Origin of the sequence: Mesorhizobium jarvisii, from assembly GCF_003601985.1 — a bacterium.
Classification (GTDB): domain Bacteria; phylum Pseudomonadota; class Alphaproteobacteria; order Rhizobiales; family Rhizobiaceae; genus Mesorhizobium; species Mesorhizobium jarvisii.
In genome coordinates, this window is sequence record NZ_QZXA01000004.1 from 228,461 (window position 1) to 284,743 (window position 56,283).

General features: G+C 64.1%; 54 protein-coding genes (1 of these 54 running past the window's edge). 26 read left to right on the plus strand and 28 right to left on the minus strand.

Features of this window, described 5'->3' with window-relative positions; genetic code table 11:
- A protein-coding gene (locus D3242_RS12140) for an amidase (RefSeq protein ID WP_064984719.1) crosses the window boundary here: on the plus strand, positions 1–916 show its 3' portion. 458 nt of this gene lie to the left of the window's left edge; the window shows 916 of its 1,374 coding nt (coding positions 459–1,374); its start codon lies beyond the left edge, outside the window; its stop codon occupies positions 914–916.
- Here the strand turns inward: D3242_RS12140 and D3242_RS12145 are convergent.
- Entirely contained in the window at positions 910–1,983 is a 1,074-nt protein-coding gene (locus tag D3242_RS12145) for an NAD(P)/FAD-dependent oxidoreductase (protein ID WP_064984516.1), read from the minus strand. The two genes, D3242_RS12140 and D3242_RS12145, sit on opposite strands and share 7 nt — an antisense overlap.
- A gap of 126 nt (positions 1,984–2,109) precedes the next feature.
- Between D3242_RS12145 and D3242_RS12150 the strand changes: the two genes are divergently transcribed.
- The 3 genes from D3242_RS12150 (at position 2,110) to D3242_RS12160 (ending at position 5,325) form a co-directional block, all read left to right on the plus strand.
- The gene (locus D3242_RS12150; RefSeq protein WP_019862920.1) at positions 2,110–2,706 is read left to right on the plus strand and encodes a TetR/AcrR family transcriptional regulator; all 597 of its coding nucleotides are present in this window, start codon (positions 2,110–2,112) and stop codon (positions 2,704–2,706) included.
- Complete coding sequence (locus tag D3242_RS12155) at positions 2,703–3,632, plus strand: haloalkane dehalogenase (protein WP_081296118.1); 930 nt, start codon at positions 2,703–2,705, stop codon at positions 3,630–3,632. Before D3242_RS12150 ends, D3242_RS12155 begins: the two co-directional genes overlap by 4 nt.
- Positions 3,633–3,732: 100 nt before the next feature.
- Positions 3,733–5,325, plus strand: coding sequence for a peptide chain release factor 3 (locus tag D3242_RS12160; protein ID WP_019862922.1), 1,593 nt, complete (start codon positions 3,733–3,735; stop codon positions 5,323–5,325).
- Positions 5,326–5,498: 173 nt separating this feature from the next.
- On the opposite strand, the gene D3242_RS12165 is transcribed toward D3242_RS12160, so the two are convergent.
- The 3 genes from D3242_RS12165 to D3242_RS12175 all read right to left on the minus strand — a co-directional run bounded on the left by D3242_RS12165 (position 5,499) and on the right by D3242_RS12175 (position 6,962).
- The gene (locus tag D3242_RS12165; RefSeq protein ID WP_019862924.1) at positions 5,499–5,969 is read right to left on the minus strand and encodes a VOC family protein; all 471 of its coding nucleotides are present in this window, start codon (positions 5,967–5,969) and stop codon (positions 5,499–5,501) included.
- A 47-nt stretch (positions 5,970–6,016) separates the two neighbouring features.
- Positions 6,017–6,544, minus strand: coding sequence for an SRPBCC family protein (locus tag D3242_RS12170; protein WP_051112854.1), 528 nt, complete (start codon positions 6,542–6,544; stop codon positions 6,017–6,019).
- A gap of 73 nt (positions 6,545–6,617) precedes the next feature.
- On the minus strand, positions 6,618–6,962 hold the full coding sequence (locus D3242_RS12175; protein WP_019862926.1) for an ArsR/SmtB family transcription factor: 345 nt from the start codon (positions 6,960–6,962) through the stop codon (positions 6,618–6,620).
- Positions 6,963–7,158: 196 nt separating this feature from the next.
- Between D3242_RS12175 and ilvD the strand changes: the two genes are divergently transcribed.
- Positions 7,159–9,003: a dihydroxy-acid dehydratase gene (ilvD, locus tag D3242_RS12180; RefSeq protein WP_027047695.1), complete on the plus strand. Its 1,845-nt coding sequence runs from the start codon at positions 7,159–7,161 to the stop codon at positions 9,001–9,003.
- Between the two features lie 165 nt (positions 9,004–9,168).
- On the opposite strand, the gene D3242_RS12185 is transcribed toward ilvD, so the two are convergent.
- Positions 9,169–10,923, minus strand: a complete 1,755-nt coding sequence (locus tag D3242_RS12185) for an ABC transporter ATP-binding protein (RefSeq protein WP_064984518.1) — start codon at positions 10,921–10,923, stop codon at positions 9,169–9,171.
- Between the two features lie 152 nt (positions 10,924–11,075).
- Here D3242_RS12185 and D3242_RS12190 point away from each other — a divergent pair, with 152 nt between their 5' ends.
- From D3242_RS12190 to D3242_RS12200, 3 genes are all read left to right on the plus strand, one after another.
- On the plus strand, positions 11,076–12,356 hold the full coding sequence (locus tag D3242_RS12190) for an amidohydrolase family protein (RefSeq protein WP_064984520.1): 1,281 nt from the start codon (positions 11,076–11,078) through the stop codon (positions 12,354–12,356).
- Between the two features lie 107 nt (positions 12,357–12,463).
- Positions 12,464–13,387, plus strand: coding sequence for a DMT family transporter (locus D3242_RS12195; RefSeq protein ID WP_064984522.1), 924 nt, complete (start codon positions 12,464–12,466; stop codon positions 13,385–13,387).
- A gap of 267 nt (positions 13,388–13,654) precedes the next feature.
- On the plus strand, positions 13,655–14,128 hold the full coding sequence (locus D3242_RS12200; RefSeq protein WP_051726957.1) for a DUF805 domain-containing protein: 474 nt from the start codon (positions 13,655–13,657) through the stop codon (positions 14,126–14,128).
- A gap of 28 nt (positions 14,129–14,156) precedes the next feature.
- On the opposite strand, the gene D3242_RS12205 is transcribed toward D3242_RS12200, so the two are convergent.
- On the minus strand, positions 14,157–15,059 hold the full coding sequence (locus tag D3242_RS12205; RefSeq protein WP_019862932.1) for a phosphotransferase family protein: 903 nt from the start codon (positions 15,057–15,059) through the stop codon (positions 14,157–14,159).
- A 103-nt stretch (positions 15,060–15,162) separates the two neighbouring features.
- Between D3242_RS12205 and D3242_RS12210 the strand changes: the two genes are divergently transcribed.
- A complete protein-coding gene (locus D3242_RS12210) occupies positions 15,163–15,795 on the plus strand; it encodes a class I SAM-dependent DNA methyltransferase (protein ID WP_038651863.1) in 633 nt (210 codons plus the stop codon).
- Here D3242_RS12210 and D3242_RS12215 read toward each other — a convergent pair.
- Together D3242_RS12215 and D3242_RS12220 are read right to left on the minus strand one after the other, a co-directional pair.
- Positions 15,792–18,245, minus strand: a complete 2,454-nt coding sequence (locus D3242_RS12215) for a GcvT family protein (protein WP_064984523.1) — start codon at positions 18,243–18,245, stop codon at positions 15,792–15,794. The two genes, D3242_RS12210 and D3242_RS12215, sit on opposite strands and share 4 nt — an antisense overlap.
- Complete coding sequence (locus tag D3242_RS12220; protein ID WP_019862935.1) at positions 18,242–19,129, minus strand: phosphotransferase family protein; 888 nt, start codon at positions 19,127–19,129, stop codon at positions 18,242–18,244. Before D3242_RS12220 ends, D3242_RS12215 begins: the two co-directional genes overlap by 4 nt.
- Positions 19,130–19,551: 422 nt before the next feature.
- Between D3242_RS12220 and D3242_RS12225 the strand changes: the two genes are divergently transcribed.
- A complete protein-coding gene (locus tag D3242_RS12225; RefSeq protein WP_019862936.1) occupies positions 19,552–20,328 on the plus strand; it encodes a DeoR/GlpR family DNA-binding transcription regulator in 777 nt (258 codons plus the stop codon).
- On the opposite strand, the gene D3242_RS12230 is transcribed toward D3242_RS12225, so the two are convergent.
- From D3242_RS12230 to D3242_RS12245, 4 genes are all read right to left on the minus strand, one after another.
- On the minus strand, positions 20,325–21,224 hold the full coding sequence (locus tag D3242_RS12230; RefSeq protein ID WP_038651872.1) for an NAD(P)/FAD-dependent oxidoreductase: 900 nt from the start codon (positions 21,222–21,224) through the stop codon (positions 20,325–20,327). The genes D3242_RS12225 and D3242_RS12230 overlap by 4 nt on opposite strands.
- Positions 21,214–21,663 carry an RrF2 family transcriptional regulator gene (locus tag D3242_RS12235; RefSeq protein ID WP_038651875.1) on the minus strand — a complete coding sequence of 150 codons (450 nt, stop codon included), beginning with the start codon at positions 21,661–21,663 and terminating at the stop codon, positions 21,214–21,216. The genes D3242_RS12230 and D3242_RS12235 overlap by 11 nt, the downstream gene beginning before the upstream one ends.
- Before the next feature lie 68 nt (positions 21,664–21,731).
- Positions 21,732–23,093: a sensor histidine kinase gene (locus D3242_RS12240; protein ID WP_064984525.1), complete on the minus strand. Its 1,362-nt coding sequence runs from the start codon at positions 23,091–23,093 to the stop codon at positions 21,732–21,734.
- Between the two features lie 10 nt (positions 23,094–23,103).
- Complete coding sequence (locus tag D3242_RS12245; RefSeq protein ID WP_064984526.1) at positions 23,104–23,778, minus strand: response regulator transcription factor; 675 nt, start codon at positions 23,776–23,778, stop codon at positions 23,104–23,106.
- A 60-nt stretch (positions 23,779–23,838) separates the two neighbouring features.
- Here D3242_RS12245 and D3242_RS12250 point away from each other — a divergent pair, with 60 nt between their 5' ends.
- The 3 genes from D3242_RS12250 (at position 23,839) to D3242_RS12260 (ending at position 26,263) form a co-directional block, all read left to right on the plus strand.
- Positions 23,839–24,669: a class I SAM-dependent methyltransferase gene (locus tag D3242_RS12250; protein ID WP_245435298.1), complete on the plus strand. Its 831-nt coding sequence runs from the start codon at positions 23,839–23,841 to the stop codon at positions 24,667–24,669.
- Positions 24,666–25,283: a DedA family protein gene (locus D3242_RS12255; protein WP_064984528.1), complete on the plus strand. Its 618-nt coding sequence runs from the start codon at positions 24,666–24,668 to the stop codon at positions 25,281–25,283. Before D3242_RS12250 ends, D3242_RS12255 begins: the two co-directional genes overlap by 4 nt.
- 74 nt (positions 25,284–25,357) lie before the next feature.
- Entirely contained in the window at positions 25,358–26,263 is a 906-nt protein-coding gene (locus D3242_RS12260) for a LysR family transcriptional regulator (protein ID WP_019862944.1), read from the plus strand.
- A gap of 6 nt (positions 26,264–26,269) precedes the next feature.
- Here D3242_RS12260 and D3242_RS12265 read toward each other — a convergent pair whose 3' ends face one another.
- A complete protein-coding gene (locus D3242_RS12265) occupies positions 26,270–26,836 on the minus strand; it encodes a helix-turn-helix domain-containing protein (protein ID WP_342634140.1) in 567 nt (188 codons plus the stop codon).
- On the opposite strand from D3242_RS12265, the gene D3242_RS12270 reads away from it, so the two are divergent.
- The 6 genes from D3242_RS12270 to D3242_RS12295 all read left to right on the plus strand — a co-directional run bounded on the left by D3242_RS12270 (position 26,828) and on the right by D3242_RS12295 (position 33,458).
- Positions 26,828–27,673 (plus strand): class I SAM-dependent methyltransferase, encoded by an 846-nt coding sequence (locus D3242_RS12270; protein WP_038651891.1) that lies wholly within the window; start codon positions 26,828–26,830, stop codon positions 27,671–27,673. The two genes, D3242_RS12265 and D3242_RS12270, sit on opposite strands and share 9 nt — an antisense overlap.
- A 214-nt stretch (positions 27,674–27,887) precedes the next feature.
- Positions 27,888–29,042 (plus strand): ABC transporter substrate-binding protein, encoded by a 1,155-nt coding sequence (locus tag D3242_RS12275; protein WP_027047698.1) that lies wholly within the window; start codon positions 27,888–27,890, stop codon positions 29,040–29,042.
- A gap of 193 nt (positions 29,043–29,235) precedes the next feature.
- On the plus strand, positions 29,236–30,234 hold the full coding sequence (locus D3242_RS12280) for an ABC transporter ATP-binding protein (RefSeq protein WP_038651894.1): 999 nt from the start codon (positions 29,236–29,238) through the stop codon (positions 30,232–30,234).
- A 14-nt stretch (positions 30,235–30,248) separates the two neighbouring features.
- The gene (locus tag D3242_RS12285; RefSeq protein ID WP_208645779.1) at positions 30,249–31,199 is read left to right on the plus strand and encodes an ABC transporter permease; all 951 of its coding nucleotides are present in this window, start codon (positions 30,249–30,251) and stop codon (positions 31,197–31,199) included.
- The gene (locus D3242_RS12290) at positions 31,189–32,004 is read left to right on the plus strand and encodes an ABC transporter permease (protein ID WP_019862950.1); all 816 of its coding nucleotides are present in this window, start codon (positions 31,189–31,191) and stop codon (positions 32,002–32,004) included. The genes D3242_RS12285 and D3242_RS12290 overlap by 11 nt, the downstream gene beginning before the upstream one ends.
- 26 nt (positions 32,005–32,030) lie before the next feature.
- Positions 32,031–33,458: a gamma-aminobutyraldehyde dehydrogenase gene (locus D3242_RS12295; RefSeq protein WP_064984529.1), complete on the plus strand. Its 1,428-nt coding sequence runs from the start codon at positions 32,031–32,033 to the stop codon at positions 33,456–33,458.
- Positions 33,459–33,519: 61 nt separating this feature from the next.
- Here the strand turns inward: D3242_RS12295 and D3242_RS12300 are convergent, their stop codons facing one another.
- From D3242_RS12300 to D3242_RS12350, 11 genes are all read right to left on the minus strand, one after another.
- Positions 33,520–33,834, minus strand: a complete 315-nt coding sequence (locus tag D3242_RS12300) for a hypothetical protein (protein WP_010913185.1) — start codon at positions 33,832–33,834, stop codon at positions 33,520–33,522.
- 37 nt (positions 33,835–33,871) lie between these two features.
- The gene (locus tag D3242_RS12305; RefSeq protein WP_027047699.1) at positions 33,872–34,234 is read right to left on the minus strand and encodes a nuclear transport factor 2 family protein; all 363 of its coding nucleotides are present in this window, start codon (positions 34,232–34,234) and stop codon (positions 33,872–33,874) included.
- Between the two features lie 84 nt (positions 34,235–34,318).
- On the minus strand, positions 34,319–34,798 hold the full coding sequence (locus tag D3242_RS12310) for a carboxymuconolactone decarboxylase family protein (protein WP_019862954.1): 480 nt from the start codon (positions 34,796–34,798) through the stop codon (positions 34,319–34,321).
- A 108-nt stretch (positions 34,799–34,906) separates the two neighbouring features.
- Positions 34,907–36,460, minus strand: a complete 1,554-nt coding sequence (locus tag D3242_RS12315; protein ID WP_064984530.1) for an alpha/beta fold hydrolase — start codon at positions 36,458–36,460, stop codon at positions 34,907–34,909.
- Positions 36,461–36,575: 115 nt separating this feature from the next.
- The gene (locus D3242_RS12320) at positions 36,576–36,884 is read right to left on the minus strand and encodes a formate dehydrogenase subunit delta (RefSeq protein WP_019862956.1); all 309 of its coding nucleotides are present in this window, start codon (positions 36,882–36,884) and stop codon (positions 36,576–36,578) included.
- A complete protein-coding gene (gene fdhD, locus D3242_RS12325; protein WP_064984532.1) occupies positions 36,874–37,701 on the minus strand; it encodes a formate dehydrogenase accessory sulfurtransferase FdhD in 828 nt (275 codons plus the stop codon). The genes D3242_RS12320 and fdhD overlap by 11 nt, the downstream gene beginning before the upstream one ends.
- Positions 37,701–37,925 carry a hypothetical protein gene (locus D3242_RS12330; RefSeq protein ID WP_019862958.1) on the minus strand — a complete coding sequence of 75 codons (225 nt, stop codon included), beginning with the start codon at positions 37,923–37,925 and terminating at the stop codon, positions 37,701–37,703. Before D3242_RS12330 ends, fdhD begins: the two co-directional genes overlap by 1 nt.
- 31 nt (positions 37,926–37,956) lie before the next feature.
- Positions 37,957–40,872 carry a formate dehydrogenase subunit alpha gene (gene fdhF / locus D3242_RS12335; protein ID WP_064984534.1) on the minus strand — a complete coding sequence of 972 codons (2,916 nt, stop codon included), beginning with the start codon at positions 40,870–40,872 and terminating at the stop codon, positions 37,957–37,959.
- A gap of 10 nt (positions 40,873–40,882) precedes the next feature.
- Complete coding sequence (locus D3242_RS12340; RefSeq protein WP_064984536.1) at positions 40,883–42,439, minus strand: formate dehydrogenase beta subunit; 1,557 nt, start codon at positions 42,437–42,439, stop codon at positions 40,883–40,885.
- Positions 42,436–42,915: a formate dehydrogenase subunit gamma gene (locus D3242_RS12345; protein ID WP_019862961.1), complete on the minus strand. Its 480-nt coding sequence runs from the start codon at positions 42,913–42,915 to the stop codon at positions 42,436–42,438. Before D3242_RS12345 ends, D3242_RS12340 begins: the two co-directional genes overlap by 4 nt.
- Before the next feature lie 135 nt (positions 42,916–43,050).
- Positions 43,051–43,950 (minus strand): LysR family transcriptional regulator, encoded by a 900-nt coding sequence (locus tag D3242_RS12350; protein ID WP_038653788.1) that lies wholly within the window; start codon positions 43,948–43,950, stop codon positions 43,051–43,053.
- A 169-nt stretch (positions 43,951–44,119) separates the two neighbouring features.
- Between D3242_RS12350 and D3242_RS12355 the strand changes: the two genes are divergently transcribed.
- Both D3242_RS12355 and D3242_RS12360 read left to right on the plus strand, forming a co-directional pair.
- Positions 44,120–44,761 carry a DUF47 domain-containing protein gene (locus D3242_RS12355; RefSeq protein ID WP_027047702.1) on the plus strand — a complete coding sequence of 214 codons (642 nt, stop codon included), beginning with the start codon at positions 44,120–44,122 and terminating at the stop codon, positions 44,759–44,761.
- A gap of 3 nt (positions 44,762–44,764) precedes the next feature.
- Entirely contained in the window at positions 44,765–45,769 is a 1,005-nt protein-coding gene (locus tag D3242_RS12360) for an inorganic phosphate transporter (RefSeq protein ID WP_038651914.1), read from the plus strand.
- A 16-nt stretch (positions 45,770–45,785) separates the two neighbouring features.
- Here the strand turns inward: D3242_RS12360 and D3242_RS12365 are convergent, their stop codons facing one another.
- Entirely contained in the window at positions 45,786–46,163 is a 378-nt protein-coding gene (locus D3242_RS12365; protein ID WP_064984538.1) for a VOC family protein, read from the minus strand.
- Positions 46,164–46,370: 207 nt separating this feature from the next.
- On the opposite strand from D3242_RS12365, the gene D3242_RS12370 reads away from it, so the two are divergent.
- Positions 46,371–47,540, plus strand: a complete 1,170-nt coding sequence (locus tag D3242_RS12370) for an Mrp/NBP35 family ATP-binding protein (RefSeq protein ID WP_038651921.1) — start codon at positions 46,371–46,373, stop codon at positions 47,538–47,540.
- Between the two features lie 16 nt (positions 47,541–47,556).
- On the opposite strand, the gene D3242_RS12375 is transcribed toward D3242_RS12370, so the two are convergent.
- Positions 47,557–48,006, minus strand: a complete 450-nt coding sequence (locus D3242_RS12375) for an SRPBCC family protein (RefSeq protein ID WP_019862969.1) — start codon at positions 48,004–48,006, stop codon at positions 47,557–47,559.
- 149 nt (positions 48,007–48,155) lie between these two features.
- Between D3242_RS12375 and D3242_RS12380 the strand changes: the two genes are divergently transcribed.
- The 4 genes from D3242_RS12380 (at position 48,156) to D3242_RS12395 (ending at position 52,878) form a co-directional block, all read left to right on the plus strand.
- Complete coding sequence (locus D3242_RS12380; RefSeq protein WP_019862970.1) at positions 48,156–49,961, plus strand: IlvD/Edd family dehydratase; 1,806 nt, start codon at positions 48,156–48,158, stop codon at positions 49,959–49,961.
- A gap of 247 nt (positions 49,962–50,208) precedes the next feature.
- Positions 50,209–51,027: a chromate resistance protein ChrB domain-containing protein gene (locus tag D3242_RS12385; protein WP_027047703.1), complete on the plus strand. Its 819-nt coding sequence runs from the start codon at positions 50,209–50,211 to the stop codon at positions 51,025–51,027.
- Entirely contained in the window at positions 51,024–52,415 is a 1,392-nt protein-coding gene (gene chrA / locus D3242_RS12390) for a chromate efflux transporter (protein WP_064984540.1), read from the plus strand. The genes D3242_RS12385 and chrA overlap by 4 nt, the downstream gene beginning before the upstream one ends.
- A gap of 64 nt (positions 52,416–52,479) precedes the next feature.
- Complete coding sequence (locus tag D3242_RS12395; RefSeq protein ID WP_027047704.1) at positions 52,480–52,878, plus strand: hypothetical protein; 399 nt, start codon at positions 52,480–52,482, stop codon at positions 52,876–52,878.
- Positions 52,879–52,920: 42 nt separating this feature from the next.
- Here D3242_RS12395 and D3242_RS12400 read toward each other — a convergent pair whose 3' ends face one another.
- Positions 52,921–54,510, minus strand: coding sequence for a trimethylamine methyltransferase family protein (locus D3242_RS12400; RefSeq protein ID WP_064984542.1), 1,590 nt, complete (start codon positions 54,508–54,510; stop codon positions 52,921–52,923).
- A gap of 193 nt (positions 54,511–54,703) precedes the next feature.
- Positions 54,704–56,197 carry a MocR-like pyridoxine biosynthesis transcription factor PdxR gene (gene pdxR / locus D3242_RS12405; RefSeq protein WP_010913204.1) on the minus strand — a complete coding sequence of 498 codons (1,494 nt, stop codon included), beginning with the start codon at positions 56,195–56,197 and terminating at the stop codon, positions 54,704–54,706.
- Positions 56,198–56,283: the final 86 nt, after the last annotated feature.

Here is a 56,283-nt window from a genome sequence, read left to right on the forward strand (position 1 = left end):
CTCCAGCGGCGGCGCCGCGGCGGCGGTCGCGGCCGGCATGACGCCGTTCGATGTCGGCACCGACATGCAGGATTCAATCCGGCTGCCGGCCGCCTTCTGCGGCGTCTATGGCCTGAAGCCGACCGAACACCGCGTCTCGCTGGCCGGCGCCTTCCCAAATCCTGGCAATGCCGAACGCAGCGTGCGGCTGATGTCCTGCCTCGGCCCGCTGGCGCGCGGCGTGGATGACCTGTCGCTGGTCTATCAAATCATCGCCGGGCCGGATGGGCGTGACGCCGATCTGGCGCCGGTGCCGATCGAGACCACGCCGAAGCTCGACCTGAAGACATTGCGCATTGCCTTCGCGCCGTCCTTCTCCGGCTTGCCGGTAGCCGGCGCTATCGGCGTCGCGGTCGAAAACCTCGCAAGTCAGTTGCAATCGGCCGGCGCCCTCGTCGCGGAAGCGAAACTGCATAAGCTCGACCTGCACGACGATCTCGCACAGGGCGGCGCGCTGATCGGCATGATGATGGAGGCCGCACAGCCGGAGCCGCCGGAGCGACCGACACCGATCTCGCGCTGGTTCAAAGCGCTCGCCCGCCGCGACACATCCATTCTCGCCTGGGATCGGTTTTTCGACGACTGGGATGCGCTGCTTTGCCCGGTGGCCATGACCGCGGCCTTCTCGCATTGCGAGCCGGGCACGCCGATCAAGGTCGACGGCAAGGATCAGGACTACTGGATGCTGCCGGCCTATGGCGCCGTTTTCAACTACAGCGGCCATCCGGCGCTTTCCATGCCATGCGGAGAAGATCGCGACGGCCTGCCGATCGGCCTGCAACTGGTCGGCAAACGCTGGTCGGAGGCGCGGCTGCTTGGTGTCGCTGCGGCCATTGAGCCGCTTACCGGGGGCTTTCGCCGCCCGCCGGCTTATTGAGCAAAGCGCGACAGCCCATAGGGCGCCAGCAGCGGGTCGCGCTCGCCGTCGAGGATTTCCCTGGCCGCAAACAGGCCGACGGCCGGCGCCAGCGTGATGCCCGAATGCATGACCGCGACATAGAGCCCGCCCATGCCCTCGGCGCGGCCGATGATCGGAAAGCCGTCGATCGGATGGGGGCGGTAGCCGATGGTGTGGAAATCGAGTTCCAGTCCCTCGGCGCCGCGCAACGCCGCCTTCGTCACCGCGAACAGGTCGCGCGCCGTCGCTTCGGGGTTCTGGCCGGGATCGCCGCCGGCGAAATCCGAGCCGGCGATGATGCGGCCCTCGGCCGTCTGGCGCACATGCAGCCTCTCGGCGTGCACCAGGCCGTTGAGCAGCTTCTTGTGGGGCCGCGAATGGACGATCAGGCCGGGCGGCGTTTCGATCGGCAGCTTGATGCCGGCCGTCGCGGCGATGTCGGGAGAGCCGACGCCAGCGGCGATCACCACCTCGTCGGCGGCAATCAGCCCATGCGACGTGTCCACGCCGGTCGTCCTGCCGTTGGCCTGGGCCAGCGCCGAGACCGTGCTGGCAATGACCCCCGCGCCATGCCGTTCGGCATCCGCCAGCAAGGCCCTGGCCGTCGCAACCGGCTCGGCCACGCCTTCCTCCGCGACATAAACAGCGAATTCAGGAGGCTCGACGAGGTTGGGTTCGATTTGCGCCGCCCGCTCGCGGCCAACGCGTTCGATGCCGTAGCCCCATGAAGAATGTTCGGCCGCGTAGGCTTCGAGCCGGTCGGCCGGCAGGTCCCAGCATAGCCCGCCGCACCAGGCGAGCGGCAGCCCAGGCAACTCGTTCGCCAGTCGCCTCCACTCGGCCATGGCGCGGGTGCGCAGCCGGAAATAGATTTCGGGGTTACCCCAGCTGGCGTTGATCCAGGCAAACGAATTGGGCGTCGCGACACCACCCGCGCCGCTTTCGGAAATGACCGTGACCTGCGCTCCTGCCCTGGTCAGATGCCAGGCGATCGAGGCGCCGATAATGCCGGCGCCTATGACGATCACTTGTTTCACCGCAGCCATGTTCACTCCTTTACCTGTTGTCCGCCGAGGACGCTCTTGCAGTGCCACCCCATTCGTCGCTTGCCAACATCGGACACGGTAAAAATATGCGCTTGACATCAATACGTACGTACGTATTATTTGAACATGGCTAGACAATCACTCCGCGAAAAACTTCTCGACGCCGGTTTCCGGACCATCTGGAATTCAGGTTATGCCGCCGCTGGCGTGCGCGACATCGTTGCCGCCGCCGACGCCCGGCCGGGATCCTTCACCAACCATTTCGCCTCCAAGGAGGCGTTCGTCGGCGAAGTGCTGGACCGCTACTTCACCTATGTCAGCGGGCTGGTCGAGGCTGCGCTGGCGCAGGACGGCACGCCGCCCATAGGCAGGCTGCGCCGCTACCTCGACGTCATCACCTCGAAGCTCGAGGCGCATGACTGGGCGCGCGGCTGCATGATCGGCAATCTCAGCCTTGAGACAGCCGTGCACAGCGAGCCGTTGCGTTTGCAGCTCGTCGCCATCTTCGAGCGCTGGCGCCAGCCATTCGCCGTCTGCATCGCCGAAGGCCAGGCGGCCGGCGACATCGCCAAGACCTTCGAGGCCGAGGACCTCGCCGACTTCCTGCTGTCGTCCTGGCAGGGCGCCATGCTGCGCATGAAGGTTGAGCGCAGCCCCGAACCGCTCGAGCGGTTCAAGAAAGTCATCTTCAGCACGGTGTTTGCAAAGGAGCCGACCCCATGAGTTCGAAAGCCAACCCGCCTCAGCCGGTCGCCACCGCGCCGAGACGCTTGCAGATTCCCGCACTCGATTCGACCATGTCCTATGTCGAGGCGGGAGCGTCCGGCCCGACCGTGCTGTTCCTGCACGGCAACCCGACCTCGTCCCATATCTGGCGCAACATCATCCCGCATGTCGCCCCGTTCGGCCGCTGCATCGCGCCTGACCTGATCGGCTATGGCCAGTCCGGCAAGCCCGATATCGACTATCGCTTCTTCGACCATGTCCGCTATCTCGATGCTTTCCTCGACGCGCTCGACATCAGGGATGTTGTGCTGGTCGCGCAGGATTGGGGCACGGCCCTTGCCTTCCATCTCGCGGCAAGGCGGCCGCAGCGCATCCTCGGCCTCGCCTTCATGGAATTCATCCGGCCCTTCGAGCGCTGGGAGGATTTTCACCAGCGCCCGCAAGCCCGCGAAATGTTCAAGGCGCTCCGCACGCCCGGCGTCGGCGAAAAGCTGGTCCTGGAAGACAATGTCTTCGTCGAGAAAGTGCTGCCGGCCTCGGTGCTGCGCACGATGAGTGACGACGAGATGGACGCTTACCGGGCACCGTTCCCGACGCTGCAATCGCGCAAGCCGGTGCTGCGCCTGCCCCGGGAAATGCCCATCGAAGGCCGGCCCGCCGACGTTGCTGCCATCAGCCAGCACGACCATCGCGCGCTGCGGCTGTCCACCTATCCGAAACTGCTGTTCGCGGGCGATCCGGGCGCGCTGATCGGGCCGCAGGCCGCGCGCGAATTCGCGGCCGGTTTGAAGAACTGCGGTTTCATCAATCTCGGGCCTGGTGCGCACTATCTGCAGGAGGATCATGCCGACGCGATAGGCGGCGCCATCGCCAGCTGGCTTCCGGAGGTCGTTTTGGCGAACCGGATGGGCGAGCTGGCCTGAGGCAAGCCATGGCATCCGGGGGCGTCCGCGCCGCCGGACCGGTCGACAGCCCGGCACTACGCTGCTAGAAGCCCGGCCTGTCACACGGAAATCCCAGAGAATGCCCGAAACAATACCAGAGGAAGTGGCGCGCCGCCGCACCTTCGCGATCATCGCGCACCCCGACGCCGGCAAGACGACGCTCACCGAAAAGCTGCTGCTGTTCGGCGGTGCCATTCAGCTTGCCGGCGAGGTCAAGGCCAAGAAGGACAAGATCCAGACCCGGTCCGACTGGATGAAGATCGAGCGCGAGCGCGGCATTTCGGTCGTCACCTCGGTGATGACCTTCGAGTATGAAGACAATGTCTTCAACCTGCTCGACACGCCTGGCCACGAGGATTTCGCCGACGATACCTACCGCACGCTGTCGGCGGTCGACTCGGCCGTCATGGTCATCGACGCCGCCAAGGGCATCGAGCCGCGCACGCTGAAACTGTTCGAAGTCTGCCGGCTGCGCGACATTCCGATCATCACCTTCGTCAACAAGATGGACCGCGAAAGCCGCGACCCGTTCGAGATTCTGGACGAGATCGAGCAGAAGCTGGCGCTGGACACCGCACCTATCACCTGGCCGATCGGCCGCGGCAGGACGTTTTCCGGAACCTATCACCTGGCGTTGAACGCAGTGCGCAAGGGCGACGACGAGAAGGAACGTACGCCGGTCAACGGCCCCGATTCCAACCGCGTCGCCGGGCTGCTGCCGGAAAACGAGCGCGAGGCCTTCATCGAGGAACTGGAACTCGCGCGGGAAGCGTGCCGCCCCCTCGACATCGATGCCTTCCGCGAGGGCCATCTGACGCCGGTCTATTTTGGCTCGGCGCTGCGCAATTACGGCGTGCGCGACCTGATCGAGGCGCTCGGCGCCTTCGGCCCGCCGCCGCGCGCGCAGGAGGCCGACACCCGCAAGGTCGAGGCCACCGAGGACAAGATGACCTCCTTCGTCTTCAAGATCCAGGCCAACATGGACCCCAACCACCGCGACCGTATCGCTTTCGTGCGCGTCTGCTCGGGCAAGCTCGAGCGCGGCATGAAGGCCAAGCTGGTGCGCACCGGCAAGCCGATGAGCCTGTCGGCGCCGCAATTCTTCTTCGCCCGCACCCGCGTCACGGCGGATGAAGCCTTTGCCGGCGACGTCGTCGGCATTCCCAACCACGGCACGCTGCGCATCGGCGACACGCTGACCGAGGGCGAGGAAATTCTTTTCAGGGGCGTGCCGAACTTCGCCCCGGAAATCCTGCGCCGCGTGCGCCTCGGCGACGCCATGAAGGCGAAGAAACTCAAGGAAGCGCTGCACCAGATGGCCGAGGAAGGCGTCGTGCAGTTGTTCTCGCCCGAGGACGGCTCACCGGCCATCGTCGGCGTCGTCGGCGCCCTGCAGCTCGACGTGTTGAAGGAGCGGCTGAACTTCGAATACACGCTGCCGGTCGAGTTCGAAATGTCGCGCTTTTCCGTCTGCCGCTGGATCTCGGCCGACGACAAGGCCGAGACGCTTCGCTTTATCGAGGCGCATCGCGGCGACATCGCCAGGGACCTCGATAACGACCCGGTGTTCCTGGCCCAGCACGCTTTCTCGCTGAACTACGAAGCCGAGCGCTGGAAAGCGATCCGCTTCGCCACCATCAAGGACTACCAGGTCCGCGACAAGGCGGCGTGAGCTGTGTTTCTTCCTTCTCCCCTTGTGGGAGAAGGTATCGCCGAAGGCGAACGGATGAGGGGTGTTCCAGGGAACGCCAACGTCTCACTCCGCTGGAACACCCCTCATCCGTCTCGGCGCTGCGCGCCGATCCACCTTCTCCCTCAGGGGGAGAAGGAAAGATCGCGCGCTTCTCACCCCTTCGCCGCCTCTTCGAGCTTGGCGATGTCGATCTTGCCCATCTGCATCATCGCATTCATCGCCCGGCCGGCCTTGGCGCGGTCCGCATCCCCGAGCAGGCGCGGCAGCTGCTCCGGCACGACCTGCCAGGAAACGCCGAATTTGTCCTTCAGCCAGCCACAGGGTCCTGGTTCGCCGCCACCCTCCGTGAGCCTGGTCCAGAAATGATCGACTTCTTCCTGCGTCTTGCAGTCGATCGACAGTGAGATCGCCTCGGTGAACTTGTATTGTGGTCCGCCATTGAGCGCCAGGAACGGGACACCGTCGAGTTCGAACGAGGCCACCAGCACCTTGCCCTCATCAGCGTGGCCCTTGGGCCAACGCGTCACGCTCAGCTCCTTCGAATTCTTGAAGATGGACATGTAATGGTTCATCGCCTCCTCGGCCTGTCCGTCGAACCACAGGAAGGTGGTGATCTTCTGCATGCGTTTCTCCTCGTTTTCTCTTCGGGGTGCTTGGGGTGAAGGAAGCGTCAGGCGGCGCCCTTGGCAGCGTCCTGCAGGGAAGCAAGGTAGGCGTCGAGCTGGGCATAGCTCTCGCCCATGCCGCGAGTCATGCCGGTGCCGAGCGCGCCGTCGCGGGCCGCTTGCGAGGCGTAAAGCACCGTCTGCGTCAGCAGCGTTTTTCCGGCCTGTTCGGTGAAGACCACGGTCCCTATGGTTTCGCCACCCGTCCAGTCCTCGTCGAACAGTTCGGTGGCGACGATCCTGGCTGGCCGCACGATTTCGCGATAGGCGCCGCTCATGCCCATGCTGCGGCCATCGCGGTGCTGCCAGACGTAGCGCGTGGCGCCGCCAACCCTGAGGTCGATTTCACAGATCGCCAGCCTCCAGCCATCGGGGCCGTGCAGCCAGCCCTTCAGCAACTCGGGTACCGTCCAGCAGTCGAAGACCATCGGCCGCGACGCGTCGAAGATGCGGGTGATCTGGACCTCGCGGTCGCTAGGCGTTGTCACCGTCAGCGTGGCGACGGTCGAACCCGGCAAGGTTGTGGTGCTCATGATGGTCCTCCTCCTATTTGCCAAAGGACGTGCGGCAGGCCGGTGACCCGACACAGGCCGCGATTCTTTCTGGCTATTGGTCGGTACTGTCGGGGGCTTTCTCGGCCTTCATCGCGCCGAGCAACGCGTCGAGGCGCTGGAAGTTGCCTTCCCAGATCTTGCGATACCGCTCCAGCCAGTCATTGGCCTCTGCCAACGGTTTTGCTTCCAACCGGCACGGCCGGCGCTGCGCGTCGCGGCCGCGTGAAATCAGCCCGGCGTTTTCCAGCACCTTTAGATGCTTGGAAATCGAGGGCTGGCTCATCGCGAAGGGCTCGGCGAGTTCCATCACGGATGCTTCGCCCTGGATGAGCCGGGCAAGAATGGCGCGGCGCGTCGGATCGGCGAGTGCGGCAAAAGTGGCGTCCAGCTGGTCCATCGGATGTCCATAGCCAAAAGGGTATATACCCGATTGGATATATACAGGCGAGCTCCGCTCGTCAACCGCCCATTCGGATTTCGTGGCGCATTGCAAAAATGTGGCCAGACCATACTTGCGCGTCTATAAAGCCAGCGATCCGAATTCAGCTCCGCCGCGCCATTCCCGGGCCGAGGCCAGCCACCAAGGAAAAAACATGCCTGCCTATCGCTCCCGCACCACCACCCATGGCCGCAACATGGCCGGCGCACGCGGCCTTTGGCGCGCCACCGGCATGAAGGATTCCGATTTCGGCAAGCCGATTATCGCCGTGGTCAATTCCTTCACCCAGTTCGTGCCGGGCCATGTGCATTTGAAGGACCTCGGCCAACTGGTGGCGCGCGAGATCGAGAAGGCCGGCGGCGTTGCCAAGGAATTCAACACCATCGCGGTCGATGACGGCATCGCCATGGGCCATGACGGCATGCTCTATTCTCTGCCGTCGCGCGAGCTGATCGCCGATTCCGTCGAATACATGGTCAATGCGCACTGCGCCGACGCCATGGTCTGCATCTCCAATTGCGACAAGATCACCCCCGGCATGCTGATGGCGTCGCTGCGCCTCAATATTCCGACCGTCTTCGTCTCCGGCGGGCCGATGGAAGCCGGCAAGGTGGTGCTGGCCGGCAAGACGCAGGCGCTCGACCTGGTCGACGCCATGGTCGCGGCCGCCGACGACAAGATCTCCGACGAGGACGTCAAGGTCATCGAGCGCTCGGCCTGTCCGACTTGCGGCTCCTGCTCGGGCATGTTCACCGCCAATTCCATGAACTGCCTGACCGAGGCGCTTGGACTGTCGCTGCCGGGCAACGGCTCGACATTGGCCACGCATGCCGACCGCAAGCGGCTGTTCGTCGAGGCTGGCCATCTCGTCGTCGATCTCGCCCAGCGCTATTACGAGCAGGATGACGAGACGGCACTGCCGCGCAGCATCGCGTCGAAGGGCGCCTTCGAAAACGCCATGACGCTCGACATCGCCATGGGCGGCTCGACCAACACCGTGCTGCACATTTTGGCGGCCGCCCATGAGGGCGAGGTCGATTTCACGATGGAGGACATCGACCGGCTGTCGCGGCGGGTTCCGGTGCTCTGCAAGGTGGCGCCGGCCAAGTCCGACGTCCACATGGAAGACGTTCATCGCGCCGGCGGCATCATGGCCATCCTCGGCCAGCTCGATAATGCCGGGCTGATCAACCGCGACCTGCCGACCGTGCACACATCAAGCCTCGGCGAGGCGCTCGACCATTGGGATATTTCCCGCACCTCCAGCCAGAATGTCCGCGACTTCTTCCTTGCCGCGCCCGGCGGCGTGCCGACACAGGTCGCCTTCAGTCAGGACCGCCGCTGGGACGATCTCGATCTCGATCGTGAAAAGGGTGTCATCCGTTCGGCGGAAACGCCGTTCTCTAGGGATGGCGGCCTTGCGGTGCTGAAAGGCAATCTGGCGCTCGACGGCTGCATCGTGAAGACGGCCGGCGTCGATGAGTCGATCCTGAAGTTCACCGGCCCGGCCCGGGTGTTCGAAAGCCAGGACGCTTCGGTCAAGGCAATCCTCTCCAACGAGATCAAGGCCGGCGACGTCGTCGTCATCCGCTATGAAGGCCCGCGTGGCGGCCCCGGCATGCAGGAGATGCTCTACCCGACCAGCTATCTGAAGTCGAAGGGCCTCGGCAAGGCCTGCGCGCTGGTCACCGACGGCCGCTTCTCCGGCGGCACGTCGGGCCTGTCGATCGGCCATGCGTCGCCGGAAGCCGCCGAAGGCGGCACGATCGGACTGGTGCAGGAGGGCGACACGATCGAGATCGACATCCCCAACCGCACCATCCGCCTCGCCGTCAGCGACGCCGAACTCGACAGCCGCCGGGCGGCGATGGAAGCCAAGGGCGCCCTGGCCTGGAAGCCCGAGGAAAAGCGCAAGCGCAAGGTGACGACCGCATTGCGCGCCTACGCCGCCTTCGCCACCAGCGCCGACAAGGGCGCGGTGCGGCACGTGCCGGAGTAGCGCGGTTCTTCCTTCTCCCCTTGTGGGAGAAGGTGTCGCCGAAGGCGACGGATGAGGGGTGTTCCAGGGAACGCTAACGCCTCACTCCGCTGGAACACCCCTCATCCGTCTCGGCGCTGCGCGCCGATCCACCTTCCCCCACAAGGGGGGAAGGAAGAGGCGGCACTATGGCATCAGCTGATATTCATAAAGCTTCTGGTAAAGCCCGCCCTGCGTGAGCAGAGCACGATGCGGCCCGCTCTCCACCACCTTGCCGCCCTCCAGCACGACGATCGTGTCGGCCTGGTGCACGGTCGACAGGCGGTGCGCGATGACGATCGTCGTGCGGCCTTGGGTCAGCTGCTGCAGCGCGTCGCGGAACAGCGCTTCGGATTCGGCGTCGAGCGCGCTGGTCGCCTCGTCCAGCAGCAGTATTTCGGCATTGCGCAGCATGGCGCGCGCGATCGAGATGCGTTGGCGCTGGCCGCCCGACAAGAGGCCGCCATTCTCGCCGACATCGGTCTCGAAGCCCTTCGCCTGCGCCATGATGAAGTCATGCGCGTTGGCGGCCTTGGCCGCGGCGATCACCTCATCATCGGTCGCGTCCTGCCGCCCAAGCCGGATGTTGTGCATGATGGTGCCGGCAAACAGGAACGTGTCCTGGCTGACATAGGCGATCTTTTCCCGCAGTGAAGCGAGCGTGGCATGGGAAATGTCCTGGCCGTCGAGCAAGACCTTGCCGCTGTTCGGGTCATACATGCGCATGATCAGGTTCAGGATCGTCGACTTGCCGCCGCCGGAAGGCCCGACCAGCGCCGTCATCTTGCCCGCTTCAAGGGTCAGGTCGAACCGGTCGAGCACCGGCGGACCGTTCTGATAGGCGAAGCTGACGGCATCGAACCGGATCTCGCCCGGTCCAGTCCGAAGCGGCTTTGCATCGGGCTTCTCGGCCAGTGACAGCGGCTCGTCGGCGAGCTGGAACATCATGCGCACGCCGACAATGCCGCTTTCCAGTGAGATGCGCACGCGCGCCAGGCGCTTTGCCGGTTCATAGGCGAGCAGCAGCGCCGCGATGAACGCCATGATGTTGCCAGGCATCTGGCCGCCCTGCAGAACCAGCAAGCCGCTGACCATGACGGCGCCGGCGATCGCCAGCCCGGCCAGCGTCTCCATCACCGGGCTGGTCACCGCTTCCAGCGCGGCAATGTTGTTGGCCCGATCCTCGACGTCTGCCACCGCCTTGTACATGCGCTTGCGCATCAAGCTTTCGAGGTTGAAGGATTTGACTACGCGCACGCCGATAGCGGTTTCCTGCATCACCTGAATGATCTGGCCAACCGAGCGGAACTCCATGGCAGCGAACTTGCGCACACGCTTCAGGATGCGGTTGACGCCATAGATGGCCACAGGCCCGGCGACGAAGCAGATCAGCGACAGCACCGGCTGCTGCCAGACCATGACACCAATCAAGGCAAGCAGGGTCACCAGATCGCGCACATAGGAGGTGACGATCAGGTCGAGCACGTTGCGTGCCGCCTGGGCATTGTTGGTCATGCGGGTGATCAGATCGGATGACGAGGTCGAATGGTAGAATTCGATGCCTTGCGCCAGGATGCGGTCGTAGATCTTGCGCTGCCGGTCGGCGATGATGGCATTGCCGACGCGGCTCATGAAATAGGCCTGGACGAAATTGGCGAGGCCCTTGAGGATGAAGATCCCGGCGACCGCCGCCGCAATCATGTTGACGCGGTCGACCCGCTTGTCGATCACGAATTCATTGGTGATTTCGCGCAGGATCCAGGCGCTGGCGGCGGTCATGCCGGCCACCACCAGCATCGAAAGAATGGCCGCGCCATATCCGAACATATGCTCCCGGAACGATTCCCTGACCAGCCTTGCGACGAGGCGCTGGTTTTCCGTCGAGCGGAAGAAACGAAACAAAGGCCGATCCTTGGTGGCGGAATGACGAAGGCGGCTTATAGAGGGAGTTGTCCCCGGATGGAACCATTGGAGGCTTCTGGAAAGAAACCGCTGCGTCATGCGGTCTTTTGGGACACCATGGCAAAGTGATTCTTCAGGCGAGATGACGACAGATGGATTTCGACCTTATCGTTCGTGGTGGCACGCTGCCGGATGGCAGGATTGCCGATATCGGCATTAGCGACGAGACGATCGCGGCGATCGAGCCCGAATTGCAGGGTTCCGCCCGGATCGAGGTCGATGCCAGCGGGAATCTGGTCTCGCCCCCCTTTGTCGATCCGCATTTCCACATGGATGCCACGCTGTCCTATGGCATTCCGCGCATCAACGCCTCGGGCACGCTGCTGGAAGGCATTGCGCTATGGGGTGAGCTGAAGCCGCTTTTGACGCATGAGGCGGTGCGCGACCGGGCGCTCGCCTATTGCGACTGGGCGGTGTCGATGGGCCTGCTGGCCATCCGCACCCATGTCGACGTCTGCGACGACAGGCTGCTGGCGGTCGAGGCCCTGCTCGACGTCAAGAAAACGATCGCGCCCTATATCGACCTCCAGCTCGTGGCCTTTCCGCAGGACGGTTTCTACCGCTCGCCGAAGGCGCGTGAAAACACCATCCGTGCGCTGGACATGGGCGTCGATATCGTCGGCGGCATTCCGCATTTCGAGCGTACCATGGCCGACGGCACGCGCTCGGTGACAGAACTGTGCGAGATCGCGGCCAAACGTGGCCTGATGGTCGACCTGCATTGCGACGAGACCGACGACCCGCTGTCGCGCCACATCGAGCAACTGGCCTATGAAACGCAGCGCCTTGGCCTGCAGGGCAAGGTGGCCGGCTCGCACCTCACCTCGATGCATTCGATGGACAATTACTATGTCTCGAAGCTGCTGCCGCTGATCGCCGAGGCCGGCGTTTCGGCTATCCCCAATCCGCTGATCAACATCATGCTTCAGGGCCGCCACGATACATTCCCGAAGCGCCGCGGCCTGACCCGGGTCAAGGAGATGCAGGCGATCGGCATCCGTGTCGGCTGGGGTCAGGATTGCGTGCTCGATCCCTGGTATTCGCTGGGCACCGCCGACATGCTCGACGTCGCCTTCATGGGCCTGCACGTCGCGCAGATGTCGAGCCCGGCCGACATGGCGCGCTGCTTCGACATGGTCACCAACGTCAACGCCGCCATCATGGGTCTCGACCACCTCGGCCTCGCCGTCGGCAAGCGCGCCAGCCTTGTCATCCTCGACGCCGGCAATCCGATCGAGGCCCTGCGCCTGCGCGCCGAGCGCATCTGCGTCATCGCCAGGGGCAAGGTGGTGGCGGAACGGACGCGGCAGGATACAAGGCTTTCCATCCCGGGCCGGCCGGCGCTGGTCAACCGCAGGCACAAAGCCACGTAGGCCCAGCCGATTCCCGGTCCTGGTCTCGCGATTTCCCGGATTCTTCTCGTCAAAGCCGCCGCTTCCGTCTACGACGCGACTTAGGCGAGGGAGGAATCGGGATCGGCATGACGCAACCCGTTGCGCAGAATTCCACGATCAGGAACGTGCTTCTGGCCGGCATTCTGCTGATGCTGGCCGGCGACTTCCTGTTTGCGCTGAACGATGCGATGGGCAAGTGGCTGGTCGCCAGCTTTTCCGTCGGCCAGGTGGTGCTGATCCGCTCCATAGGCGCCTTCTTCGTTCTCGGGCCGATGATTGCGCATCAGGGTGCGGCCAAGCTGTTTCGCATGGAACGCCCTGAACTGCAGATCTTGCGTGTCGTCATGACCACGCTCGACACCGCACTTTTCTATGCCGCGGTCGTCTATCTGCCGCTTGCCGACGTCATGAGTTTCTACATGGCGGGACCGATCTATGTCGCGGCGCTCTCGCACCTGTTGCTCGGCGAAAAGGTCGGCTGGCGCCGCTGGGTGGCGATCCTGCTCGGCTTCTGCGGCGTGGTGATCATGCTGAAGCCGTCCTCTGCGGCGTTCTCGCTGTCGTCGAGCTTCGCGCTCGCCGGCAGCATCGCCTTTGCCTTCGCCATCATCCTCAACCGGCGCCTGCGCGGCACCAGCGACACCAATCTGGTGACATGGCAGACGATCGGCACGCTGCTGGTCGGCGGCGTGCTGACCATCGGCGCCTGGCAAACGCCGTCGGCGCTCGATTTCGGCGCCATGCTGCTGCTCGGCATCGTTTCCTGCAGTGCCCATCTGATGATCACGCGGGCGCTCAAGCTGGCCCCGGCCTCGACACTGGCGCCGCTGCACTACACGCTGCTCCTGTGGGCCGTGGTGTTCGGGCTGGTGTTCTTCGGCGACGTTCCCAGTCCGCGCATCCTGATCGGCTCGGGCATCATCGTTCTGGCCGGCCTGTTCATTTTCCACCGCCAGAAGGTGGTCGACACCACGGTGCCGCCCGAGAACGTGCCGAAGGGCGTGAATTAAAGCGGTTCCAGGAAAGTGTGAGAAGGCTTTCCGTCCGCGATTGCAGCCAAGCAAAGCATACGGCACGTCACACGCAGCCTTTTCAAAGCTCCGCATCTAGCGGCCGAAGGCTATCATCCGGAATTGTTAGAGTTTCCGGTCAGAAAATCCGATATTTACATCGATACTTTGCCGTGTACGTTGCCTTTCGGGCGCAATACGGGATTGATTCTTGCCTGGGAGAGGCTGGATCAACATCTCAAGAAAACTGCGACAGAGGGGGTGATGATGGGAAGTTTTTCCATATGGCATTGGCTGATCGTTTTGATCCTGATCGGCTTGCCGCTGGTGTTTGTTCTAAGAGCAGCGCCAGCCGGTGCGAACCGATTCGGAGAAATGCCGCCTTCGATGAATTTCGGTGAAGCAGTTTCAAGCTTCTTTCGAAATTATGTGAATTTTTCCGGCAGGGCCAGCCGCTCGGAGTTCTGGTATTCCTACCTCTTCATTTTCATTGTCGGTATCGTTCTTGTCATAGTCGATGCCATCGTGAAGAATGAAATCATCTCATCGATCTGGAATCTTGCCATCCTTCTGCCGACGCTTGCCATGACCGCTCGCCGGCTGCATGACATCAACAGAAGCGGTTGGCATCAACTCCTTGCTGGATTGTTCCCCATCGGTCCCATCGCGCTGATCATTTGGTATTGCAAAAGGTCTGACGACACGGTGACTTTGACTGAAATAGAGAGGGTTTTCAGGTAGGCTGGAGCCCCTGCCGCATGGAATTGATTTAACCCGTACGCACAGCCGCCAGGTGCCGTGAAAACTCCGGCGTCTCCATCAACGCCTTGCAGCGGGCGAAGCGGCCGTCGGCATAGGCCCGGAAATCGTCGACGGGATTTTCGTTGGCAAGCTGGATCAGCCCCCACAGCGTCCAGAGCAGATCGCACATGGCCTTGTAGATGACGACGCGGCCGCGCTCCGCCGGCCGCGCCTCGCCGCCGAAATAGGCGCGCATCAGCTCTTCGTCCTGGTCCGCATCGAACTTGCCTTCCACGCTGAGGTCGCCGAGATCCCAGAGCGGGTCGTTCATCCCCGAATATTCCCAGTCGACGATCCACATCCGCTCGCCCGTATCGAGGAAGTTCTCGCACAGCGGATCGCAGTGGCAAGCGACGAGGGGGAGCGGATGGGCGGCAAGCGCCGAGCGCACGCTGCCGGCCTCGCGCACCACGTCGTGATAGCCGGCAGGCAGGGTGACGTCCTTGGTCGACAGCACCTTGAGATAGTCGTCGATCATCGAAAACAGTTCGAAGCGGAAGGGGAACACCGCACCGGACGCGTGCAGCTTGCGGAAGGCTTCGCCGGCCCGGGCGGGGCTGCCCGCCCTCTCCCTGAATTTCTCCGGCGACATGGTCTGCGCGCCCGCGATGAAGCGCGTCACCATCACGCCGGTATCGGCGTCGGCATGCAGCACTTGCGGGCTGACGCCGGCTTTAGCCGCCTCGCGCGCGGCCACCGCTTCGTTGGCGCGGTTAATGTATTCCTCAGTACCTTTGCCTGGAATGCGCAGGCAGAGATCGCCGGCCCTGAAGACGAGATTGGTGAGGCCGCCAAGTCGCTCCAGCGGCCCGGTATAGTCGGCAAGCATGGGAATGGCGGCCAGCTTTGCCCGCGCTTCGTCTGTCACCATGCCCGCGCCCCCACGCCGTTATTTCTCTCTGCAACGGTTCCACAATTTTCGTCGTTTGGCTATCATCCGATCAAAGGCAACTCGATCAGGCGACACAGCAGCGATGACGGACGGTAAACATTTGGACGCGCTCAGCGCGGCCTACGCAGCCAAACGCCCGGAGGAGGTGGCCGCACTCTATGACCGCTGGTCGCAGACCTATGACGCCGACATGTCGGCCGCCGGTTATCGTCATCCGACGATCTGTCTGGCTCTGCTGACCCGCCATCTGCCGCGCGGCGCGACGCCGTTGCTCGATGCAGGCGCGGGCACCGGGCTCATCGGCGAATGGCTCGATATATCAGGCTATCCTGAAGTCGAGGCGCTGGACATCTCGCAAGGCATGCTGGACCAGGCCGCCCGCAAGGGTGTCTATTCCGCGCTGCATTGCCTCGCGCTCGGCGGCACGCTGCCCTTTGCCGACGATGCTTATGCCGGGATCGTCTCGGCCGGTGTCTTCACTTCAGGCCATGTCGGCGTCGAAGGGCTGGATGAGCTGATCCGTATCTGCCGCCCCGGCGGAATCATCGTGCTGACGGTCAAGAACACGCTGTGGGATCAGGGTTTTGCCGCACGCATCGCCGAACTCGAAGCACAAGGCGTCGTCACCCGTGCCGAGGAAACGCGCCCTTACGTCTCGATGCCGGGCGAAGCCGACACCGTGCCCAGCCGCGGCCTCGCCTTGCGGGTGAACTAGGCTTTTACCCTCCCCGCTGTCGGGTCGAACATCGGCTCGAGATGGATTCTGGCGGGCGTCCGCTCCATTGCGACAACCAGCTCGTAGTCGCCCGCGGCGAGGAAATCGTCGCTCACCCCGTCGCCGTTGCGCACATAGCCGTAGCCGATGTTCTTGCCCAGCGTGTAGCCATAGCCGCCGCTGGTCAGATAGCCGACCGGCTCGCCATTGCGCAGGATGGTCTCCCGGCCGAGCAGCACGATCTCCGGATTGTCGACCGTGAAGCCGGCAAAGCGCTTCTTCAACGGCGCGCCGACAACCTTCTCCAGTGCGCGTCGTCCGACGAAATCGGTGTTCTTCCTGAGTTTGACCGCCCAGCCGAGCCCGGCTTCCTGCGGCGTGTCGTTGGGTGTGATGTCGGATCCCCAGGCGCGGTAGCCCTTTTCCAACCGCAGCGATTCCAGCGCCCGGTAGCCGACCGGGCGGATGCCGTGCGTCTTGCCGGCCGCCATCAGCGCGTCGAAGACTTCGCCTGTCGCGGCGATCGGCACATGCAGTTCCCAGCCGAGTTCGCCGACATAGGTGACACGCAGCGCCCGAATCGTGTGGCCGGCGATGGCGATCTCGCGCACATGGCCGAACGGGAACGAAGCATTCGACACATCGGCATCGGTCACCGCGGCGAGCACGTCGCGCGCCTGCGGACCCATCAGCGACAGCGTGCCGAAATCCTCGGTGACATCGGTCAACTCCGCATCGTGACCCTCACCGATATGGTCGCTGATCCACGAGGCATCATGCGTGCGGAAGCCGGTGCCTGTGACGATGTAGAATTTCTCCTCGGCCAGCCGCGCCACGGTCAGGTCGGCCTCGATGCCGCCGCGCGTGTTGAGAAGCTGCGTGTAGGTCAGCCTCCCGACCGGCTTGCTGACGTCGTTGGCACAGATCCAGTCGAGCGCCTTGGCCGCGTCGGGTCCGCTCAATTCGTACTTGGCGAAGGACGACTGGTCGAAGATGCCGACCTTCTCGCGCACATGCCTGTGCTCGTCGCCGACCGCCGAAAACCAGTTCTGCCGGCCCATGGAATAGAGGTCGCGCGGCTCGACGCCTTGCGGCGCGAACCAGTTCGGCCGCTCCCAGCCGAGCTTCGAGCCGAACACGGCGCGCTGCTGCTTCAGCCTGCCGTAAAGCGGCGAGACGATGCGCGGCCGTCCGCTGGCATATTCCTCATGCGGGAAGCCGATCGTGTAATGCTTGCCATAGGCTTCCAGCGTGCGCTCGCGCACCCATTGGCGGTCGCGATGCAGGTTGGAAAAGCGCCGGATGTCGACCACCCACAGGTCGAGCGGCGCCTCGCCGTCGACCACCCATTGTGCCAGCACCCAGCCGGCGCCGCCGCCAGAGGCGATGCCGAAGGCGTTGAAGCCGGCGCCGACGAACATGTTGGCGCATTCGGGCGCCGTGCCGAGGATGAAATTGCCGTCCGGCGTGAAGCTTTCCGGCCCGTTGATCATCTGCTTGACGCCGACGGTTTCCAGCGCCGGCACACGCGCGATCGCCTGTGTCATATGCTGCTCGAAATGGTCGTAGTCGTCGTCGAACAGCCGGAACTCCCAGTCATTGGGCACGTCGCCTCCTGGGAGATCGGTCGCCCATGCCTGCGGGTTCGGCTCATAGCCGCCCATCACCAGTCCGCCGACCTCCTCCTTGAAATAGGTACGCCGGTCGGGGTCGCGCAGCGTCGGCGCGTCCGTCGCCAGTCCATCGATCTTCTCGGTGATGATGTATTGGTGCTTCACCGGCTGCAGCGGCACGTTGATGCCGGCCATGGCGCCAACCTGCCGCGCCCATTGTCCCCCGCAGTTCACCACCTTGTCGCAGGCGATGTCGCCTTGATCGGTCTTCACCGCCGTGATGCAGCCGCCCTTCATCTCGAAGCCAATGACGCGGACATTCTCATAAAGCTTCGCGCCATGCATCCGCGCGCCCTTGGCCAGTGACTGCGTGATGTCGGAGGGGCTGGCCTGGCCGTCGGTCGGCAGCCAGGAAGCACCGACCAGATCGCCGGTTTCCATCAGCGGCCACATCGCCTTGACCTCGGCCGGGGACAAAAGATGCATGTCCATGCCGAAACTCTTCGCCGTCGTCGCCAGCCTTTTGTACTCGGTCCAGCGGTCGGCATTGGTGGCGAGCCGCAGGCAGCCGGTCATTTTCCAGCCGGTGGCAAGGCCGGTTTCGGCCTCCAGCCCCTTATAGAGGTCGACCGAGTATTTGAGCACCCGGGTGATCGAGGCGGACGAGCGCAATTGCCCGACCAGGCCGGCGGCGTGCCAGGTCGAGCCCGAGGTCAGCTTGCCTTGTTCGAGCAGAACGACGTCGGCCTTATGGTCGCGCGCCAGATGATAGGCTGTCGAGCAGCCGATAATGCCGCCGCCGATGACGACGATGGCGGCCTGGCTGGGCAAGGTCATGATTTCAGGATCCCGTATTTTGTCCGGTAGTTTTCCAGCGCCGCGTCGAGTCGCACCAGATTTTCCTCGGTGTAGGCGACGTAGTCGATGCCGGGCGCGTCCAGATAGAGTTCCGACACCATGCTCCACATCGCCTCGCGCAGCAGCGAGGCGCATTGCATGGCAGCGTGCGAGCGGCGGATCGCCGCGTCCGGTTCCTTCATGAAATAGGCGGTCAGGAAGGCGAAGGATTCCTCGTCGCTCATGCCGGCATTCGAGGCGACGCCGGCAAGGTCGAACATTGCCGTGTTGAAGCCGGCATATTCGAAATCGATCAGCCACAGCCTGTTGCCGTCGTCGAGAATGTTGGCCGGCAAAAGATCGTTATGGCCGAAGACGATCGGCAGCAGCTTCTGCGCCCGCTCCAACTCGTCGGCCAGCGTCAGCAGGCGCGGCAAGTCGCTGCGCTTGCGGCTGTTGCCTTCCTCGAGCGTGCGCGCATAGTCGCGGATGACGTGGAACACCCAGAACATGAAGCCGGCGCCGGAGACATGGTTCGGCATCTCGCGATGGAAGGATCGCAGCAGAGCCGCCACACGGCCGAGATTGGCGCGCACGTCTTCGGCGAGGAAGGTCCTGGCGCCGAGAAACTGCGTCACCAGGATACCGGGTTCGGAATAGTGCACGGCAGGTGCGAAGCCGGCGGCATGGGCAGCCCGCGCGGTCATCACCTCGCGCTCGCGGAAGACATGGTGGAAGGGGTAGTCCTGGCCGAAGCGCACGACATGTTTGCCGGCAGCGTCACTGACCACATAATTGGCATTGCTCAGGCCGCCGGGCAGGGGGGCGATCTCGATGGCGCCGGTCCAGCACGGCAGGGCGCGGATGCGATCTTCGGCAATCACGGGATTATCCCTGGTTTGCTGGCCTGGTTTGCTGGGCTTCGACAAGGCGCCATGGACAGCGCGACGAGAGCGGGGAGAAACGCAAATAATCTCGTCGGTGCGGGACGCCAGGATCGGTATCCCGCACCGCACCGACGAGCCCCTTGGCCAGGATTCTGATCCCGGCATCCGCCCCCGCGGATCTGAAAATTCCTTGCGCCAGACGCGTTCAAGACCGCCTGGCCAGTGAGTTGCGGCTCTGCCATCGCCCTCCCGTTGCAGCTCCGAACCTCTGCTGCCCTGGATTTCACGCCAGGGTTGCCCGGTTGTCAATAAAGAGATGTGACTTTTTTTGGGTGTTTTGCCCGAAACCAAGGGGCGATATCTTTAAAAGTGCTTGAATTACCTTAAAACCGGTCAAAAGGCGAAGCTTGGGAAACCCAATGATCCATTCAAAACGCCATGGCGAGATCCTGCGTCTGCTGCAGGAAGAAGGAACCGTCACCATCGCCAGCCTGGCCGATCGGCTGGGTGTTTCATTGGAAACCGTGCGTCGCGACGTCAAGCCACTCACCAGCGACGGGTCGGTTCTGAAGATGCATGGCGCCATCGGCCTGCCATCCATGGTCGGCGAGGCGCCGTTCGAACGGCGCATGCGCGAGAATGCCGATGCCAAGCGCATCATTGCCCGCATGGTCGCCGCCACCATCCGCGACGGGGAATCGGTCATGCTGGACACCGGCACCACGACCTCATTCCTGGCCCGGGAACTGCTCGGCCACCGGCGCCTGACGGTCGTCACCAACTCTTCCGATATCGCCCGCACGCTAGCCACCATCAACGGCAACAAGGTCTACATGGCCGGCGGCGAATTGCGCAGCGATTCAGGTGCCGCGTTCGGCACTTCGGCCATCGAGTTCGTCAGCCGCTTCTCCGTCAGCCATGCCATCATCTCCACCGGCGCCGTCGATGCGGTGACTGGGGTCATGGACTACGATCTGGAAGAGGCCGAATTCGCCCGCATGGTGCTGTCGCGTGGCCAGCGTTCGCTCGTCATCACCGACCACACCAAGTTCGGCCGCCAGGGCCTGGTCCAGGTCTGTGGCTTCGACGGCTTTTCCGAACTCGCCACCGACCGTTCGCCGCCGCACGACATAGCCGCGGCGCTGGCGCAGGCCGGCGCGCGGCTCAGCATCGCCGGCGGCGAAGCCGGATTTTAGCCGAACACCAGCGACTGGTGGGCGCATACGCCGGCAAAAGTCCCGCCCGATACAGCGAAGGCGATGTTGTGCATCGCGCGTGCTGCGTCTCCGGCGGCATAGACGCCGGGAATTGTCGTCTGCTGCCGGTCATCGACAGATATCATCGGGCCGAGCAGGCCGTCCTTGAGGCCGCAGCCGAGTTGCTCGGCCAGCGGGCTCGTCATCGTGTTGCGCGGCGCGGTGAACATCGCCCTGACGCCGGCCGTCCGGCCGCCGTCGAGGTGGACGATCAAACCGCCGGAGCTGTCTTCCCTGAGTTCGCTGACGGTCGCGGGTTCGAACCTGACTTTCTTGCCATCCAAAGCGAGCATCTGCTCGGCGTCAGGCTCGATCTGGCCGTTTCCGAACAGCGTGACGTCGCCCCAATCGGCGATCAGCTGCGCCTGATGCATGGACATCGGGCCGGTCGCGAGCACGCCAAGCTGCCCGCCGGAGACCTCGTAGCCGTGGCAATAGGGGCAGTGCAACACGGTCTTGCCCCATTGCTCGGCAAGCCCGTGAACCTCCGGCAGGATGTCGCGCACGCCGGTGGCCAGCACCAGCCGCGCCGCGCCGAATGTCTCGCCGTCATCGGTGGTGATCTCGAAATCGCTGCTGCTGTTGGCGACGGCTCTGTCCGCACGGGCATCGACAAGTCTGGCTGTGGGATAGGCCAGCAATTGCCGCCTTGCATCGTCGAGGATGGCGCCTGGCGTGCGCCCGTCCTGGCCGAGAAAGCCATGCGAATGCGCGGCGAAACGGTTGCGCGGCTGGCCGGCGTCGATCACCAGCACGTTGCGCCGCGCCCGCGCCGCCTGGGTGGCGGCGGACAGGCCGGCAAAGCTGCCGCCGATGACGGCGAGATCATACTGCATGGCTGGAGACTCCGATGAGGTCATAACGGCGGCGGAAATCGGCGGTCAGGTCGGCCAGCGTGATGCGGCTTAGCTTCTCCGCCAGCAGCTTTTCGGCCGCAACGCGAAAATCGTCGAGCACGGCGATCACCGCTTGTTCGACAAGGCAGCCCGGGCTTTCCGGCGCGGTGCTGAACGGCAGCAGCGTCTCGCCAAGCGCGGTGCTGATCTCGGCCAGCGAGATGTTTTCGGGCGCGCGCCCGAGCAGCCAGCCGCCACCATGCCCGCGCGACGAGGTGACGATGCCGGCGTCTCGCAAGCCGGCGATGGTGCGACGCACCACCACCGGATTGGTGTGGATGAAGGTGGCAAGCTGCTCGGAGGTAAGCGCGTGCTCTGGCTTCTCGGCCATGTGGACGAGAATGTGCAAGGTGGAGGACAGTCGGCTGTTGCGTTTCATGTAACTTATTTAGTTACGATTTCAAAGATGTCAAACACGCCAACGCAATTTTGTCGTTTAGGGCAGTGCTATGCCGGCAAGGCGCGAAAACTCATCCGGAAGCGGGCGCCGCTCGGCTTGCCGTCGAGAATCTCGATGCGCCCGCCATGCAACTGCATGATTTCCTGCACCAGGTTGAGCCCGAGCCCGGCGCCGTGATCCTGCGGGCGCAGCCGGTAGAAGGGCTCGAAAATGCGTTCGCGCTCGGCTGGCGGTACGCCGTCGCCTTCGTCCCGCACCTCGATGACGGCCGGAGCTGTGACACTGACGGTGATCTTGCCGGCGCGCCCGCCGTGCTCGATGGCGTTCTGGACGATGTTGGTCACGGCGCGCTCGATCGCGGTGCGGTCGCCGGTGGCGAAAACCGCTTCCGGTTCCGGCTCGAACGACATCTCGTATCCGGCCGAAAACGCCATCGGCGCGAGGTCGACGATGACGCCGCGCGCGATCGCCACGAGATCGACTTTATCGAACGGTGATGTCTGCCGGTCGAGGCGTTGCAGGTCGAGCAACTGGTCGGTCAGCGTCGAAAGCCGCGCTGCGTCCTGCAGCAGCCGGGCTCGCTCCGGTGTCGCCGGCAGCGAGGCCAGGCGCGTGTTGAGGATGGCGACCGGCGTTCGGAGTTCATGGGCGGCGTCGGTCAGGAAGCGCTTGTGGCGCTCGTAGCCCTTGTCCAGGCGTGCAAGGGCGGCGTTCACCGCCTTGACCAGCGGCGTGACTTCCTTTGGCACATCCTCCAGCGGCAGCTGTACGCCGCGCTGGTCGATGTCGATGCGTTCGGCCTCGGCGGCGGCATGGCCAAGGCCCGATAGCGCGCCGCGCACCACCCACGGCGTCGCGAACAGCGTGGCCAGCGCCATGAGGCCGGCGAGCGGCAATATGCCTTGCAGGAAGAATTGCGGCGCCTGTCCGAGCAGGCGCAGCAGCGAAAGCCCGCCCTTGGTGCCGGTGAATATCTGGAGGTTGCCCGCGGCCGTTTCGGTCCAGCGGATCTTTGCATCCGGTGGCGCGCTCTCGCCGATGGAATGGTCGATACGCGCGTCGCTGATCGTGTCCAGCAGCCCGGCGAAAGGCTGGAAAATGGCCGGCACCGTGCCTTCCTGCAACCGCTGCCCCTGCTTGTCGCGGATGATGAACCAAAGGTCGGGAACATCGGATCGCAGTTTCGCCAGGTCCGAAGTCTCGCGCAGCACAAGCTTGCCGCCCGCATCGCGCGCCACGGCATCCGCCAGCACGTCCATCGTGCCGTCCTCATAGTCGTGCGGAATGAGGCCGGTGGCGAGCAACGCGCCGAGAATACCGACGATGATCAGCGTCAGCATCGCGCATTGCAGCAAGGCGATGCGCAGCACCAGGCTCCATTTGAGCGAACGCGGCCGCTTGATACTCATCGCTTGAGGGTCACGTCGTTTCGCGCAGGAGATAGCCGACGCCGCGAATGCCGTTGATCGTCACCCCGGCATCGGCGTCGGCGAGCTTGCGGCGCAGGCGTGAGACATGGGTGTCGAGTGCATTGGACTGGATCTCGTCGTCGAGCCCGAACACCGCTTCCATCAGCGCCTCGCGCTGCACCATGCGCCCGGTGCGCCGCATCAGCGCCTCCAAGACCAGCAGTTCGCGGCGCGGCAGGCTGAGCGGCTCGCCGCGGATCGCAGCCTCGCGATGTCCGACATCGAGCACCAGATGGCCGGCGCGGATGAATTGCGACTGCAGCGGCGCCGGCCGCCTGAGCAATGCGCGCAAGCGGGCCAGCAATTCCTCGAAGGCGAACGGCTTTGCCAGATAGTCGTCCGCGCCCATGTCCAGCCCATCGACCTTGTCGGACGTGTCGCCCTTGGCCGTCAGCACCAGCACGGGCGTGGTGTTCGCCGCCGAGCGCAATCTCGGCACCAGCGACAGCCCGTCGCCGTCCGGCAACTGGCGGTCGAGCAGGATGGCGTCGTAGCTGTCGACGGCAACGAAGCCTTCCGCCTCAAGCAACGTGCCGGCGTGATCGACCACCATGTCGTGGCGCTTCAGCGCGGCACGCAGTGCCGAGACCATTTCGGGCTCGTCTTCGACCAGCAAGATACGCATCCACACTCCCCGGCAACGTGCACACCGCATCGGGCGCTACCGCGCCAACATTGCGTGGACATGGCAAAGCCGAATGGCCGGCGGCCGGCAAGTTCTTTCTTTGCGTCCAAGCTATTGCGCAATGTCTATGCAATCCAGCCACGGCAAACAGCGCCGGTCGGCAGGAACCGCCCATGCCGGCGTCAAGGCGTCGGGCTCGACGATGCAACAGGTTCGGGTCCGACGCCGAAACGAAATCAAGCCGCCGCGCCAAATTGGTTGGCGTACTTTTGTCCGGGATTGAGGTTGCTTATGCCTGCACATGATGCCCTGTCTTTTCTCATGGCGTGGACCGTGGCGCCGTTCAGGATCGGCTCCGTCACACCGTCCAGTTCCAGCCTGGCGGCCTTGATGACAAGCGATATCGGTCCCGAGACCGGCCCCGTGTTGGAACTTGGCCCGGGAACCGGCCCGTTCACACGGGCGCTGCTGTCACGCGGGGTGCGGGAAGAGGATCTGACGCTGATCGAGTCCGATCCGGATTTTGCGGCACTTCTCATGCGTCGCTTTCCCGCCGCCCGGATTTTCGAGATGGATGCCGTCGGCCTGCGCCATCTGTCGCTATTTCCTAGGCCGGTGGCAGGTGCCGCCATCAGCGGCCTGCCCTTCCGCCTGATTTCGCCGAACAAGACGCCTGCTATTCTCGAAGGTGTTTTCGCAAACCTTCGCCCGGGCGGGGCGCTCTACCAGTTCACGCTCGGCCGGCGCTGCCCGTTCGATCAGTCGCTGCTCGACCGGCTAGATCTCGAAGTCGCGCGGGTCGGCCATACCTTTCGCAATTTCCCGCCGGCGACGGTCTACCGCGTCGCCAGGATCAAGACGCTCGGGACCTATGACTGGCGCTTCGCATGACGGGTCCGTTGTCGGCCATTCTCGGCTTCGGCCTGTTCGGCGTCTTCTGCCTCGCCTTCACCGAGAAGATCCTCCCGGTCCCGCCCTCGCATGTGCTGCTGCTGTTCCTCGGCATGACGGCGGCGCCGGACAGTTCGATGCTGGCGATCCTGCTGGCGGAGACGACGGTTGCCTCCTTCGCCGGCTGCCTTGTCTGGTATGGGGTTGGCCGCCGGATCGGATTCGACCGTGCCGACCGGCTGATCGAACGGGTCGGCAGATATGTCTTCCTGCGCCCGGCAACCTACCGCAAGCTCGGCCAGGCCTATCGCCGCAATCATGTCCGGGTGTCCCTGCTGGCGCAGTTCATCCCGACGGTGCGCAACTATCTGCCGATCGCGGCGGGCGCGCTTTGTCTGCCGGCGCTGCCCTTCGCGATGGCGACGCTGCTGGGCGCCACAATCTGGAATGCTGGCTTCCTCCTGACCGGCTACCTCTTGCGCGGCAGCGGCCAGGATTCCTTCACGGTGGGCTTGCGCATCATCGTCATTGTCGTGGCGCTGGAGACGGTCTTCATGCTTGCATTGCGCTATGGCCCCGCATGGCGGCGGCGCATCAGGCTGGCGCTCGGCTGAGCACCAGTCTCCGGTCATGGGATAAGTTCCGCCATCGGCTTTCCTTCGCCCGGCCGCCGGTGTTTAGTCCGGCCATGGCCTTCACCATCCGCCAGCTGCAGTTCTTCATCGCCGTCGCCGAACAAGGCACGGTGTCGGGCGCCGCACAAAACCTCTCCATCTCGCAATCGTCCGTCACCGAAGCGATCAAGGAGCTCGAAAGCGATCTCGGCGTCGAATTGTTCGAGCGCCATCCGCGCGGCCTCAACATCACCCATAAGGGCCACCAGTTCCTGCGCCACGCGACCAAGATCCTTGCTGACGTGTCCGACGCCCGCCGCTCTTTTTCCGGCGAACAGGCGGTGGCGGGAGGGCGGCTGCAGCTTGGCGTCACCTCGCTGGTCGCCGGCTATGTGCTGTCGGATCTGCTTGCCCGCTACCGCCGCGCCTATCCGGGCGTCGAGGTCTCGGCCATCGAGGACAATGGCGACTACCTCGAACATCTCTTGATCGGCGGGAAGCTGGATATCGCCGTGATGGTGACGTCCAACTTGCGCGACCGCACGGCGCTGCAGTCGGAAATCCTCGAAGTCTCGGCCTATCGGCTGTGGCTGCCGCTCGGCCACCCGCTCGCCGGCGCCGACATCATCGGCATTGGCGACATAGCCGGCGAGACGCTGATCATGCTCACCGTCGACGAGATCGAGGAAAACACGGGAAAGCTGCTGGCGGCGATCGGCGCCAAGCCGCATGTCGCCTTCCGCACCCGTTCGGTGGAAGCGGTGCGCAGCCTGGTCGCCACCGGTGCCGGCGTGGCGCTGCTGCCCGACCTTGTCTACCGGCCATGGTCGCTCGAAGGCGACCGCATCGAATCACGCGATATTTCCGGCTCCTTGCCGGTGGTGCAGGTCGGCATGGTCTGGCGGCGGGGCTCCAGCCTGCCGCAGGCGGCGCGCGATTTCATCGGACTTGCCCAGTCGCAGCGCACGGTCCGCCGCTAGCATGGCCTACTCCAGGCGAACGTCGCCAGTCTCGCGCTTGCGCCTTGTGACGGAAACCGCCTCCGCCCTGAACGGCGCGAGCGGAGCAACCTCGAAGCGGCCGGCGCCCGCAAGCCTGACGGCGCGGCGGAAAGTCGGGCACTCCATCGGCCGGGCGGCCGGACATTTAGCGGCGTGACGCAAAGCCTCTCGGATCGCCCTCAGGCGCTGGATGATTTGGTCCAGTTCGTTCGCCTTGGCATCGAGGCGCCCTCGATCCATTTTCGGCAGGCCGTCGGGCGTCAGCATCGAGGAAATCTCGTCCAGTGTGAATCCACCGGCGCGTCCGAGCGCGATCAAGGCGAGCCGGTCCAGGACGGCAGGGTCGAACAGGCGGCGTTGGCCGCGACGGCCGATCGAGGCGACGAGGCCCTTCTCCTCGTAGTAGCGAAGTGTGAGGCGGGCACGCCGGTGAGGCGCGACACCTCGGCAATGTCCACGTCTTTCATGCTTGACCTCAAGTCGGCTTGAACTCGTAGAGTGCTCGCGACGATCGGTTAGAGCAACATGAAAGCGAGGTCCGTTATGCCGCAATCCGCGCCGCCAAACACACGCCAAGCCGCGCTCTGGAACGATGTCAGCGGAAAGGCCTGGGTCGAGATGCAGCCGATCCTCGACGAGATACTGGCGCCGTTCGAGCGGCTGGTGGTCGATGCCGGCTATCCCAGGGAAGGGAGCAATGTCCTGGACATCGGCTGCGGTGCCGGCGCCACGACTCTGGCGATGGCGCGCCGCGTGGGCAACGACGGAAATTGTGTGGGGCTAGACATCTCGCAGCCGCTTGTCGCCCTGGCGACGGAGCGCACGAAGCTGGGAGGGGTAGCAAACGCAAGTTTTGAAGTGGGCGATGCCCAGACATATGCGTTCGAATCCGGGCATTTCGACGCTGTAATCTCCCGCTTCGGTGTCATGTTCTTCGATGATCCCATGGCCGCGTTCACCAACATAAGAAAGGCCGTGAGGCGCCGTGGCAAACTCGCCTTTGTTGCCTGGCGCAGTCCGCTCGAGAATGATTTCATGACGACCGCCGTGCGAGCGGCTGCGCCTTTCCTGCCGCCTGCACCGGCGCCAGACCCCGATGCGCCGGGTCAGTTTGCCTTTGCCGACGGCGCCAAGGTGAAGCGGATCCTGGAAGCGAGCGGCTGGGCTTCGATCGAAGTCGAACAGGCGGACGTCCCGTGTCGGATCGCCCAACGCGATCTGATGGCGTATGCCACCCGGCTAGGGCCGCTCGGCGCCGCGCTGCGCGAGGTTGACCGGGCAACGGCCGAAAAAATCACCACGGTGTTACCGGCTGCGTTCGCGCCTTTCGTTAAGGACGGTGAGGCTCGCTTTAACGCCGCTTGCTGGCTGGTGACCGCGCATGCTTGAGGCGGTGGCTGTCTATCGGAAAAACCGATATCGTCGTTCTGATAAATGAATTTGCGAAACCGGAATTTTCCAAGCACGTTCGGTTTCAGGGACCAAAGCCGCCAGCAGAGCGGCATCAAGTCCACAGGACGAACTGATATGTTTTTCAGTCCGCGCGTGATCTGGCGAAAACCGGAGCGGTTTCGGGGCCATGCGCCAAAATGGGAGATCGATGATGAATTCATTCCTGAAGTCGTGCACGGCGCTGACGGTCGCGCTGACCTTCTCCGGTCAGGCCATCGCCCAGGTCAAGGAACTCGGCAAGGGCGAGGGCCAGGTCAACATCGTTGCCTGGCCGGGCTATATCGAGCGCGGCGAGACCGACAAGGGCTATGACTGGGTCACCGCCTTCGAAAAGGAGAGCGGCTGCAAGGTCAACGTCAAGACCGCCAACACCTCCGACGAGATGGTCTCGCTGATGAACGAGGGTGGCTTCGACCTCGTCACGGCTTCGGGCGATGCCTCGTTGCGCCTCGTCGCCGGCAAGCGCGTACAGCCGATCAACACCGATCTCATCCCGAGCTGGAAGACGGTTGACGACCGGCTGAAGGACGCCCCCTGGTTCACCGTCGACAAGGTGCATTACGGCGTTCCTTACCAGTGGGGGCCGAACATCCTGATGTACAACACCGAGGTGTTCAAGGAAGCGCCGAAGAGCTGGAACGTCGTCTTCGAGGAGATGAAGCTGCCGGACGGCAAGTCTAACAAGGGCCGCGTCCAGGCCTATGACGGGCCGATCCACATCGCCGATGCCGCCAACTATCTGATGTTCCATAAGCCGGAACTCGGCATCAAGGATCCCTACGAACTCAACGAGGACCAGTACAAGGCAGCGCTCGAACTGCTGCGCGTCCAGCGCACGCTGGTCGGCCGCTACTGGCATGACGCCGCCATCCAGGTCGACGATTTCCAGAATGAAGGCGTCGTCGCCTCCGGGTCATGGCCGTATCAGGTCAATACGCTGGTCGCCGCCAAGAAGCCGGTTGCCTCGACCGTGCCGGAAGAAGGCGTCACCGGCTGGGCTGACACCACCATGATGGAAGCCGACGCGGCGCATCCAAACTGCGCCTATATGTGGCTCGAACATTCGCTGTCGCCGAAGGTGCAGGGCGATGTCTCGGCCTGGTTCGGATCGCTCCCTGTCGTTCCCGCCGCCTGCAAGGGCAACGAACTCCTGACCGACGAAGGCTGCAAGACCAACGGCTACGACAATTTCGACAAGATCAAGTTCTGGAAGACGCCGGTCTCGAAATGCGTCACCCAGAACGACAAGTGCGTGCCTTACTACCGCTGGGTGTCGGACTATATCGGCGTCATCGGCGGACGGTGATTCCGCGTCGCTGAGAGCATAGCGCTGCCCCTCACCCTTTCCCTCTCCCCGTGAAGAACGGGAGAGGGGTGTCGCGCCAGCGTTTCCGCCAAGTCCCTTCTCCCCGTCACTATACGGGGAGAAGGTGCCGGTAGGCGGATGAGGGGCAGCACCGCCGCCTGAATTTGATGAGCCTGACAGATCAGGACAGCCCATGACATCAGCCGTCTCCTTCCAGAAAGTCTCGCGCCATTTCGGCAGCGTTCGCGCCGTCGACGCGGTCGATCTCGACATCGCGCCGGGCGAGTTCTTCGCCATGCTCGGGCCTTCCGGGTCCGGCAAGACGACATGCCTTCGCCTCATCGCCGGCTTCGAGCAGCCGACTTCGGGCTCGATCTCGATCTTCGGCGAGCGCGCCGAGGGCGTGCCGCCCTATCGCCGCAACGTCAACACCGTCTTCCAGGACTACGCGCTGTTCCCGCATCTCAATGTGCTTGATAACGTCGCCTATGGGCTGATGGTCAAGGGCGTGGGCAAGGCCGAGCGGCACAAGGCGGCCGAGGAGGCCCTGTCGCTGGTGCGGCTGCCAGGCTACGGCGCCCGCCGCCCCGGCCAGCTTTCCGGCGGCCAGCGCCAGCGCGTCGCGCTCGCCCGCGCTCTGGTCAACCAGCCCAAGGTGCTGTTGCTCGACGAGCCGCTCGGCGCGCTTGACCTCAAGCTGCGCGAGAACATGCAGGAGGAACTGAAATCGCTGCAGAAGGCGCTCGGCATCACCTTCGTCTTCGTCACCCATGACCAGGGTGAGGCGCTGTCGATGGCCGACCGCGTCGCCGTCTTCAACGACGGCAGGATCATGCAGATCGGCACGCCGGAGGATATTTATCAGCGGCCGAGAACCCGCTTCGTCGCCGATTTCGTAGGCTCCTCCAACGTGCTGCCGCCGGATTTCGTCCAGCGTTATTCCGGCCAGCACCGCTGGGGCAGCCTCCGCCCCGAATCCATTCGCGTCAGCCGCGCTGCAAGCGGCGAAGGCGTCGCCGCCCGCCTGATCTCGACCAACTATCTCGGCGCCACCACCAGGCTGGCGCTCGATGCCGATGGGTTGAAGCTGCACGCCGTGGTGCCAGCCGGCACGGCGCTGCCTGCCGAGGGCGAAGCGGTGGTGCTCACCTTCAACCGCGAGCACCTGCATCTGATGGATGAGCCGGCATGAGCGTCGACGCCACCATGCCGCGCGCCACGGCTCCTGCCATCCTGCCAGGCAGCGGCGGCATGCGCGGCGCGCTGTCGGACCTGTTCTGGCGCCGGCCGCAACTGCTTCTGCTGCTCATGCTTTTGCCGCCGGTGCTGTGGCTCGGCATCGTCTATATCGGCTCGCTCTTCGCGCTGCTGGCACAGAGCTTTTTCTCCATCGACGAGTTCTCCGGCCTCATCAACCGCCAGTTCACGCTGAAGACCTATGGCGACCTGTTGCAGGCCGCCAATCTCGACATCATCCTGCGCACGGTGACGATGGCGGCTCTCGTCACCGTGGCCTCGGCCATCGTCGCCTTTCCGATCGCCTACTATGCCGCGCGCTATGCCCGTGGCCGCTGGAAGGCGCTGTTCTATCTCGGCGTCATGCTGCCGCTGTGGTCGAGCTATCTGGTCAAGATCTATGCCTGGAAGCTGATCCTGGCCAAGGAAGGCATCCTCACCTGGCTCTTCGCCAAGTTGCATGTGCTGTGGCTGCTCGAGGCCTGGCTGGCGTTGCCGGTCGTCGGCGGCAACTCGCTGTCGGTGTCGTTCACCGGCACCTTCATCGTCTTCGTCTATGTCTGGCTGCCCTTCATGATCCTCCCGGTACAGGCGGCCCTCGAGCGCGTGCCCGGCAATCTGGTCGAAGCCTCCTCCGATCTCGGCGCTTCGCCCGGCCAGACCTTCCGCAACGTGCTGTTCCCGTTGGCGCTGCCCGGCATTGTCGCCGGCTCGATCTTCACCTTCTCGCTGACATTGGGCGATTACATCATCCCACAGATCATCGGCACGTCGCGCCTGTTCATCGGCCAGGCCGTCTATTCGCAGCAAGGCACCGCCGGCAACATCCCGCTCGCCGCCGCCTTCACCGTGGTGCCCATCGTCATCATGGGTTTCTACCTCTGGGGCGCCAAGCGCATGGGGGCTTTCGATGCGCTCTGACCGTGGTCAATCGGCTCCGCTCGGCTTGAAGATCGCCGCCGCTTGCGGCCTGCTCTTCCTGCATTTGCCGATCCTGCTGATCTTCGTCTACGCCTTCACCACCGAGGAGAAGAGCTTCGTCTGGCCGCCGCCGGGGCTGACCACGCAGTGGTTCGCCGTCACATGGAACCGGCCTGACGTCTGGGAAGCGCTGTCGCTGTCGGTGCGCGTCGCCACCATCTCGACGGCGATCGCACTGGTGCTCGGCACGCTGTGCGCCGCCGCTGTGTCACGGACGAAATTCTTCGGCCGCGAGACCATCTCGCTGCTGGTCATCCTGCCGATCGCGCTGCCCGGCATCATCACCGGTATCGCGCTCCGCTCGGCCTTTTCGCTCGCCGACATTCCTTTCTCGTTCTGGACGATCGTGCTCGGCCACGCCACTTTCTGCGTGGTCGTCGTCTACAACAATGCGGTCGCCCGTTTCCGCCGCACATCCGGTTCGATGATCGAGGCGTCTATGGATCTCGGCGCCGACGGTTTTCAGACCTTCCGCCATGTCGTGCTGCCAAACATCGCCACCGCGCTGCTTGCCGGCGGCATGCTCGCCTTCGCGCTGTCCTTCGACGAGGTCATCGTCACCACCTTCACCGCCGGCCAGCAGCAGACCGTGCCGATCTGGATGCTGGAGGAGCTGATCCGCCCGCGCCAGCGCCCGGTCACCAATGTCGTGGCCATGGTCGTCGTGCTGGTGACGCTGCTGCCCATCCTGTTTGCCTATTACCTCACCCGCGACGGCGACCAGATCGCCGGTTCGGGCAAATAACGTCAGTTCGTAAGGGAGAGACGTCCATGGACACCCAGATGCTGATCGGCTCGAAATTCGAGAACGGCGCCGAGACTGAGGAGCCGATCCTCAATCCGAAGACCGGGGCGACCATTCTCAACCTGCCCGAGGCCAGCCAGGCGCAGATCGAGGCGGCGGTGGCGGCCGCCGAACAGGCGTTCGTCTCGTGGTCGCGCACGACGCCGGCGCAGCGCTCTGGTTATCTCCTCAAGATCGCCGACCGCATCGAGGCCGAGGCCAAGGACTTCGCCGCTCTCGAGGCGCTGAACTGCGGCAAGCCGATCAATTCCGTGCTCAATGACGAGATTCCGGCCATCGTCGACTGCTACCGCTTCTTCGCCGGCGCGGTCCGTTCGATGCCGGGCGTCGTCGCCGGCGAATATCTTCCCGGCCACACCTCGATGGTGCGGCGCGATCCGATCGGCATCGTCGCCTCGATCGCGCCCTGGAACTACCCGCTGATGATGATGGCCTGGAAGCTGGCGCCGGCGATCGGCGGCGGCAACACCGTCGTCTTCAAGCCGTCGGAGCAGACGCCGCTGACGGCGCTGAAGCTGGCCAGGATCCTGGCCGAAATCCTCCCCGCAGGCGTGGTCAATGTCGTGCTCGGCCGCGGCGATAGCGTCGGCAACGCGCTGATCAACCATCCCAAGGTCAACATGATCTCGATCACCGGCGATGTCGCCACCGGCAAGAAGGTGCTGCAGGCGGCGGCCAAATCGGTCAAGCGCACGCATCTCGAACTCGGCGGCAAGGCGCCCGTCGTCGTCTTCGACGACGCCGATCTAGGTTCCGTCGTCAACGGCCTGCGCGCCTTCGGTTACTACAATGCCGGCCAAGACTGCACCGCGGCCTGCCGCATCTATGCCGGCAAGAAGATCTACGACAAGCTCGTCGCCGATCTGTCCTCGGCGGTCTCGACCATCAAGTACAACCAGCCGGACGACACCGAAAACGAGATTGGCCCGCTGATCTCGCGCCGCCAGCGCGACCGCGTGTCGAGCTTCGTCGAACGCGCCTCGGAATTGAAGCACATCGAGATCACCACCGGCGGCAAGCCGGGCGAGGGCACCGGCTTCTACTATCAGCCGACCGTCGTCGCCGGCGCGCTGCAGGAGGACGAAATCGTACGCCGCGAGGTGTTCGGCCCGGTCGTCTCGATCACCCGTTTCACGGAAGTCGACGAAGCGGTTAACTGGGCCAATGACAGCGACTACGGCCTGGCGTCATCGGTGTGGACCAAGGACGTCTCGCGCGCCATGGCGACGGCGGCACGTCTGCAATATGGCTGCACGTGGATCAACACCCATTTCATGCTGACCAACGAGATGCCACATGGCGGTCTGAAGCAGTCCGGCTACGGCAAGGATATGTCGCTCTACGCGCTGGAAGACTATACCGCCGTGCGGCATGTCATGGTTGCGCACGCATAACGCATTCCTTCTCCCCGTTCACGGCAGGGGAATCCCCCTGCCGTGAACGGGGAGAAGAACGCTACTCGACGATACGATAGATGTTCCACAGGCTGGTGCCTGACACGACGTAGGGCTCCATCTCCTTGCCCCATTTGGCGTGTGCGTCGATCTTGCTGATCTTGGCGAACATCGCCTCCAGCTGGGCCAGGCTTTCCACCTGATGATGCGACTCGACCGTCGCTTCGCGTGCGCCGATCGATCCGGTCATGATCTGGAACTTCAGCTCGGCGAGGCCGACCTGCGAGCCGATCTCGCGTTCCCATTTCTTCAACAGGTCGAGCACGGTCTGTTTATGCCCGAACTTCGCGTCGATCTGCCATCTGGCGCTGAACATGCTGGTTCCTCCCAAGGTTGAGTTGGCGGCTGTTTGCCTATTCGTCCCAGGCTTGCACGACGGTCTGCCGCGCGATCCGCCCGTTCTTCAGCTCCAGCATCGCGGCGGCGAACACTTTCGTGCCGTCCGGATAGGCGCAGGCCTGGGTGAAGGCGAGGCTGTCGCCGTCGGCGATCGTGGTGTCGACCTTGTGGGTCATCGCCCGGCTGCAGATGTCGTCCCAGAAGGTGGCGATCGCCGCGCGCCCGCGGACTTCGCGCGGCTTGCTCGGCGGGTTGTTGCGGTCGATCACCCGCACCAACGCGTCGTCGGCATAGAAGCTCGACAGCATCTTACCATCGCGGCTCTCGATCGCCTTCTTGATCGCCGCGCCATCCACGACTTGAGTCTTGGTCAGCATCTTATCCTCCATGTGCCCGTCTTCACGATCGGGCGGTTGATATTCAGTAGGGACTGCCCGACGCTCGCCGCCAGGCAGGGATTTTCACTGCGACTTCGCCTTGACGGCGGCGAAGACATCGTCGGTCTGCTTCTTGAACGTGGCGAGATCGACCTGGCTGCCATTGAGCATTGTCGACCAGTGGCGCACGATCGCCGCCATCGCGATCGTCTCCTTGATCTCCTCGTCGCTCGCGCCGTTGAGCTTGGCGGCCTCGGTATGGAAATAGATGCAGTACTGGCAAGGTATCTGCGAGGCCACCGCGAGGCCCATCAGTTCCTTGGTCTTGCCGTCCAGAGCGGTTTTCGGGTTGAGTTGGACGCCCTTGATCTCGGCCCAGGCGCCGGCGATGGCGACGTCAGGCAGTGTCTTGAACATGTCCGGCACGGAGCCGAGCGTCGCCTGGATGTCCTTGTAGGCGGCTGTCGCCGACGCATCCTCGGCCTTCGCGGGAGAGATCGTGAGCAGCGCGCCAATCCCTGCCGCGATCACAAGTGATCTGACATTCAGTTTTGACTTGAGCATTTCATCCTCCGTTCGCAGTGCCCTTTCGGCGATATCCGCCTGGCCTGCATGGGGGAATTGATAGCGCTTACATCCGCCTGGCCGCTTCGCCCGAAAGCGCCATGGCTCTCATGGCCCGTCCGGGCCAGTGTGCCGGACCGAGAATACCGCCGCCGCCGCTCGCGACGGCAGGTCGAGCTTGAGCAATATGTTGGCGACGTGGCGCTTGACCGTGTGTTCGCTCAGCCTGAGCTCGGCTGCGATCGCGGCATTGCTCTTGCCGTCGGCAATCAGGCTCACCACCTCGCTTTCCCTCGCCGTCAGCACGGACGGTTCGGTCGTTTTGGTCCTGGCGCGGCAGTCAGGCTCCAGATGCTGTTCCGACATTGCCCGCACCAGCGCCATGGGCTCGTCCAGATCGTCCAGCGTGACCCGGCTGGCGTCTTCGAAATGCAGGCCTGAGCCGGTTGCCAGATCAGCGACCAGCCGCGACGCCAGGATATCGCCCCGGCTGGCGCGCGCGGCGATCTGCATCGTCACGCGGGCCGTCAGCCCCACCGGCGGCCCGCGCAGTTCGATCTCCCCGACATGCGCGCCCTGCGCGCTGGCCACGCCGATCCCTTGCGCTGCCTCGCGCAGCGCCGCTGCACAGCGTATGGCGCGCGCCGGTCCATCGAAGCGCGAAATCATCATCTCGCCTTGCGTACCCAGCGCTCGGCCGCCATGGCGCCCGACCAGCAACCGCCAGGTTTCCTGGAAGCGCTCGCTGCGTTCGCTCCACACGCGGTCGCCCATCCGCGTCGTATCGTAGATGCGCGTCACCAGAAGTGCCGCCAGCACGCGGTCGGCTTCGGCGACGGCGCGCTCGCCGGTCAGGAATTCCTCGATCAGGTCGGCGACCCGGTCGACATCGCCGGTCCAGATCGGATGGTCGCGCCCGGGAATCTCGACCAGCCGCGCATTCGGGATTTTCTTGGCCAGGAAACGGCTGGCGTCGGGATCGACCCGCGCGTCGTTGCGGCGATGGATCAGCAGCGTCGGCGCGCTGATCGCCGCCAGCACACCACGTACATCGATTCCCGCATTCATTCGCGCCAGTGCCGCCGCTGCCGTCGGGCTCGCCGACAGCCGCTCGAAACGCGCCCACCACTGGGTAAAATGCGCGTCGTCGACCCGGCCCGGCGCGAAATTCGGCAAGGTGGCACCGGTGCCCCAGGCCGTCTCGGCGGTGGCGATGAAGGCGTTGAGGCGTTCGGGCGGCATCACCCATTTGTGGAAATGCGCATAGCCGCCATAGAGCGCCAGCGCGCGCGTCCGCTCGGGATAGGTGGCGGCGAACAGCATTGCCATCGGCGCGCCTTCTGAAGCGCCAAGCAGGGCAGCACGACCGCTGCCGGCGGCGTCCATCACCGCGCGCACATCGTCCATGCGCGTTTCAAGACTGGGCAGGTTGTGCGCATCGACACGGTCGGAAAGGCCGGTGCCGCGCTTGTCGAACAGGATCAGCCGCGAGAACGCCGAAAGCCGCCTCAAGAGCCTTGTATAGCCCTCGTCTTCCCAATGCAGGTCGAGATTGGAAATGAAGCCCGGGACGAAGACGAGATCAAGCGAACCCTGGCCGACCACCTGATAGGCGATCCGCGCCTCGCCGCTGAGGGCATATCGGGTCTCGATCGGCCTCACGAGTTTCTTCCGCCCGGCCTGACGATTTCTGATCGTCAACCATAGCAGAGCCGCTTCGATAGCGGCAGCTCAAACTTTAGCGAAAGTGAATGTATACCGGGACCGCCCGCTGCGGCTACTTTTGTGACGCGGCGACGTCTGCCGGGGAGGGGGTGAGTCCGAGCTTCAGATCGGCCTCGGCTGGCGTGATCGGCCGCTTGATCCTGGCCGATGCAGCCACGACGAGTTCATCGAACCCTTCGCCGCTATCCAGCAGTTCGAAGAACTGTCGCCGCATCCTCGGTTCCCAGAATTTGTTGATGTGCTCGGCGACGCCGGCAACCCCTTCCTCGCGTGACTTGGAATGGAAGAAGGCCGCGATCTGGTTGGCCATGCGCACCAGCTTTTCGCTGGTGCTCGTGATGTGGTCTTCGTCATGCGACATGCTGGGCAACTCCCAAAACCACCCGGTCGGGGTGGGTGAAAACATCGAAATCCTCGCCGCGCACCAGGGCGACCAGCGTCATGCCGGCCTCATCGGCCGTGCGGATGGCAAGCGCGGTCGGCGCCGAGACAGCGATGATGAAGGCGGAGCCGATCGCCGCCGTCTTCTGCACCATCTCGACCGACACGCGCGACGTCACCACGACAGCGCCCGACGCACCGTCGATGCCGGCTTTGGCCAACGCCCCGGCCAGCTTGTCCAGCGCATTGTGGCGGCCGACATCCTCGCGCGCCATGACGACGCCCTTGCCGGGAATATAGAAGCCGGCGGCATGCACGGCTCCGGTTTCCTGATGCAGCGGCTGCACCTTCGACAACAGCTTGACGGAGCGGACGATGTCGTCGGTATCAAGCGTAAGTTTTGACGCACCAACAGCGTCGACGGAGCGCATGGCTTCCTCGATGGATTCAATGCCGCACAGCCCGCAGCCAACCGGCCCGGCAAGCCTGCGCCGCCGCGCCTCGAAGCGTGTATTGGCCTTATCCTTGAGCCGGATCTGGATATCGATGCCGGCGCCATGATCCTCGACCTCGATCGCCTCGATTTCTTGCGGGTCGGCAATGATGCCTTCCGTCAGCGAGAAGCCGAGCGCGAAATCCTCGAAGTCGGCGGGGCTCGCCATCATCACCGCATGCGTGGTTCCGGCAAAGGAAAACGCCACCGGCGTCTCCTCCGGCACCATGCGGTTGGCAACAGCCGTACCGCTGGCGCGGTGCGCGAGGCGGGAAGTCTGGCTGATCGGCTGGCGGGAGCGCATTAGTCCTGCTTCATCCACTTTGGCGTCAACTCTGGAACGTCGTGCGCGATCATCTCGAACGCCTTGTAGTGTCCAAGGCCCATTATATTTCCGACAATGCGGCGAAGCTTGTCGAAGTCTTCCTTGGCCGCATGCTCCTGAATATCGAACAAAAACTGATTCAGGTCGGCGCCTTGCTTTTCACACAGGCGCATAAGCTTTTCGTAGGCTTCCTTTTGGGTCACCCCTGTTTCCTCCGACCGCGAGGCCGCCAGACTACTCGGCCGCCTGCAGCGAGGCGATGCGGCGGCTGTTCCTGGCCTGCTCATCGTACTCGCGCTGCCAGTCCGACGGGCCATTGGAGGCGCCGACCTGCACTGCCGTCACCTTGTACTCCGGACAGTTGGTCGCCCAGTCCGAGAAGTCGGTGGTGATGACGTTGGCTTGCGTGTCGGGATGGTGGAAGGTGGTGTAGACCACGCCGGGAGACACCCGGTCGGTGATCAGCGCCCGCAGCGTCGTCTCGCCCGAGCGGCTGGTCAGCCGCACCCAGTCGCCATCGCGCAGGCCGCGGTTTTCGGCATCGTGCGGATGTATCTCCAGCCGGTCTTCCGCGTGCCACATGACGTTGTCGGTGCGCCGCGTCTGCGCGCCGACATTGTACTGGCTGAGGATGCGGCCGGTGGTCAAAAGCAGCGGGAAGCGCGGCCCGGTCCTCTCGTCCGTCGCGACATATTCGGTGCGGATGAACTTGCCCTTGCCGCGCACGAAACCGTCAATGTGCATGATCGGCGTTCCGAGCGGGGCCTTCTCGTTGCAGGGCCATTGCACCGATCCGACGCGGTCGAGCAACTCGAAGGAGACATTGGCGAAGCTCGGCGTCGTCTGGGCGATCTCGTCCATGATCTGCGACGGATGCATGTAGTTCCAGTCGAGCCCGATCGCGCGGGCTAGCTCCTGCGTCGCTTGCCAATCGGCATAGCGCGCCTTCGGTTCCAGCACCTTGCGCACCATGTTGATGCGGCGCTCGGCATTGGTGAAGGTGCCGTCCTTTTCCAGGAAGGTCGAACCCGGCAGGAAGACATGCGCGTAGTTCGCGGTCTCGTTGAGGAAGAGATCGTGCACGACGACGCATTCCATGGCCGCGAGACCGCCCGCGACATGCTTGGTGTCGGGATCGGACTGCAGGATGTCCTCGCCCTGGATGTAGATGCCCTTGAAGGAGCCGTCGACGGCGGCGTCCAGCATGTTGGGAATGCGCAGGCCGGGTTCGTCGTCCAGCTTCACGCCCCACAGGCTCTCATAGATGTCGCGCACGGCTTCGCCGGAGATGTGGCGATAGCCGGGCAGTTCGTGCGGGAAGGAGCCCATGTCGCACGAGCCCTGCACATTGTTCTGGCCGCGCAGCGGGTTCACGCCGACGCCCGGCCGGCCGATATTGCCGGTAGCCATTGCGAGGTTGGCGATGGCCATCACCGTGGTCGAGCCCTGGCTGTGCTCGGTGACGCCGAGGCCGTAATAGATCGCGCCATTGCCGCCCTTGGCGTAGAGCCGCGCGGCCCCCCGGATCAGTTCCGGGTCGACGCCGGAAAGCTTGCCGACGATCTCGGGGCTGTTCTCCGGCAAGGCGACGAAGGAGGCCCAGTCCTGGAACTCCGTCCAGTCGCAGCGTTCGCGGATGAAGGCTTCGTCGAAAAGCCCTTCGGTGACGATGACATGCGCCAGTGACGTCAGCACCGCCACGTTGGTGCCGGGCTTCAGCGGCAGGTGATAGTCGGCCTCGACATGCGCCGACTTGACCATCTCGGTGCGGCGCGGATCGAGCACGATCAGCTTCGCGCCCTGGCGCAGCCGCTTCTTCAGACGCGAGGCGAACACCGGATGGGCGGAAACCGGATTGGCGCCGATGACGACGGCGACGTCGGTGAATTCGACGGAATCGAAATCCTGCGTGCCGGCCGAGGTGCCGTAGGTCTGGCCGAGCCCGTAGCCGGTCGGCGAATGGCAGACGCGGGCGCAGGTGTCGACATTATTGTTGCGGAAACCCTGCCGCACCAGCTTCTGGACGAGATAGGTCTCCTCATTCGTGCAGCGCGAGGAGGTGATGCCGCCGATCGAGGTGCGGCCGTACTGATACTGGATCCGGCGGAATTCCTTGGCCGTGTGGGCGATCGCCTCTTCCCAGCTCACTTCGCGCCACGGATCGGAGATCTTCTCGCGGATCATCGGCGACAGGATGCGGTCCTTGTGCGTGGCGTAGCCATAGGCGAAACGGCCTTTGACGCAGGAATGGCCGTGGTTCGCCTTGCCGTCCTTGTAAGGCATCATGCGGATGACTTCGTCGTCCTTCACCTCGGCCTTGAACGAGCAGCCGACGCCGCAATAGGCGCAGGTGGTGACGGCCGAGCGTTCCGGCATGCCCTTCTCGAGCACCGTCTTCTCGCGCAGCGCGTCGGTCGGGCAGGCCTGCACGCAGGCGCCGCAGGACACGCATTCGGAAGCGATGAAATCCTCATGCATGCCGGCGACCATGCGCGATTCGAAACCGCGGCCCTCGATGGTCAGCGCGAAGGTGCCCTGCACCTCCTCGCACGCCCGCACGCAGCGCGAGCAGACGATGCACTGCGCCGGATCATAGGTGAAGTAAGGATTGGATTCGTCGCGGGCGATGTAGTCGACCGCCAGCGAGCCATGGCCGGGCGCCACGCCGTCTTCTTCCTGCTTGACGTGGTTGCGGCCCTCGACGCCGTAGCGGTTTTCGGTCAGGCCGACCGACTTCGCCACCGTGTCGAATTCGCTGGCGCCGGTGCCGGCCTTCTCGTTCCAGCCGGTCGGATGGTCGGAGACGTAAAGCTCCATGACGCCGCGGCGGATCGCGTCGAGCCGGTCGGACTGCGTGCGCACCACCATGCCTTCACCGACCGGCGTCGTGCAGGAGGCCGGCGTGCCGCCGCGCCCTTCGATCTCGACCAGGCAGACGCGGCACGAGCCGAACGAGTCCAGCATGTCGGTGGCGCAGAGTTTTGGGATCTCGACCCCGCCTTCCATCGCCGCGCGCATGATCGAGGTGCCTTCCGGCACCGTGATGCTGCGGCCGTCGACGCTCAGCGTGACCTGCTTTTGCGCCCGCGATTCCGGGGTTCCGTAGTCGATCTCTTCAACGAGCGATGGGAAGTCGGCCTTGATGTTCATGTGCCAGCTCCTACTCAGCAGCCACGCGCGCCGACGCGGGCTTGAAATCTTCGGGGAAATGCGTGATCGAACTCATCACCGGGTAGGGCGTGAAGCCGCCCAGCGCGCACAGCGAACCGAACTTCATCGTGTTGCAGAGGTCGGTGACCAGCGCGAGGTTCTTTTCCGGCTCGATCCCGGCGGCAAGCCTGTCGATGGTCTCGATGCCGCGCGTCGAGCCGATGCGGCAGGGCGTGCACTTGCCGCAGCTTTCGATGGCGCAGAACTCCATGGCGAAGCGCGCCTGCTTCAGCATATCGGCCGTGTCGTCGAACACGGTGATACCGGCATGGCCGATCAGCCCGTCGCGCTTGGCGAATTCCTCGTAGTCGAACGGCGTGTCGAACAGGGCGCGCGGGAAATAAGCGCCAAGCGGGCCGCCGACCTGTACTGCCTTCACCGGACGGCCGGTGGCCGTGCCGCCACCGATGTCATCGACGATCTGGCCGAGCGTCAGGCCGAAGGCGGTTTCGAACAGGCCGCCATTCCTGACATTGCCGGCGATCTGGATCGGGATGGTGCCGCGCGAGCGGCCCATGCCGAAATCCTTGTAGAAGGCGGCGCCCTTGTCCATGATGATCGGCACCGAGGCGAGGCTGATGACGTTGTTGATCACCGTCGGCTTGCCGAACAGGCCCTGGATGGCCGGCAGCGGCGGCTTGGCGCGCACCACGCCGCGCTTGCCTTCGAGGCTGTTCAACAGCGAGGTTTCCTCGCCGCAGACATAGGCGCCGGCGCCGACGCGGATTTCCATGTCGAAGGCGTTGGGCGAACCCAGCACATTGACGCCGAGGACACCGGCCTTGCGGGCGATTTCGACGGCTTTGTTCATTGTCGCCACCGCATGCGGATATTCCGAGCGGATATAGACGAAGCCCTTGGTCGCTCCTGTGGCGATGCCGGCGATCGTCATGCCCTCGATCAGCACGAAGGGGTCGCCCTCCATGATCATGCGGTCGGCGAAAGTCGCGCTGTCGCCCTCATCGGCGTTGCAGACGATGTATTTGCGCTCCGATGTCGTATCCAGCACCGTCTTCCACTTGATGCCGGTCGGGAAGCCGGCGCCGCCGCGGCCGCGCAGGCCCGAGTCCGTAACCTGCTTGACGATGTCGGCCGGCGCCATGGCCACCGCGTTCTGCAAACCCTTAAGCCCGCCAAGCGATTTGTAGGCGTCGAGCGACAGCGGGTCGTTGATGCCGCAGCGGGCGAAGGTCAGCCGGGTCTGCTTGGCCAGGAACGGGATCTTGTCGGGCGCGCCGAGCCAGCGCTTGTGGTGGCCACCGGTGAGGAAGCCGCTGTCGAACAGGCTCTTGACGTCGGAAGGCTTGACCGGTCCGTAGGCGACGCGGCCGTTGGCGGTCGCCACTTCGATCATCGGTTCGAGGAAATAGGCGCCGCGCGATCCGTTGCGCACGATCTTGGCCTCGATGCCACGCTCGGCGAGTTCCTTGGCGATCGCCTTGGCGACCTTTTCAGCGCCGAGCGCCAACGCGCCGGAATCGCCGGGAATGTAGATGCGGGGGATCATGAGCGCACCTCGGCAAGGATCTCGTCGATCTTCTCGTCATCGAGCCGCCCGATCACCTCGCCGTCGAGCATCGCCGACGGCGAACAGGCGCAAAGCCCGAGGCAATAGACCGGCTCGAGTGTAACCGATCCGTCGCGGGTGGTCTCGTGGAAACCGATGCCCAGCAACTGTTTGATCTTGGCGGCGACGGCATCCGAGCCCATCGACTGGCAGGCTTCCGCCTGGCACAGCTTGAGAACATGCCGCCCGGCCGGCCGGGCACGGAAATCATGGTAGAAGGTGACGACGCCGTGCACCTCGGCCCTGGAGAGGTTCAGCCCATCGGCGATGACCGGCAGTGCCGCCTGCGGCACATGGCCGAATTCTTCCTGGATCTCGTGCAGGATCGGCAGCAGCGGGCCTTCGAGGCCTTTCAGTTCTTGGATAATCGCCGCCGTGCGCGATGCGATCTCGGTACTTGCAGGCTGCATCGTCATGCAGCGCCCTCCCTGGTCGGTAGCGCTCTAGCGCTAAGTCGTTACAAAAACAGAGGAAACCAGCGAAATCAATAAAGCTGATCCGTCGCTTGATAGAAATTTTCTATCAAGCCCGCTCAGCCGCCATTCTCTACCCTAGCGATGGGCGCGGAAATCGTCTGCCAGCGCCATTGCCTCGTCCAGCAGCGCCTGCACCAGCGGCGTGTGCGGCTCACGCGGCGCGGCCACCAGGCCGACCGTGTGGCTGGCGTCGGGCTCGACGATCGGAATGGCCCGGATCGGCTCTGAAAAGCCGAATGTTTCCGCGAGGTTGAGCGGCATGATCGACGACCATTTGCCGGTGTGGATGTGCGAGAACAGCACGATCATCGAATTGGATTCGAGCGTCGGCCGCACTTGCACTCCGGCCTCGGCCAGATGCTGGTCGATGATGCGGCGGTTCTGCATGTCCGGCGTCAGCAGGCACAGCGGCAACCGGCTGATCTCGGCCCATGTCACTTTGTCGCGGTCGGAATAGGGGTTTCCGACCGCAGTGATCAGCTGATAGCGCTCGTCATAGAGCGGCACGCTGGTCACCCGCCCGAGCGGCTCGTTGTCGAGATAGGTGATACCGGCATCGATGTCGAAATTGCCGAGCAGCGACAAGACTTCGATCGAGGTGCGCGACAGCACCGAGAAGGTGACGCCGGGGTGCTTTTCGCGAAACGGCGTCGTCAGCCGCGCCACCATGGCGAGCGCGGTCGGGATGGCGGCAATGCGGATGCGTCCGGAAAGGCCGTGGCGCGCCGCGCGCATCTCCTCTCGCATGGCCCTTGAATCGCCGACGATGCGGCGCGCCCAGACCAGCACCTGCTTGCCTTCCGGCGTCAGGCCCTGGAACCGCGACCCGCGATTGACCAGCATGACGCCGAGTTGTCCCTCCAGCTGCTTGATCCCAGCCGACAAGGTCGGTTGGGTGACCCCACAGGCTTCCGCCGCCCGGCCGAAATGCTCTTCCTTGGCCAATGAGATAAAGAATTCGAGTTTGTCGATCATGCCATCCTTCCGGTCGTCATGCGCAGGCTCGGGGAAATTCGCCTTTGCCGCAAGCGCCATGCGTAATCGTTCCGCATCCACATCTTTCAGCCGGCTTACTGTTTCCCGCGGCGTCATGCGGCGCTATGTCAATGAAACGGTCGTGAACCGGGCGCGATGGGAGACTGACATGCTGGGCTGGTTCCGCAAGCTGCTGCCGCGCGAAGATCGTTTCTTCGAGCTGTTCGAGCGGCATTCCCGCACGGTGGTCGGCGGCGCGGAAGCGCTGCAGCAACTGCTTCAGGGCAAGGACATCGATCGCTGGTGCCAGACGATCGTCGATCTCGAGGACGAGGCCGATCATATCACGGCGGAGGTCCTGCTTGCCGTGCGGCGCTCTTTCATCACGCCTTTCGATCGCGGCGACATCAAGGATCTGATCCAGTCGATGGATGACGCCATCGACATGATGCACAAGACCGTCAAGACGGTGAGGCTGTTCGAGAAGAGGGAGTTCGATCCGCTGATGCAGGAAATGGGCGCCGTCATCGTCGACGCCGCCCGGCTGGTCGCGGAAGCAATCCCGCTGCTCGCCAAGGTCGGTGCCAACAGCGCACGCCTCAACGCCCTTGCCGAGGAGGTGATGCGCGCCGAAGGCCGGGCCGACGACTTGCATGAGCAGGGTTTGAAGGATCTGTTCAGGCGCCATGGCCGCGGTGATGCGATGGCCTATCTGATCGGCAGCGAGATCTATGGCCAGCTGGAAAAGGTGGTCGACCGTTTCGAGGACGTTGCCAACGAGATCAGCGGCATCGTCATCGAGAACGTCTAGACGATGGATGCCGCGATCGCCTTTCCCCTGCTGGCCGGCCTCGTCGCCGTCGCCCTGTTCTTCGATTTTCTCAATGGTTTGCACGACGCCGCCAATTCCATCGCCACCATCGTCTCGACACGCGTGCTCAGGCCGCAATATGCAGTGCTCTGGGCGGCCTTCTTCAACTTCATCGCCTTCATGTTCTTCGGCCTTCATGTCGCCGAGACCGTGGGAAAGGGCATCGTCGACGTCAGCATCGTCACGCCGGCGGTAATCTTCTCGGCCCTCGTCGGCGCCATCGTCTGGAACATCGTAACCTGGATCGCTGGCATCCCCTCGAGCAGTTCGCACGCGCTGATCGGCGGGCTGGTCGGTGCCGGTGTTGCGAAGGGCGGCATCGGTGCCATCGTCTGGTCGGGACTTGGCAAGACGGTCGCCGCGATCGTGCTCTCGCCGGCGACCGGTTTTGCGCTGGCGCTCGTCCTGATCCTGGTGGTTTCCTGGCTGTTCGTGCGTCAGACGCCGTTCGCCGTCGACAACACCTTTCGCGTCCTGCAGTTCTTTTCCGCCTCGCTCTATTCGCTCGGCCATGGCGGCAACGATGCGCAGAAGACCATGGGCATCATCGCCGTGCTGCTCTATTCGCAAGGCATGCTCGGCGAGAAATTCTACGTGCCGCTCTGGGTCGTCCTGACCTGCCAGTCGGCGCTGGCGCTTGGCACGCTGCTCGGCGGCTGGCGGATCGTCCACACAATGGGTTCGAAGATCACCCGGCTCAATCCGATGCAGGGCTTCTGCGCCGAAACCGGCGGCGCCATCACGCTGTTCGCCGCCACCTGGCTCGGCGTTCCCGTATCGACCACGCATACGATTACCGGCGCCATCATCGGCGTCGGCGCAGCCCGCCGCGTCTCGGCGGTGCGCTGGGGCATCGCCGGCAACATCGTCATCGCCTGGATCGTCACCTTGCCGGCGACGGCGGCGATTTCGGCTCTCACTTATTTCGTCACAAGCCTGGCAGGCTGACGCGGAGCGCCGAAGCCTATTTGTCGACGAGGTTCAGGATGTTGCCGTCCGGGTCCTTGAACCAGGCGACTTTCATGCCTTGGCCGACATGGATGTCGCCCTTGATCGTCAGGCCGGGCATTTCGTAATGCTCGAAGACAACGCCTTTCGATTTCAATGATTTGACGACAGTCTCGATCTGATCGCCTACCGTCCACGTCACCGCCGTCGCCTTGTTGGTACCTGCGAATTGGGAATGATAGACATTGATGAGCGTGTCGCCGCTTTTGTAGACGACAAGCTCGCCGCCCATGTCGTCGATCTGCTTGAGGCCTAGCGTGCCTTCATAGAAGGCCTTTGCCTTTGCCAGGTCCTTGACGGCGAGATTGGCCGTTGCGTTGCTTTTCTCGAGCATGACCGTCTCCTTCCCGCATTGTCGTGTCCTCGTTCAGGCAAACGAAATAGGGCACGCGGCCCGTTTGGCCATCGGCCGGAAGCGTCATCCGGCAAGAATCCGACAGCATCGGTCGTTTTCCGTGGCACGCCGGGCAAGCCTTTGCGTCACGGCTTGGTTCTCGCCGGAAACTGCACTATCTGCATTGCCAAACGCCGAGGAAAGATCATGTCCGTCACCAAGGAAATCGTCACCGAGCGCCTGAAGACGGTCAACGGACCGGACTTCACCGGCAACATCGTCGATCTCGGTATGGTTTCCGAGATTTTCATCGCCGATTCGAAAGTCTTCTTCTCGATCACCGTTCCCGCCGCCAGGGCGCAGGAAATGGAACCGCTGCGCGCCGCCGCGGAGCGCGTGGTGAAAGCAATTCCCGGCGTCGCCGGTGCCGTGGTGGCGCTGACGGCGGAAAAAAAGGGCGGCGGCATGGAGGCGCCGGTGTCCGCGCGCCCCGCACCCAGGCCGGCACCGCCGGCGACCCCCCAGCGTCCCGCGCCGCAGGCGCCGGCCTCACACAGCTCGGGCAAGCGCGGCGTGCCCGGCATCGAGGCGATCATCGCCGTTGCTTCCGGCAAGGGCGGCGTCGGCAAGTCGACCACCGCCGTCAATCTGGCGCTTGGCCTTGCCGCCAACGGCTTGCGGGTCGGCGTGCTCGACGCCGACATTTACGGCCCATCCATGCCGAAGCTGCTCAACATCCATGGCCGGCCACAGACGGTTGACGGCAAGATCCTGAAGCCGATGGAGAATTACGGCCTCAAGGTGATGTCGATGGGCTTCCTCGTCGATGAGGAGACGCCGATGATCTGGCGGGGCCCGATGGTGATGTCGGCGCTGACGCAGATGCTGCGCGAGGTCGAATGGGGCCGGCTCGACGTGCTTGTCGTCGATATGCCGCCCGGAACCGGCGATGCGCAGCTGACCATGGCGCAGCAGGTGCCGCTGGCCGGTGCCGTCATCGTCTCGACGCCGCAGGACCTGGCGCTGATCGATGCCCGCAAGGGACTGAACATGTTCAAGAAGGTCGACGTACCGCTGCTCGGCATCGTCGAGAATATGAGCTATTTCATCGCGCCCGATACCGGCAAGCGCTACGACATTTTCGGCCATGGCGGCGCGCGCCGCGAGGCCGAACGCCTCGGCGTCACCTTCCTCGGCGAAGTGCCGCTGGAAATGGGCATCCGCGAAAGCTCGGATGCCGGGCAGCCGGTGGTTGTCTCGAAGCCCGATAGCGCGGAGGCCAAAGCCTATCGCGACATCGCCGCCAAGGTCTGGGACAGGGTCAATGAGGAACGAGTCGCGGCCGAAGCGGCAGTGCCGAGCATCGTCTTCGAGTGACCTCGCAGCGAAACGGTCAGCCGCCGACCTTCTCGCCGAAACTCGAAAAGAACTGCCCGGCCAGTTTTTTCGACGTCGACTCGATCAGCCGGCTGCCGAGCTGGGCAATCTTGCCGCCGACATCGGCCTTGGCCGCGTATTTGAGCACCGTGGCATCCGGCCCATCCTCGGTCAGCGTCACGTCGGCGCCGCCCTTGGCGAAGCCGGCAATGCCGCCCTTGCCTTCGCCCTGGATGGTGTAGGAATGCGGCGGCTTGAGATTTTTCAGCGTCACTTCGCCGTTGAAGGTGGCCTTGATAGGCCCGATCTTCAGCACCACCGTCGCGGCCATCTCGGTCGGCGACTTCATGTCGAGGCTCTGGCAACCGGGAATGGTCGCCTTCAAAACCTCGGGATCGTTCAGCGCTTCCCAGACTTTTTGCAGGGGTGCGGCAATGCGTTCCTCGCCTTCGATCACCAAAGCCATCAAGAACCTCCCGGAAACAATGGTCTGAAGCCCTAGCGCAGAGGTGCTGTTATGTCTATCGCACCAAAGTGCGGGTTGGGAACGCGTGTGCCCCTTGCTTGCATTGACGCGTTGTCATATCGATTTGTCATACAAATACGGAGACCGTGATGGCCGGCGCCCCCACCAAGAAGAAAAAATTCCGCTCGCAGGAGTGGTTCGACAACCCTGACAACCCCGGCATGACGGCGCTCTATCTTGAGCGATACCTGAATTACGGGCTGACGCGCGCCGAACTGATGTCGGGCAAGCCGCTGATCGGCATCGCCCAGACCGGCTCGGATCTGTCGCCCTGCAACCGACACCATATCGAGCTCGCCAAGCGCGTGCGCGAAGGCATCGTCTCGATGGGCGGCATTCCCTTCGAATTCCCATGCCATCCGATCCAGGAGACCGGCAAGCGCCCGACCGCGGCCCTTGACCGCAACCTTGCCTATCTAGGCCTCGTCGAGGTGCTCTACGGCTACCCGCTCGACGGCGTCGTGCTGACCATCGGTTGCGACAAGACGACGCCGGCGCTGCTCATGGCGGCGGCCACCGTCAACATCCCGGCCATCGCCCTGTCGGTCGGCCCGATGCTCAACGGCTGGCACAAGGGCAAGCGCACCGGCTCCGGCACCATCGTCTGGGAATCGCGCCAGCGCCTGTCGGCCGGCGAGATCGACTATGACGAGTTCATGGATATCGTCGCCTCCTCGGCGCCCTCCACCGGCTACTGCAACACGATGGGCACCGCCACCACGATGAATTCGCTGGCAGAAGCGCTCGGCATGCAGCTGCCGGGCTCGGCCGCCATCCCGGCCCCTTACCGCGAGCGCGGGCAGATCGCCTACGAGACGGGCAAGCGCATCGTCGACATGGTGCATGAGGATTTGAAACCGTCGGACATCATGACGCGCAAGGCCTTCGAGAATGCCATCGTCGTCAATTCGGCGATCGGCGGCTCGACCAACGCGCCGATCCATCTCAACGCCATTGCCCGCCATCTCGGCGTGCAGCTCGACAATGATGACTGGCAGGAGATCGGCCTCAAGGTGCCGCTCCTCGTCAATCTGCAGCCGACGGGCGAGTATCTCGGCGAGGATTATCATCACGCCGGCGGCGTGCCGGCCGTAGTGGCCGAGCTGATGAAGGGCGGGCTGTTGCCGCATCCCGATGCCCTGACGGCCAATGGCAAGTCGATCGGCGACAATTGCAAGGCGGCGGTGGTCGAAAACGCCGATGTCATCCGCAGCGTCGACAAGCCGCTGAAGGTCAATGCCGGCTTCATCAACCTCAGCGGCAACCTGTTCGATTCGGCGATCATGAAAACCAGCGGCATCTCGCCGGAATTCCGCGAGCGCTACCTCTCCAATCCGAAGGACCCGGAAGCTTTCGAAGGCAACGCCATGGTCTTTGACGGGCCGGAGGATTACCACGCCCGCATCGACGATCCGGCGCAAGGCATCGACGAACACACGATCCTGTTCATGCGCGGCGCCGGCCCGGTCGGCTATCCCGGTGGCGCCGAGGTCGTCAACATGCAGCCGCCGGCATACCTCATCAAGAAGGGCATCCATGCGCTGGCCTGCATCGGCGACGGCCGCCAGTCGGGCACGTCGGGCTCGCCGTCGATTCTCAACGCCTCGCCGGAGGCTGCCATTGGCGGCGGACTGGCGCTGCTCAAGACAGGTGATCGCGTCCGCATCGACCTGAACAAGGGCACCGCCAACATCCTGGTCAGCGACGAAGAGATCGCCAAGCGGCGCGCGGCGCTGCAGGGCAATGGCGGCTACCACTATCCGCAGCACCAGACGCCGTGGCAGGAAATCCAGCGCGGCATGGTCGACCAGTTCGACCAGGGCATGGTGTTGAAGCCGGCGGTGAAATACCAGGATGTCGCGCACACCAGGGGCGTGCCCCGGGACAATCACTGATTGCTTCGGGGACAATCACGGATTGCTCCGGGGACAATCACTGACGCTGAATCGGCGGCGGCCTGGTCAATCGGGCCGCCGCCGCCGTTTTCAGTTCTGTGTGGTTTGGCCCGGTCGAGGCCGGTCACGATCCTTGACAAGCGCTCGCAACAAATCCACCATTGTGGCCAAGGGGTGCATCGCGACGACCCCGTGAGGCGTCAGCCCAACGTTCGCGTCCAGGCTTCTCTATCAGGAGGTGGACGCCATGCCGTCAACAACCGCTATCACCGTATCGCAACTGTCTCGTCTGGTCGGCCTGCCGGGAGCCCCGGTAATCGTCGATGTTCGCATCGATGAGGATTTCGACGCCGATCCACGCCTGCTGCCGGCCTCGATCCGGCGCGATTTCAAAACCGTTCCGACCTGGGCGCCCGATTTCGCCGGCCAGCCTGTGGCGGTCGTCTGCCAGAAAGGCCTGAAGCTGTCGCAAGGTGTCGCCGCATGGCTGCGTCATGAGGGGATTCCCGCCGAATCCCTTGAAGGGGGTTTCGAAGCCTGGCGCGAGGCAGACGGGCTTTTGGTCAGCACCGACAAATTGCCACCGCGCGACGAAAAGGGCCATACCGTATGGGTGACACGGGCACGCCCGAAGGTCGACCGCATCGCTTGCCCCTGGCTGATCCGGCGTTTCGTCGATCCTCATGCGGTCTTCCTGTTTGTCGAGGCAGCCGAAGTGCCGGCTGTCGCTGACCGCTTTCAGGCCGTGCCGTTCGACATCGACAATGTGTTCTGGAGCCATCGCGGTGAACGCTGCACCTTCGATACGATGATCGAGGAATTCGGGCTGGAATCCACCGCACTCGACCGCCTCGCCGCGATCGTGCGCGCGGCCGACACCGCAAGGCTCGATCTGGCGCCCCAGGCCGCCGGCTTTCTGGCTGCTTCGCTTGGCCTGTCGCGGATGTTTCGCGACGATCTGGAACAACTGGAAGCAGGCATGCTGCTCTACGATGCGTTCTTCCGCTGGTGCCGCGATGCCACCGAGGAAACGCACAATTGGCCCAGCGCGGGTAAACCGTCATGAGCGCCGTTGTGCCTGCACATGGGTCGGGGAACGTCGAGGCGCCGGCTGTGCCGACCTTTGCCAAAGCCGTCAAGGTCTGGGCGAAGATCGGACTGCTCAGCTTCGGCGGGCCGGCCGGGCAGATCGCCCTGATGCACAGGGAACTGGTCGAGGAACGGCGCTGGATCGGTGAACAGCGTTTCCTGCATGCGCTGAACTACTGCATGCTTTTGCCTGGCCCGGAAGCCCAGCAACTTGCCATCTATATCGGCTGGCTGCTGCACAGGACGATCGGCGGTCTTGTCGCCGGCATCCTGTTCGTCGTGCCCGGCGCGCTCGTCATGCTGATCCTGAGCAGCCTCTACGTGCTCTATGGCGACATTCCGCTCGTCGAGGCGCTTTTCCTCGGGGTGAAGGCGGCGGTGCTTGCCATCGTCATCGAGGCGGTGATCCGCATCGGACGGCGCGCCCTGAAAAACCCGGCCATGGTGTCGATCGCGGTCGCGGCCTTCATCGCAATCTACGCGTTGAATGTGCCGTTCCCGCTGATCATCCTGCTCGCCGGCCTGACAGGATGGCTGGGAGACCGCCTCGCTCCGGGTCTCTTCTCCGGTTCGGCGCACGGCAAGGATGATGGTCCTGATATCAAGGGCGCCGTCGACCTGATGTTCGAGCGCGGCGAACTGTCCCATGTCAAACCGACCAGATGGCATGCGCCGCGCACTGTCGCGATCTGGCTGCCGATTTGGCTCGGACCGGTCCTCCTGATCTGGTGGTTCACCGGCTCTGCCAGTGTGTGGACCGAGATAGGCCGGTTCTTCAGCCTGATGGCGGTCGTCACCTTCGGCGGCGCCTATGCGGTGCTGGCCTATGTCGCGCAGGCCGCCGTCCAGTCATTCGGCTGGCTGGCTCCCGGTGAAATGGTTGATGGTCTCGGACTTGCCGAGACCACGCCCGGCCCGCTCATCCTGGTGCTGCAGTTTGTCGGCTTCATCGCCGCGTTCCGTCACTCCGGGTCACTGAACCCATTGCTTGGCGGATCGCTCGGAGCGCTGCTGACCCTGTGGGTGACCTTCACGCCGTGCTTCTTCTGGATATTCCTTGGCGCGCCCTATATCGAGGCCTTGCGCGGCAACAGGGCCTTGTCGGCGGCGCTCGGCGCGATCACCGCCGCTGTTGTCGGCGTCATCATGAATCTCGCTTTGTGGTTTGCCTTGCACGTCGTCTTCCGTGAGGTGCACGCAATGAGCCTCGGCATGAATGTGCCGGTGCTTGCGTCGATCGACTGGCGCGCGGCGCTGCTGTCCTTGGCCGCGATGATCGCCATCCTGAAGCTGAAGATCGGCATGCTGCCGACGCTCGCTGGATCGGCCCTTGCCGGTGTCTTGCTGCTGGCGGTAAGTGGCTAGATGCCAGCCTGCTTTGTATTCCGCTTCCCGACCACTTAAGTGGTTGGAAACGGATTGGAACATCATGGCGCAACGACGCTCTTCCCTCGGCTTTCTCGGCATGTTCGGCCGCTCGGGTGATCTGAGGCAGCTCGATTCCGCCTTGCGCGGCGCCGACCTGCACCCCGCCCTCGTGCCGGAGGGCGTGAAGCTCACAATCGTCAATCTGATGAAGGATCGCTGGCCGGACGAGCCGCCGCCACAGGCCTATCCGGACGTGGCGCTGCTGTTCAGCTATTGCATCGCCGGTCCGGAAACCTTCGAAAGCTCGCAAGGTTTGCAGCAGCGGCAGGACGTCGAACGCCGGATCGAGGCCGCGGTGGAGGCCGGCGACAGTTTCGACGCGCAGATCGTGCTGATGGCTCTGCACGCCAAGCTGATCAATGCCGAGGTCGTCGAGCGCTACGGTCTGGGCGCCGACTAGGGCATGTTGATTTTCAGGCGATGGTGCCGGTCCGCAAACCGGCTACCCGCCCATATTGGCGCGCGGCAGCTTGATCATGTCGCCGAAGCGGGCGCGCAGTTTTTCGTCGAGCAGTTTTGGCACATGGCGCGGGAAGCGTTCGGCAAGGATGCGCTTCTTCTCGATGATCGCGCGCTGCAATATGTCGGGACGGCCCTTCTCGTTCCATTCCTTCGGCGAAAACCGGTCGCCGACGGCCGGGTAGAAATACTCCGTCTGCATCAGCCGCAGCGTCTGCTCGTTGCCGAGATAGTGGCCAGGCCCATTCAGGCAGACTTCGGCGATGGTGTCGATCGACAGCGCTTCGTCTGTCACCTCGATGCCGCGCACGCAGCGCAGGCAATGGCCGAGCATGTCATTGTCGATGATCAGGCTTTCCAGGCAGAAGCCGAGCAGCGAGGCATGCATGCCGGCCGATTCATAGACGAGGTTGAGCCCGGCCAAGCCGGCCATCACGTCGGTGATGCCTTTTTCGTAGCCGGACTGGATGTCGGGCAGTTTCGAATCCGTCATGCCGGCGGCCGAGCCACCCGGCAGATCGTAGAACTGCGCCATCTGCGCGCAGGCCGCGGTCAGCACCGCCTGTTCGGCCGAGCCGCCTGACATGGCGCCGGTCCGTAGGTCCGACACGAACGGCCATGTGCCGAAGATTGCCGGATGCCCCGGCTTGATGGCGTTGACATAGACCAGACCGGCCAGCACTTCGGCCACTGCCTGCACCACGGCGCCGGCAATCGCCGCCGGCGCGGTCGCGCCGGCCTGGCCGGCCGACAAAAGCAGGATCGGGATGCCGCCTTCGACGCAGGCCTCGAGCACGCCGCAGGCATCCTCGGCGAATTTCATCGGCGGCACGACGAAGCAGTTGGAGTTCGACACGAACGGCCGGGCGCGGAAATTCTCCTCCCCGCCGGCAATGGCATAGAGCATTTCCAGCGCCGGCTGCACGTTCTCGCGCACCGTGAACGAGGTGCCGACATGCTTGGACGTACCCATCACGCAGGCATAGAGCGTGTTGAAGTCCATTTCGAGCGGATCGGGAATGTCGCGCGGCACCATCGGCCGCTGGAAGAAATGGATGTTGTCGAGCCCCTCGACAATGCGGGCGGCGTCATAGATGTCCTGCAGCAGCGATTCGCGGTATTCGCGCTTCTCGACATCGACCAGATGCACGGCGGCGCCAGCCGTGCCGTAGTGCACGCGCTTGCCCTGGATCACCATATCGTGTTTCGGATCCTGGCCGTGCAAGGTGAAATTGCGTGCCGCTTTTTTGATCGTATCGAGCACCAGGGCGCGCGGGAAACGGATGCGGCCATCGTCGCCATAGGTGGCGCCGGCCTTGGTCAGCGCCTCGATGCAAGAGGGGATGGCATTGGCGAAGCCGACCGTCTCCAGCAGCGTCAGCACCGCCTCGTGGATGCGCTCCTGGTCGTTGCCGCGCAGCGGCCCGTAGCTGCCGCCCTCGAGGCCGGCGCGCACCGGCCTGATGTCGTCGGCGAGCGGCGCTGCCCGCATGGCACGGCGCGCTTCGCGTCCACCGGAGCGGCGCGAGCGCTGATCCGCCGCCGCTTCCTGCTTTTCAAGAACCACAGACATGGAGGCACTCCACCTTTTCTCGGAAACAGGGCGGCGGTTGGTCCACCATCGGCTGCTTCTTCCCCTTTGTGCCACGACTATGCCGCCGGCATTGGCCCAGACCATGAGCCAGCCGGTCTGGTTGCATATGCCAGCGCTAAAGGAAACGGGGCCGCGATCGGGCGGCCCCGGTCAAAAGGATCGGATAAGTGGATCAGGCGGCGGCGGGCCTGCGCCCGGCGGCGGTGGCCAGTTCCCGGATGCCTGGCTCGATGTGCTGCAGCGCGATCGAGGAAATGCCCAACCGCATGAAACGCGAAGGCTTTTCGGTGCGGTCGAAGAAGCGGTCTCCCGGCTCGATGATGACGCTGCGCGAGGCCGCGGCCTCGGCCAAACCGCGGGAATCGGTGCCGCGCGGGCCTTCGAGCCAGAGCGACGTGCCGCCGGCCGAGTCGGTCGAGCGCCATTCCGGCAGGAAAGCGGAAATCGCATGGACCAGACGCTTGCGCCGCTCGTCGAAGGCGCTCGACAGGCGCCGCACCAAGGCCTCGTGATGGCCGAGCGACAGGAAGAGCGCCACCGCACGCTGGTTGTTGGCCGGCGGATGGCGCAGCATGAAGCGGCGCAGCGCCCTCAGTTCCGAGATTAGTCCAGCAGAGGCCACGATGTAGCCAAGCCGCAGGCCCGGGGCCAGCGTCTTCGACATCGAGCCGACATAGACGACGCGGCCGGAACGATCGAGGCTCTTCAGCGCCTGCTGCGGCGCCTCGTCGAGAAGCTGGCTGTCATAGCCGTCCTCGATGATGATCTGGTTGTGCCGGTTGGCACGCGCCAGAAGGTCCTGCCGCCGCTCGGCCGACAACGGCACCATGGTCGGGCAATGATGGCTGGGCGTGACGAAGACGAAGCCGGAATCATTGGGGATAGAAGAGGTTACGATGCCGGACTGGTCGACCGGCACCGGCTGGATGTCGGCGCCCGCAAGCCGGAAGATCGAGCGTGCGTCGGGGTAGCCCGGGTCCTCCATCGCCACCTTCGAGCCCTTGGTCATCAGCAGCGAAGCCAGCATGTAGAGCGCGTTCTGGGCGCCAAGCGTGACGATGATCTCGTCGGGATTGGCGAAGATGCCGCGCCGGGGCAAGAGCCGCGCCTGGATCTGCTCGATCAGCAGCGGATCGTCGCGATCGACCATGTCGGACGCCCAGTTGCGGATTTCGAGCACGGCCAGCGCCATGCGGTTGCACTCGCGCCATTCGGCGGTCGGGAACAGCGCCGGGTCGAACTGGCCGTAGACGAAGGGGTAGGACGACTTGATCCAGTTCTCGTGCTTGGCCGGCGGCGGCATGTCGCTGGCGGCGATCTGCCGGCGTGCCTTCCAGTCGATCTCATTGGCCTGGTCGGGCGCCTTCTGGTGCGGCTTGGCCGGTGTTGCCAGCACGTCGGGGTTGACGAAATGGCCGCGCCGCTCGCGCGCCACCAGGAACCCCTGGTCGACGAGCTGCTGGAAGGCCAGCACCACCGTCCCGCGTGCGACGCCCAGCTTCTCGGCCAGGATCCGGCAGGAGGGAAGCGGCATCGAAGCGGCGATCTGCCGGTCGAGAATGGCGGCCACGATGGCCTGGCGGATCTGCGCCTGCAGGGTTTGGCCGGATTCGGCCGAAATCCGGAACAGGCCGGACCATATGGCCGTGTCGTTGCGCTGTGGCATGGGAAATCTTCCTCGGATGGCCAGCCATTTTCATTTGGCTGGACCAGTCGAGTGTATGGGTGGCACAAGGGGTTGCGCCAATCAAT

Coding starts and splice junctions, on each gene's coding strand:
- D3242_RS12400 (WP_064984542.1), bottom strand. CDS start 54,510: ATGTCTGTGGTTCTTGAAAAGCAGGAAGCGGCGGCGGATCAGCGCTCG.
- D3242_RS12345 (WP_019862961.1), bottom strand. CDS start 42,915: ATGACGATGCAGCCTGCAAGTACCGAGATCGCATCGCGCACGGCGGCG.
- D3242_RS12160 (WP_019862922.1), top strand. CDS start 3,733: ATGCCCGAAACAATACCAGAGGAAGTGGCGCGCCGCCGCACCTTCGCG.
- fdhD (WP_064984532.1), bottom strand. CDS start 37,701: ATGCGCTCCCGCCAGCCGATCAGCCAGACTTCCCGCCTCGCGCACCGC.
- D3242_RS12170 (WP_051112854.1), bottom strand. CDS start 6,544: ATGAGCACCACAACCTTGCCGGGTTCGACCGTCGCCACGCTGACGGTG.
- D3242_RS12205 (WP_019862932.1), bottom strand. CDS start 15,059: ATGGTGACAGACGAAGCGCGGGCAAAGCTGGCCGCCATTCCCATGCTT.
- D3242_RS12240 (WP_064984525.1), bottom strand. CDS start 23,093: ATGAGTATCAAGCGGCCGCGTTCGCTCAAATGGAGCCTGGTGCTGCGC.
- D3242_RS12260 (WP_019862944.1), top strand. CDS start 25,358: ATGGCCTTCACCATCCGCCAGCTGCAGTTCTTCATCGCCGTCGCCGAA.
- D3242_RS12365 (WP_064984538.1), bottom strand. CDS start 46,163: ATGCTCGAGAAAAGCAACGCAACGGCCAATCTCGCCGTCAAGGACCTG.
- D3242_RS12155 (WP_081296118.1), top strand. CDS start 2,703: ATGAGTTCGAAAGCCAACCCGCCTCAGCCGGTCGCCACCGCGCCGAGA.
- D3242_RS12270 (WP_038651891.1), top strand. CDS start 26,828: ATGCCGCAATCCGCGCCGCCAAACACACGCCAAGCCGCGCTCTGGAAC.
- D3242_RS12255 (WP_064984528.1), top strand. CDS start 24,666: ATGACGGGTCCGTTGTCGGCCATTCTCGGCTTCGGCCTGTTCGGCGTC.
- chrA (WP_064984540.1), top strand. CDS start 51,024: ATGAGCGCCGTTGTGCCTGCACATGGGTCGGGGAACGTCGAGGCGCCG.
- D3242_RS12395 (WP_027047704.1), top strand. CDS start 52,480: ATGGCGCAACGACGCTCTTCCCTCGGCTTTCTCGGCATGTTCGGCCGC.
- D3242_RS12360 (WP_038651914.1), top strand. CDS start 44,765: ATGGATGCCGCGATCGCCTTTCCCCTGCTGGCCGGCCTCGTCGCCGTC.
- ilvD (WP_027047695.1), top strand. CDS start 7,159: ATGCCTGCCTATCGCTCCCGCACCACCACCCATGGCCGCAACATGGCC.
- D3242_RS12275 (WP_027047698.1), top strand. CDS start 27,888: ATGAATTCATTCCTGAAGTCGTGCACGGCGCTGACGGTCGCGCTGACC.
- D3242_RS12380 (WP_019862970.1), top strand. CDS start 48,156: ATGGCCGGCGCCCCCACCAAGAAGAAAAAATTCCGCTCGCAGGAGTGG.
- D3242_RS12300 (WP_010913185.1), bottom strand. CDS start 33,834: ATGTTCAGCGCCAGATGGCAGATCGACGCGAAGTTCGGGCATAAACAG.
- D3242_RS12225 (WP_019862936.1), top strand. CDS start 19,552: ATGATCCATTCAAAACGCCATGGCGAGATCCTGCGTCTGCTGCAGGAA.
- D3242_RS12165 (WP_019862924.1), bottom strand. CDS start 5,969: ATGCAGAAGATCACCACCTTCCTGTGGTTCGACGGACAGGCCGAGGAG.
- D3242_RS12385 (WP_027047703.1), top strand. CDS start 50,209: ATGCCGTCAACAACCGCTATCACCGTATCGCAACTGTCTCGTCTGGTC.
- D3242_RS12250 (WP_245435298.1), top strand. CDS start 23,839: ATGGCAAAGCCGAATGGCCGGCGGCCGGCAAGTTCTTTCTTTGCGTCC.
- D3242_RS12320 (WP_019862956.1), bottom strand. CDS start 36,884: ATGTCGCATGACGAAGACCACATCACGAGCACCAGCGAAAAGCTGGTG.
- D3242_RS12210 (WP_038651863.1), top strand. CDS start 15,163: ATGACGGACGGTAAACATTTGGACGCGCTCAGCGCGGCCTACGCAGCC.
- D3242_RS12350 (WP_038653788.1), bottom strand. CDS start 43,950: ATGATCGACAAACTCGAATTCTTTATCTCATTGGCCAAGGAAGAGCAT.
- D3242_RS12230 (WP_038651872.1), bottom strand. CDS start 21,224: ATGCAGTATGATCTCGCCGTCATCGGCGGCAGCTTTGCCGGCCTGTCC.
- D3242_RS12190 (WP_064984520.1), top strand. CDS start 11,076: ATGGATTTCGACCTTATCGTTCGTGGTGGCACGCTGCCGGATGGCAGG.
- D3242_RS12280 (WP_038651894.1), top strand. CDS start 29,236: ATGACATCAGCCGTCTCCTTCCAGAAAGTCTCGCGCCATTTCGGCAGC.
- D3242_RS12290 (WP_019862950.1), top strand. CDS start 31,189: ATGCGCTCTGACCGTGGTCAATCGGCTCCGCTCGGCTTGAAGATCGCC.
- D3242_RS12370 (WP_038651921.1), top strand. CDS start 46,371: ATGTCCGTCACCAAGGAAATCGTCACCGAGCGCCTGAAGACGGTCAAC.
- D3242_RS12215 (WP_064984523.1), bottom strand. CDS start 18,245: ATGACCTTGCCCAGCCAGGCCGCCATCGTCGTCATCGGCGGCGGCATT.
- D3242_RS12355 (WP_027047702.1), top strand. CDS start 44,120: ATGCTGGGCTGGTTCCGCAAGCTGCTGCCGCGCGAAGATCGTTTCTTC.
- D3242_RS12200 (WP_051726957.1), top strand. CDS start 13,655: ATGGGAAGTTTTTCCATATGGCATTGGCTGATCGTTTTGATCCTGATC.
- pdxR (WP_010913204.1), bottom strand. CDS start 56,197: ATGCCACAGCGCAACGACACGGCCATATGGTCCGGCCTGTTCCGGATT.
- fdhF (WP_064984534.1), bottom strand. CDS start 40,872: ATGAACATCAAGGCCGACTTCCCATCGCTCGTTGAAGAGATCGACTAC.
- D3242_RS12150 (WP_019862920.1), top strand. CDS start 2,110: ATGGCTAGACAATCACTCCGCGAAAAACTTCTCGACGCCGGTTTCCGG.
- D3242_RS12285 (WP_208645779.1), top strand. CDS start 30,249: ATGCCGCGCGCCACGGCTCCTGCCATCCTGCCAGGCAGCGGCGGCATG.
- D3242_RS12235 (WP_038651875.1), bottom strand. CDS start 21,663: ATGAAACGCAACAGCCGACTGTCCTCCACCTTGCACATTCTCGTCCAC.
- D3242_RS12295 (WP_064984529.1), top strand. CDS start 32,031: ATGGACACCCAGATGCTGATCGGCTCGAAATTCGAGAACGGCGCCGAG.
- D3242_RS12195 (WP_064984522.1), top strand. CDS start 12,464: ATGACGCAACCCGTTGCGCAGAATTCCACGATCAGGAACGTGCTTCTG.
- D3242_RS12340 (WP_064984536.1), bottom strand. CDS start 42,439: ATGATCCCCCGCATCTACATTCCCGGCGATTCCGGCGCGTTGGCGCTC.
- D3242_RS12375 (WP_019862969.1), bottom strand. CDS start 48,006: ATGGCTTTGGTGATCGAAGGCGAGGAACGCATTGCCGCACCCCTGCAA.
- D3242_RS12245 (WP_064984526.1), bottom strand. CDS start 23,778: ATGCGTATCTTGCTGGTCGAAGACGAGCCCGAAATGGTCTCGGCACTG.
- D3242_RS12305 (WP_027047699.1), bottom strand. CDS start 34,234: ATGCTGACCAAGACTCAAGTCGTGGATGGCGCGGCGATCAAGAAGGCG.
- D3242_RS12145 (WP_064984516.1), bottom strand. CDS start 1,983: ATGGCTGCGGTGAAACAAGTGATCGTCATAGGCGCCGGCATTATCGGC.
- D3242_RS12175 (WP_019862926.1), bottom strand. CDS start 6,962: ATGGACCAGCTGGACGCCACTTTTGCCGCACTCGCCGATCCGACGCGC.
- D3242_RS12310 (WP_019862954.1), bottom strand. CDS start 34,798: ATGCTCAAGTCAAAACTGAATGTCAGATCACTTGTGATCGCGGCAGGG.